This window comes from Streptomyces sp. MAI_2237, from assembly GCF_054189285.1.
This window is the reverse complement of record NZ_JAJPGQ010000005.1, coordinates 728067-784223: the sequence shown is the minus strand read 5'-3', so window position 1 is coordinate 784223 and position 56157 is coordinate 728067. Positions and strand designations below refer to the sequence as shown.

Annotated in this window: 49 protein-coding genes and 1 pseudogene (2 of these 50 running past the window's edge); 27 read left to right on the top strand and 23 right to left on the bottom strand. The window is 72.3% G+C overall.

Annotated features, from left to right (window positions below):
• Positions 1-1375, top strand: the 3' portion of a protein-coding gene (locus LN251_RS31930) for a DNA-binding protein NsdB (protein ID WP_458247630.1). 119 nt of this gene lie to the left of the window's left edge; only the last 1375 of its 1494 coding nucleotides appear in the window; its start codon lies beyond the left edge, outside the window; it ends in the stop codon at positions 1373-1375.
• A 57-nt stretch (positions 1376-1432) separates the two neighbouring features.
• On the opposite strand, the gene LN251_RS31925 is transcribed toward LN251_RS31930, so the two are convergent.
• The gene (locus tag LN251_RS31925; protein ID WP_458247629.1) at positions 1433-2866 is read right to left on the bottom strand and encodes a PP2C family protein-serine/threonine phosphatase; all 1434 of its coding nucleotides are present in this window, start codon (positions 2864-2866) and stop codon (positions 1433-1435) included.
• A gap of 402 nt (positions 2867-3268) precedes the next feature.
• On the opposite strand from LN251_RS31925, the gene LN251_RS31920 reads away from it, so the two are divergent.
• On the top strand, positions 3269-3682 hold the full coding sequence (locus tag LN251_RS31920; protein ID WP_458247628.1) for an SsgA family sporulation/cell division regulator: 414 nt from the start codon (positions 3269-3271) through the stop codon (positions 3680-3682).
• Positions 3683-3692: 10 nt separating this feature from the next.
• Here LN251_RS31920 and LN251_RS31915 read toward each other — a convergent pair whose 3' ends face one another.
• Positions 3693-4790, bottom strand: coding sequence for a baeRF3 domain-containing protein (locus LN251_RS31915; protein WP_458247627.1), 1098 nt, complete (start codon positions 4788-4790; stop codon positions 3693-3695).
• Between the two features lie 150 nt (positions 4791-4940).
• Here LN251_RS31915 and LN251_RS31910 point away from each other — a divergent pair, with 150 nt between their 5' ends.
• Complete coding sequence (locus LN251_RS31910; RefSeq protein ID WP_458247626.1) at positions 4941-6359, top strand: basic amino acid/polyamine antiporter; 1419 nt, start codon at positions 4941-4943, stop codon at positions 6357-6359.
• A 25-nt stretch (positions 6360-6384) separates the two neighbouring features.
• Positions 6385-7641: an arginine deiminase gene (locus LN251_RS31905; RefSeq protein ID WP_458247625.1), complete on the top strand. Its 1257-nt coding sequence runs from the start codon at positions 6385-6387 to the stop codon at positions 7639-7641.
• Positions 7642-7650: 9 nt separating this feature from the next.
• On the opposite strand, the gene LN251_RS31900 is transcribed toward LN251_RS31905, so the two are convergent.
• The gene (locus LN251_RS31900; protein WP_249837101.1) at positions 7651-8073 is read right to left on the bottom strand and encodes a PaaI family thioesterase; all 423 of its coding nucleotides are present in this window, start codon (positions 8071-8073) and stop codon (positions 7651-7653) included.
• Between the two features lie 78 nt (positions 8074-8151).
• Here LN251_RS31900 and LN251_RS31895 point away from each other — a divergent pair, with 78 nt between their 5' ends.
• Complete coding sequence (locus LN251_RS31895; RefSeq protein WP_458247624.1) at positions 8152-8580, top strand: MarR family winged helix-turn-helix transcriptional regulator; 429 nt, start codon at positions 8152-8154, stop codon at positions 8578-8580.
• Between the two features lies 1 nt (position 8581).
• Here the strand turns inward: LN251_RS31895 and LN251_RS31890 are convergent, their stop codons facing one another.
• From LN251_RS31890 to LN251_RS31870, 5 genes and pseudogenes are all read right to left on the bottom strand, one after another.
• Positions 8582-10156, bottom strand: coding sequence for an alpha/beta hydrolase (locus LN251_RS31890; protein ID WP_458247623.1), 1575 nt, complete (start codon positions 10154-10156; stop codon positions 8582-8584).
• Positions 10157-10730: 574 nt separating this feature from the next.
• Positions 10731-11477 carry a class I SAM-dependent methyltransferase gene (locus tag LN251_RS31885; protein ID WP_458248208.1) on the bottom strand — a complete coding sequence of 249 codons (747 nt, stop codon included), beginning with the start codon at positions 11475-11477 and terminating at the stop codon, positions 10731-10733.
• 5 nt (positions 11478-11482) lie between these two features.
• On the bottom strand, positions 11483-12733 hold the full coding sequence (locus LN251_RS31880) for an aminotransferase class I/II-fold pyridoxal phosphate-dependent enzyme (protein WP_458248207.1): 1251 nt from the start codon (positions 12731-12733) through the stop codon (positions 11483-11485).
• 142 nt (positions 12734-12875) lie between these two features.
• A pseudogene (locus LN251_RS31875) lies at positions 12876-14594 on the bottom strand (putative bifunctional diguanylate cyclase/phosphodiesterase); the annotation flags it as partial.
• 602 nt (positions 14595-15196) lie between these two features.
• Complete coding sequence (locus LN251_RS31870) at positions 15197-15790, bottom strand: hypothetical protein (RefSeq protein ID WP_458247622.1); 594 nt, start codon at positions 15788-15790, stop codon at positions 15197-15199.
• A gap of 587 nt (positions 15791-16377) precedes the next feature.
• On the opposite strand from LN251_RS31870, the gene LN251_RS31865 reads away from it, so the two are divergent.
• Both LN251_RS31865 and LN251_RS31860 read left to right on the top strand, forming a co-directional pair.
• Entirely contained in the window at positions 16378-17154 is a 777-nt protein-coding gene (locus LN251_RS31865; RefSeq protein WP_458247621.1) for a GNAT family N-acetyltransferase, read from the top strand.
• 86 nt (positions 17155-17240) lie between these two features.
• Positions 17241-18170: an NAD-dependent epimerase/dehydratase family protein gene (locus tag LN251_RS31860; protein ID WP_458247620.1), complete on the top strand. Its 930-nt coding sequence runs from the start codon at positions 17241-17243 to the stop codon at positions 18168-18170.
• 247 nt (positions 18171-18417) lie between these two features.
• Here LN251_RS31860 and LN251_RS31855 read toward each other — a convergent pair whose 3' ends face one another.
• Positions 18418-18681 carry a GlsB/YeaQ/YmgE family stress response membrane protein gene (locus LN251_RS31855; RefSeq protein WP_058928599.1) on the bottom strand — a complete coding sequence of 88 codons (264 nt, stop codon included), beginning with the start codon at positions 18679-18681 and terminating at the stop codon, positions 18418-18420.
• Positions 18682-18957: 276 nt separating this feature from the next.
• Between LN251_RS31855 and LN251_RS31850 the strand changes: the two genes are divergently transcribed.
• Positions 18958-20403, top strand: a complete 1446-nt coding sequence (locus tag LN251_RS31850) for a hydrolase (RefSeq protein WP_458247619.1) — start codon at positions 18958-18960, stop codon at positions 20401-20403.
• 38 nt (positions 20404-20441) lie between these two features.
• Here the strand turns inward: LN251_RS31850 and LN251_RS31845 are convergent, their stop codons facing one another.
• Positions 20442-23147, bottom strand: a complete 2706-nt coding sequence (locus LN251_RS31845; RefSeq protein WP_458247618.1) for a glycoside hydrolase family 2 protein — start codon at positions 23145-23147, stop codon at positions 20442-20444.
• Between the two features lie 101 nt (positions 23148-23248).
• Entirely contained in the window at positions 23249-24451 is a 1203-nt protein-coding gene (locus tag LN251_RS31840) for an ROK family transcriptional regulator (RefSeq protein ID WP_458247617.1), read from the bottom strand.
• Positions 24452-24573: 122 nt separating this feature from the next.
• Here LN251_RS31840 and LN251_RS31835 point away from each other — a divergent pair, with 122 nt between their 5' ends.
• The 3 genes from LN251_RS31835 (at position 24574) to LN251_RS31825 (ending at position 27464) form a co-directional block, all read left to right on the top strand.
• Positions 24574-26028, top strand: a complete 1455-nt coding sequence (locus LN251_RS31835) for an APC family permease (protein WP_458247616.1) — start codon at positions 24574-24576, stop codon at positions 26026-26028.
• Between the two features lie 105 nt (positions 26029-26133).
• The gene (locus LN251_RS31830; RefSeq protein WP_458247615.1) at positions 26134-26652 is read left to right on the top strand and encodes a GNAT family N-acetyltransferase; all 519 of its coding nucleotides are present in this window, start codon (positions 26134-26136) and stop codon (positions 26650-26652) included.
• Between the two features lie 44 nt (positions 26653-26696).
• Complete coding sequence (locus LN251_RS31825; protein WP_458248206.1) at positions 26697-27464, top strand: ArsR/SmtB family transcription factor; 768 nt, start codon at positions 26697-26699, stop codon at positions 27462-27464.
• A 90-nt stretch (positions 27465-27554) separates the two neighbouring features.
• Here LN251_RS31825 and LN251_RS31820 read toward each other — a convergent pair whose 3' ends face one another.
• Positions 27555-27983, bottom strand: coding sequence for a hypothetical protein (locus tag LN251_RS31820; RefSeq protein ID WP_458247614.1), 429 nt, complete (start codon positions 27981-27983; stop codon positions 27555-27557).
• A gap of 88 nt (positions 27984-28071) precedes the next feature.
• A complete protein-coding gene (locus tag LN251_RS31815; protein WP_458247613.1) occupies positions 28072-28713 on the bottom strand; it encodes an RNA polymerase sigma factor in 642 nt (213 codons plus the stop codon).
• Between the two features lie 132 nt (positions 28714-28845).
• Between LN251_RS31815 and LN251_RS31810 the strand changes: the two genes are divergently transcribed.
• Complete coding sequence (locus tag LN251_RS31810) at positions 28846-29892, top strand: MerR family transcriptional regulator (protein WP_458247612.1); 1047 nt, start codon at positions 28846-28848, stop codon at positions 29890-29892.
• A 600-nt stretch (positions 29893-30492) separates the two neighbouring features.
• Positions 30493-31737, top strand: a complete 1245-nt coding sequence (locus tag LN251_RS31805; protein WP_458247611.1) for an NAD(P)/FAD-dependent oxidoreductase — start codon at positions 30493-30495, stop codon at positions 31735-31737.
• A gap of 10 nt (positions 31738-31747) precedes the next feature.
• Here LN251_RS31805 and LN251_RS31800 read toward each other — a convergent pair whose 3' ends face one another.
• From LN251_RS31800 to LN251_RS31790, 3 genes are all read right to left on the bottom strand, one after another.
• Positions 31748-33253: a cryptochrome/photolyase family protein gene (locus LN251_RS31800; protein ID WP_458247610.1), complete on the bottom strand. Its 1506-nt coding sequence runs from the start codon at positions 33251-33253 to the stop codon at positions 31748-31750.
• Positions 33254-33264: 11 nt separating this feature from the next.
• Entirely contained in the window at positions 33265-34638 is a 1374-nt protein-coding gene (locus LN251_RS31795; RefSeq protein WP_458247609.1) for a cryptochrome/photolyase family protein, read from the bottom strand.
• A gap of 79 nt (positions 34639-34717) precedes the next feature.
• Positions 34718-36247 carry an SDR family oxidoreductase gene (locus LN251_RS31790; protein WP_458247608.1) on the bottom strand — a complete coding sequence of 510 codons (1530 nt, stop codon included), beginning with the start codon at positions 36245-36247 and terminating at the stop codon, positions 34718-34720.
• Positions 36248-36339: 92 nt separating this feature from the next.
• Here LN251_RS31790 and LN251_RS31785 point away from each other — a divergent pair, with 92 nt between their 5' ends.
• The 4 genes from LN251_RS31785 (at position 36340) to LN251_RS31770 (ending at position 40228) form a co-directional block, all read left to right on the top strand.
• On the top strand, positions 36340-36849 hold the full coding sequence (locus tag LN251_RS31785) for a MarR family winged helix-turn-helix transcriptional regulator (protein ID WP_458247607.1): 510 nt from the start codon (positions 36340-36342) through the stop codon (positions 36847-36849).
• A gap of 149 nt (positions 36850-36998) precedes the next feature.
• Complete coding sequence (locus LN251_RS31780; RefSeq protein WP_458247606.1) at positions 36999-39155, top strand: MMPL family transporter; 2157 nt, start codon at positions 36999-37001, stop codon at positions 39153-39155.
• Positions 39156-39158: 3 nt separating this feature from the next.
• A complete protein-coding gene (locus tag LN251_RS31775; RefSeq protein WP_458247605.1) occupies positions 39159-39950 on the top strand; it encodes a SigB/SigF/SigG family RNA polymerase sigma factor in 792 nt (263 codons plus the stop codon).
• 110 nt (positions 39951-40060) lie between these two features.
• Positions 40061-40228: a hypothetical protein gene (locus LN251_RS31770; RefSeq protein WP_203237772.1), complete on the top strand. Its 168-nt coding sequence runs from the start codon at positions 40061-40063 to the stop codon at positions 40226-40228.
• 54 nt (positions 40229-40282) lie between these two features.
• Here the strand turns inward: LN251_RS31770 and LN251_RS31765 are convergent, their stop codons facing one another.
• A complete protein-coding gene (locus LN251_RS31765) occupies positions 40283-41209 on the bottom strand; it encodes a class I SAM-dependent methyltransferase (RefSeq protein WP_458247604.1) in 927 nt (308 codons plus the stop codon).
• Positions 41210-41282: 73 nt separating this feature from the next.
• Positions 41283-42329: an acyl-CoA dehydrogenase family protein gene (locus tag LN251_RS31760; protein ID WP_458247603.1), complete on the bottom strand. Its 1047-nt coding sequence runs from the start codon at positions 42327-42329 to the stop codon at positions 41283-41285.
• A 99-nt stretch (positions 42330-42428) separates the two neighbouring features.
• Between LN251_RS31760 and LN251_RS31755 the strand changes: the two genes are divergently transcribed.
• From LN251_RS31755 to LN251_RS31740, 4 genes are all read left to right on the top strand, one after another.
• Complete coding sequence (locus LN251_RS31755) at positions 42429-42779, top strand: YciI family protein (protein WP_458247602.1); 351 nt, start codon at positions 42429-42431, stop codon at positions 42777-42779.
• A 5-nt stretch (positions 42780-42784) separates the two neighbouring features.
• Positions 42785-43981: an RNA polymerase sigma factor gene (locus tag LN251_RS31750; RefSeq protein WP_458247601.1), complete on the top strand. Its 1197-nt coding sequence runs from the start codon at positions 42785-42787 to the stop codon at positions 43979-43981.
• Between the two features lie 96 nt (positions 43982-44077).
• Positions 44078-45409, top strand: a complete 1332-nt coding sequence (locus LN251_RS31745) for an aldehyde dehydrogenase family protein (protein WP_458247600.1) — start codon at positions 44078-44080, stop codon at positions 45407-45409.
• A 290-nt stretch (positions 45410-45699) separates the two neighbouring features.
• Positions 45700-47007 (top strand): chloride channel protein, encoded by a 1308-nt coding sequence (locus LN251_RS31740; RefSeq protein WP_458247599.1) that lies wholly within the window; start codon positions 45700-45702, stop codon positions 47005-47007.
• A 171-nt stretch (positions 47008-47178) separates the two neighbouring features.
• Here LN251_RS31740 and LN251_RS31735 read toward each other — a convergent pair whose 3' ends face one another.
• The gene (locus LN251_RS31735) at positions 47179-48036 is read right to left on the bottom strand and encodes a YhjD/YihY/BrkB family envelope integrity protein (protein WP_458247598.1); all 858 of its coding nucleotides are present in this window, start codon (positions 48034-48036) and stop codon (positions 47179-47181) included.
• Positions 48037-48324: 288 nt separating this feature from the next.
• On the opposite strand from LN251_RS31735, the gene LN251_RS31730 reads away from it, so the two are divergent.
• Positions 48325-48978: a GAP family protein gene (locus LN251_RS31730; RefSeq protein ID WP_458247597.1), complete on the top strand. Its 654-nt coding sequence runs from the start codon at positions 48325-48327 to the stop codon at positions 48976-48978.
• Between the two features lie 34 nt (positions 48979-49012).
• Here the strand turns inward: LN251_RS31730 and LN251_RS31725 are convergent, their stop codons facing one another.
• Positions 49013-50323 (bottom strand): hypothetical protein, encoded by a 1311-nt coding sequence (locus LN251_RS31725; protein WP_458247596.1) that lies wholly within the window; start codon positions 50321-50323, stop codon positions 49013-49015.
• A gap of 178 nt (positions 50324-50501) precedes the next feature.
• On the opposite strand from LN251_RS31725, the gene LN251_RS31720 reads away from it, so the two are divergent.
• The 3 genes from LN251_RS31720 (at position 50502) to LN251_RS31710 (ending at position 52549) form a co-directional block, all read left to right on the top strand.
• Complete coding sequence (locus LN251_RS31720; protein ID WP_458248205.1) at positions 50502-50924, top strand: DUF6325 family protein; 423 nt, start codon at positions 50502-50504, stop codon at positions 50922-50924.
• Positions 50925-50994: 70 nt separating this feature from the next.
• Positions 50995-51315 carry an SHOCT domain-containing protein gene (locus LN251_RS31715; RefSeq protein ID WP_458247595.1) on the top strand — a complete coding sequence of 107 codons (321 nt, stop codon included), beginning with the start codon at positions 50995-50997 and terminating at the stop codon, positions 51313-51315.
• A 208-nt stretch (positions 51316-51523) separates the two neighbouring features.
• Positions 51524-52549, top strand: coding sequence for an alcohol dehydrogenase catalytic domain-containing protein (locus LN251_RS31710; protein WP_458247594.1), 1026 nt, complete (start codon positions 51524-51526; stop codon positions 52547-52549).
• A 306-nt stretch (positions 52550-52855) separates the two neighbouring features.
• Here the strand turns inward: LN251_RS31710 and LN251_RS31705 are convergent, their stop codons facing one another.
• Entirely contained in the window at positions 52856-53314 is a 459-nt protein-coding gene (locus tag LN251_RS31705; protein WP_458247593.1) for a pyridoxamine 5'-phosphate oxidase family protein, read from the bottom strand.
• 173 nt (positions 53315-53487) lie between these two features.
• Between LN251_RS31705 and LN251_RS31700 the strand changes: the two genes are divergently transcribed.
• Complete coding sequence (locus LN251_RS31700) at positions 53488-53880, top strand: VOC family protein (RefSeq protein ID WP_458247592.1); 393 nt, start codon at positions 53488-53490, stop codon at positions 53878-53880.
• A gap of 45 nt (positions 53881-53925) precedes the next feature.
• Complete coding sequence (locus LN251_RS31695) at positions 53926-54996, top strand: adenosine deaminase (RefSeq protein ID WP_458247591.1); 1071 nt, start codon at positions 53926-53928, stop codon at positions 54994-54996.
• Here LN251_RS31695 and LN251_RS31690 read toward each other — a convergent pair.
• Positions 54978-55493: a mycothiol transferase gene (locus tag LN251_RS31690; RefSeq protein ID WP_458247590.1), complete on the bottom strand. Its 516-nt coding sequence runs from the start codon at positions 55491-55493 to the stop codon at positions 54978-54980. The genes LN251_RS31695 and LN251_RS31690 overlap by 19 nt on opposite strands.
• 17 nt (positions 55494-55510) lie before the next feature.
• On the bottom strand, positions 55511-56157 hold the 3' portion of the coding sequence (locus LN251_RS31685; RefSeq protein WP_458247589.1) for a LysR family transcriptional regulator. The gene runs 247 nt beyond the window's last position; only the last 647 of its 894 coding nucleotides appear in the window; its start codon lies beyond the right edge, outside the window; its stop codon occupies positions 55511-55513.

The following is a 56157-nucleotide window of genomic DNA, read 5'->3' as shown; positions in this document are numbered from 1 at the left end:
GACCGACACCTCCCGGGTGCGGCGTTGGATCGACACGGGAGAGATCCCGCGCGATCCGGTGCCGCGGGTGCTGGCGGCTCTGTTCACCGAGCGTCTCGGCCGTGTCGTGACCATCGAGGACCTCGGTCTGGTCCGGCACGGGCGTACGGGGAAACGGCAGGACGCCGGGAGTGTGGAACATCCCGACGGTGTGCCGTGGGCGCCCGAGCGGACGGCTGCGGTCCTCACCGAATTCACGGGAATGGACCTCATGCTCAACCGACGCGGCTTGGTGGGCGCGGGCGCCGCGCTCGCCGCGGGCTCCGCACTCAGCAGCGCCATGCACGACTGGCTGCACACCGACCCGGCCCTGAGGGCCGACGCCCCACGATTCGACGATCCCCTGCACGCCGACCCCGCTGGGTTCGACCGCTACGAGGCCGCCCCCATCGGGTCGCAGGAGATCGAGGAACTGGAGCGCTCGGTCGAGGTGTTCCGGGCCTGGGACGCCGCCCGCGGCGGCGGGCTGCAGCGCAAGGCAGTCGTGGGCCAGCTCAACGAGGTGGGCGGCATGCTCGCCTACCGTCACCCCGACCATCTCCAGCGGCGCCTGTGGGGCGTCGCTGCCAACCTCGCCGTCCTCGCGGGCTGGATGTCGCACGACGTCGGCCTGGAGCCCACGGCCCAGAAGTACTTCGTCATCGCCGCGCACGCGGCCAGAGAAGGCGGTGACCGGCCCCGCGCGGGGGAGGCGCTCTCGCGGGCGGCTCGCCAGATGGTGCACCTGGGCCGGCCCGACGACGCACTCGACCTGATGAAACTCGCCCAGTCCGGCTCGGGCGACGAGGTGCTGCCGCGCACCAAGGCGATGCTCTGCACCATCGAGGCCTGGGCACAGGCATCCATGGGCAAGGGCCAGGCCATGCGCCGCACCCTGGGCCAGGCGGAGGACCTCTTCGTCTCCGACAAGTCGGACGTGCCCCCACCGAGCTGGATGCAGATGTTCAAGGAGGAGGACCTGTACGGCATGCAGGCCCTGGCCTACCGCACGTTGGCCGAGCACGACCCGTCCGCGGCCGTGCACGCCCAGCACTACGCGGAGAAGGCCCTCGCCCTGCGTGTCGACGGACGCCAGCGGTCGAAGATCTTCGACTTCCTGTCCATGGCGTCGGCCTGCTTCATCGCCGACGATCCCGAGCAGGCCGACCGCTACGCACGCCTGGCCCTGATGTCGATGGGATCCAACTCCTCCCACCGCACCTGGGACCGGCTGCGCCAGATGTACCGGCTCACGGCCGAGTACTCCAGCTATCCGAAGATCAACGAACTGCGGGAGGAGATCGAACTGGCGCTGCCGAAGAAGGCCTCCCAGGGCGGCAACAGCGCACGGGCGTAGGGGGTTCGCGCCTCCGCGGGACCGGGCCGAACCCGGTACACCGGTGGTCCGGTGCGCCTATGCGGTCACCCGGGCGACGAGCACACACGCGTCGTCCTGACGCTCGCTCGCGGTGAATGCCTCCACGACCAGCCGTACGCAGTCCTGTGCGGTGCGCGCCTCGCGGAAGCGGGGGGCCAGGTCCAGGAGCCGGTTCGCGGACTCCGTCACTCCCGCGGCATGCCCGGACTCCAGTCCGTCGGTGTGCAGCAGGATCAGGTCGCCCACTTCGAGGGTCTCGTGGACCTCCTCGAAGGCGGCCGCCGGGGTCGCGCCGAGCAGAACGCCCTGCGGGGCGCGCAGCCTGCGCCCCGTCCCGTCGCGGAACAGCAGCGGGGCGGGGTGTCCGGCCTGCGCCCAGGTCAGGGTGCGCGTCTCGGGCCGGTAGCGGCAGCACACGGCGCTGCCCAGGGCGGGCTGCACGGTGGCGTCGAGTAACTGGTTCAGCAGGGAAAGCAGTTGACCCGGTGCGGTGCCGGCCATCGCCATGCCGCGCAGTGCGCCGAGCAGCATCGCCATTCCGGAGGTGACGCTCACGCCGTGCCCGGTCAGGTCGCCGACGCTGAGCAGTGTCTGTCCGTCGGGCAGTTCCAGCGCGTCGTACCAGTCGCCGCCGACCAGGGCGCCGTCCGACGACGGCAGGCAGTGCGCGGCGAGGTCCAGCGCCTGGGGACCTCGGTGCGGCAGCCGCAGGGCGCCACGCCACGGTGGCAGTACGGCTTCCTGCAGCTCGACCGCGAGCCGGTGCTCGGTCTGCGCGCGGTGCCGGTCGCGCTGGAGCGAGTCACGGCTCTCGCTCACCGCCTTCTGGCTGCGGCGCAGTTCGCTGACGTCCCGCAGCACGGCCCACATGGAGGCGGTGCCGCCGTCGGCGTCGAGCACCGGCTCGCCCATCATGTGCACGGTGCGCACTTCGCCGTCCGGGCGTACGACGCGGAACTCCCCGTCGATGGGCTGGGCGTCGACCAGACAGTGCGTGACCATCGCCGTCAGCCGCACGCGGTCCTCGTCCAGCACGAGGGAGGGCAGTTCGTCGAGGGTGAGCGGGGCGGTCGCGGGGTCGCGGCCGAGTATCTGGTACAGCTCGCCCGACCAACTGGCCTCGTCGGTCAGCAGGTTCCATTCCGCGGAGCCGACCCGGCTGAGCAGCGAGCCGGGCCGGGGAGCGGTTGGCACGGACCGGCCGCCAGCCGGTTCCGGGGCGGCGGGCACGGGGGGCGGTCCGTCCCGCAGCTGCGCCAAGTGGGTGTGGATGTCGTTGAGTTGGTGCAGCGCGAGGTCGTACAGCGCGCGCTGCCAGCGCTCCTGCGGGTCCGAACCGTCCGCGTGCGCGTCCCGTCGGACGGCGTCCACCTCGCCCTTGAGCCGCCGCGTCTGCGAGATCAGCGCGTCGACCGAGCCGCGCCCCGGCGGCTGGGCGGCTGGGTGATCCGCGGAGAGGTGGGACGGCATGACGCACTCCGATGCGGGACGGTACGACCTAGGCGGACGGAGGGACCGTTACGACTGTTGCACAGCCCGCGACGCCCCGTAAGTGATTTGGCAACACACGATCCGGTGGTGCTTCTGGCATATGCCAGCGTCTCCTCGGAGCGGTCGCACTGCGTCTGTCGCTTACCTCCGCGGCTCGTCAAGTCGTAGGCGGCGTACGTGACTTGGGGCATCGTAGCCGAGCTCCGGCGGGTGTTCAGCAGCATGTTCGACGGGTGTTTGTTCGGCACGTATGTACGCATCACTACCCCGTGACGCAGGTCACACAAACTGGAAAGCGCTTGCCCGTAATGCGATCGGGGTCTTCGAGGTCGTAACAGTGTCGGCATTCCGGCCGACCTCGGATTCGTATGGGGAGCGGCCATGGACATCACCCTCGAGCAGCCCGTCCGGGGCCGCCTGGTCACCGCAGCCGAGCAGGAACTTCCCGCCCCGGCGGCCCTGCGCTACACCTCGGCGGACCCGCTGGCCGTGCACCTCGACTTCCCGCCCGACGTCTCCCTGGACGGCACCGCGGTGACCTGGGCCTTCGCCCGGGCCCTGCTGGACGAGGGGCTGCGCGGGCCGGCCGGCGGCGGCGACGTGCGCCTGTGGCCCTGCGGCCGGGCCCGCACGGTGATCGAACTGCACTCGCCGTACGGCATGGCCCTGCTGCAGTTCGACACGGCCGCCCTGCAGCGGTTCCTGGTGCGCACGTACGCCGTCGTGGCGGCCGGGCAGGAGGACCTGGGCGACGCGGTCGACCGGAGCCTGAGCAGCCTTCTCGGCAACGTGTGACGGCCCGCTCTCAGTAGCGCAGCACTCCCGCGATCCCGTGTGCGTCGGTGAGCGCGCCGTCCGGGACGAAGCGGACCTCGGCGCCCGTCTCCAGGCACTGCTCGACGATCTCGTCCACGATGTCCTCGCGTGCGTCCAGGTCGCCGCTGGCGGCCGGGGCGAGGTGCTCGCCGAGCGCGTCGCGCACCGTCATGCGGAAGTTCTCCTCCACGGCGAGCAGCCGCACCCGGCCCTCGCGGGCGCTGTGCCAGACCTCGTCCACGCCGGCCGCGAACGACTTGCGGCCGCGTGCCGTCTCCAGTTCCCGGGCGACGGCGTCGGTCTCGCGCCGGGCCTCGGCGTCGAGCACCGGGCGCACCGCCTGCCACACCGCCTCCGGGGTGCCGTGCGCCAGTCCGCCGTGCGGGACGTGCACCGCCTCCTTGGTGACGCCGCCCACCTCGTCCAGTACGGACAGGGCGGCCTGCTCACCGGTGACGTAGAGCCGCCGCGGCTGCTCGCGCAGCACCATGCCCATCGTGGCGTCGGCCTCCCGCAGGAAGTGGCGCGTGCCCTCGTCGCGGAAGGTGCTCGGCGTGTCGCCGATCCGCTCCAGCCGCTCGGCGTCGAAGTTCGGCGTCGGCCGTGTCATCGGGAAGCCGCCGCTGTGGTCCTCCGTGACGCGGTCGATGCCGCCGCTCCACAGGGTGATCCGGTCGGCGGAGACCGACAGCACCCAGAACGGCCGCTCGGCGGCGTGGGCGGAGACCAGGTTGCGGGTCAGGAAGGTGTCCGAGAGGACCACCCGCTCGGGCACGGTTCGGGCGAGCGACCACACCTGGTGCTCACCCGGAGCGGCGAAGATCACCAGACCGTCCTCGGCATGCGCCAGATCCACCTCCGTGAGGGCCTGGTCGAGCTGACGGACGACGTCGGAGCGCCGTTCCCGCGTCACCGAGGGGTCGGCCTCCAGCTGTTTCTTGGCCTCGGCCACGACATTGCGCAGCCGGACCGGATCCTGGGCGTTGTCGGGCTCCCGGCGATGCGTCGGCGTCAGTACGGACACGGCCGGATAGAGCCGCGGACGCCGGAGCTCGGAGAGGGTTGAAGGGCTCAGATCGTGCTCCATAACAGCACGATAGGGCCGATTCGCCGATGGGGCATGGGGAGCAGTTCGACCGGGCATTACGGGCAATTGGTTGTTAACGTCTTCCGAGTCGCCGGACGGCGGCTCCCGCATCGCGACCCGTGCCGATGCCCGAACCTCGCAGGACCTCATATGACGCAGGTCGAGACGGACGCCAGGGCTCCTGCCACCGCCAAGCTCTCGCTGCCGACGCTCACCACCATGGTTGTCGGCTCGATGGTCGGAGCGGGCGTGTTCTCGCTGCCCCGTCGCTTCGCCCAGGAGACGGGGGTCGCCGGCGCCCTCATCGCCTGGGCCGTCGCCGGCACCGGCATGCTGATGCTGGCCTTCGTCTTCCAGACGCTGGCGGTGCGCAGGCCCGACCTCGACGCCGGTGTGTACGCGTACGCCAAGGCGGGCTTCGGCGAATACCTCGGTTTCTTCGCGGCGTTCGGCTACTGGGCGAGCGCCTGCGTCGGCAACGTGACGTACTGGGTGCTCATCATGTCGACCATCGGCGCGATCGCCCCCGCCCTCGGGGACGGTGACACCGTGCTCGCCGTGGTGCTGTCCTCGGTGGGCCTGTGGCTGTTCTTCGCGCTGATCAGCCGCGGGGTCAAGGAGGCGGCGGCCATCAACCGGATCGTCACGGTCGCCAAGGTCGTCCCGATCCTCGTCTTCGTGATCCTGGCGCTCTTCTACCTCGAACCCGGTGTCTTTGCCGACAACTTCGCCGGCGCCGACTACGCGGGCTCCCTCTTCGACCAGGTCAGGGGCACGATGCTGGCCACGGTCTTCGTGTTCCTCGGCGTCGAGGGCGCCAGCGTGTACTCCCGGCACGCCAGACGCCGGGAGGACGTCGGGCGGGCGACCGTGCTGGGGTTCCTGAGCGTCTTCGCGGTCTTCGCCTCGGTGACCATCGTCTCCTACGGCCTGATGCCGATGAGCGAGATCGCCCGTCTCCGCCAGCCGTCCATGGCGGGCGTGCTGGAACACGCGGTCGGCACCTGGGGCCAGGTCTTCGTCAGCGTCGGACTGATCGTGTCGGTGCTGGGCGCCTATCTCGCCTGGACGTTGATGGCCGCCGAGGTGCTGTTCGTCGCCGCGAAGGACGACGACATGCCGCGCTTTCTGAAGCGCGCCACGCCGGCCGATGTGCCCGTCCCCGCCCTGGTGATGACCACGGTGCTCAGCCAGATCGTCCTCGTCGTCACGCTGTTCTCCGACGACGCCTTCAACTTCGCGCTCGACCTGACCAGTGCGCTGACCCTCATCCCGTTCCTGCTGGCGGCCGCCTTCGCCGTCCGGATCGCCCGCGGCGGACGCCGGGGCCGGCTGGTGGTGGCCGTCCTCGCGACGGTCTACACCGCGTTCCTCCTCTACGCCGCCGGCCTGAAGTACCTCCTCGTGTCCTTCATCATCTACGCCCCGGCCACCGCCCTGTTCGTCAAGGCCCGCCGGGAACAGGGCAGACGCCTCTTCTCCCCGCCCGAACTCGTCGTCCTGGGCGTCTCGGCCGCCGGCGCCGCGCTGGGCGTCCTCGCCCTGGCCCTCGGCTGGATCAGCCTGTGACCCGCTCCGCTCCGAAAGGCGCACCGTGACCAGTCAAGACTCCCGCCCCGCGTACGGCGTCCACTCCGAGGTCGGCAGGCTGCGCAAGGTCCTGGTCTGCGCCCCGGGACTCGCCCACCGCAGACTGACCCCGACCAACTCCGACGATCTCCTCTTCGACGACGTCATGTGGGTGGAGAACGCCCAGCGCGACCATGCCGACTTCGTCAACAAGCTGCGCGAACGGGACGTCGAGGTCGTCGAGTTGCACGAACTGCTCGCCTCGACCATGGCCGTCCCGGGAGCCCGGGACTGGCTGCTGGACCGCAAGATCGTCGCCAACGAGGTCGGCATCGGCCTCGTCGACCCCACCCGCGCCTACCTGGAGTCCCTCGAACCCGAGCGGCTGGCCCGGTACTTGATCGGCGGTCTCGCCACCGGCGACCTGCCCGAGGAGTACCGCAGCGGATACCTCGCCCTGGCCCGTGAGTCCACCGGCGTCCGCGAGTACCTGATGCCGCCGCTGCCCAACACCCTCTACACCCGAGACACCACGTGCTGGCTCTACGGCGGCCTCACCCTCAACCCCCTGTACTGGCCCGCCCGGCACGACGAGACCTTGCTGATGAAGGCGATCTACACTTTCCACCCCGACTACGCCGGTTCCCGGGTCTGGTGGGGCGACCCCGAACTCGACTGGGGTCAGGCGACGTTCGAGGGCGGCGACATCATGCCGGTCGGCCGCGGCGTCGTGCTGATGGGCATGAGTGAGCGCACCTCGCGGCAGGCCATCACCCAGGTGGCCAGGGCGCTGTTCGAGGGCGGCGCCGCCGAGCACGTCATCGTCGCCGGGATGCCGCGGCTTCGCTCCGCGATGCACCTCGACACCGTGTTCACCTTCGCCGACCGCGACCTGGTGACCCTCTACCCGAACATCATGGACGGCGTCCACACCTTCTCCCTGCGGCCCGCCGACAAGGCGCCCGGCATCGAGCTCACAGACGAGGGCTCCACCCCGTTCGTCGACGTCGTCGCCAAGGCGCTCGGCCTGCCCGGGTTGCGGGTCGTGGAGACCGGCGGCGACGCCTACGCCTCCGAGCGGCAGCAGTGGGACAGCGGGAACAACGCCGTGGCCCTGAAGCCCGGCGTCGTCTTCACCTACGACCGCAACACCCACACCAACACCCTGCTGCGCAAGGCCGGCATCGAGGTGATCACCATCGTCGGCGCCGAACTGGGGCGCGGCCGCGGCGGCGGGCACTGCATGACGTGCCCGATCGTGCGCGACCCGGTGGACTTCTGACGCAGGGGCCTACCGCGCCCCGTCCGGCGGCTCCGTCACCGCGACGTTCCCCTGGGCCACGGCGCACAGGGTCGCCACCCCGGCGCCGTCCACGGTCGTCACGTCGCAGCGGCACACCACACGGGTGCGGCCGGCCCGCACCACCTGGGCGTCCGCGCGCAGCACGGCGCCCGTGGCCGGCCGCAGATAGTCGATGGTGAACCCGGACGTGATCACCCCGGCGCCCACCACCGTGGCCGCGGCCAGCGTCAGCGTGTTGTCCGCCAGGTAGGAGAGCACCCCGCCGTGCACGAAGCCGTACTGCTGGAGCAACTCCTCGCGGATGTCCAGCTCCAGCGAGGCCGTACCGTCCCCGCAGGCGGTCAGCCGGGTGCCCAGCAGCCTGCTGAAGGGCTGCTCGGCCAGGGCCTTGCGAGCCAGTTCCAGGTCCATCGCGCCGTCCGCCCTCCATCTCACTTCACCAGTGAAGTGAGGGTGGCGCGTGCCCTCGGTGTCTGTCAAGATCGGCCCATGTCCGAGCCGGATCAGCGCCTGTACTTCCTGCTGCAGCGGGCGGCGCACCGTCTGCGCACCACGGTGGACCGGCGCTGCCTCGCCGTCGCCGGCGTCACCACCGCCCAGGTCGGCGCCCTGTTCGCCGTACAGGACCGGCCCGGTGCCAGTCAGCAGGAGCTGGCCGGTGTGCTCGGTCTGCGCGAGTCGGCCGTCACGGCACTCGTCGGCCGCCTCACCATGGCCGGGCTGCTGTCCAAGCGGGCCCATCCGAGCCAGCACCGGGCCGTCGTGCTGGAGCTGACCGACGCCGGAGCGGACGCCCTGCGAGCCGCGCGCCCGGAGATCGACCGCTTCAACGCCCAGCTGCGCGAACTGCTGGGCGAGGAGGGCTTCGGGAAGACCGCCGAAGCCCTGCACCGCCTCGCCTACGACTGGGAGGCCTGACTCAGTCGTCCTCCTCCGGCCCGCAGGAACTGCCGTTCGGCGGCAGGGAGCCGTACAGGAAGAAGTCGTCGACCTTCTCGTGCACGCACTTGGAGGAGGCGTAACCGGTGTGCCCCTCGCCCTTGTTGTCGAGGACCACGGCCGACGGGCCGAGCCGCGCGGCCGTCTCCACGGTCCAGCGGTACGGCGTGGCGGGGTCGCCCCGGGTGCCGACGAGCAGCATCTTGGCGCTGTGCACGTCGCGCACCTTCTCGCGGATGAAGTCGGTGCCCTTGGGGCGGCCGTAGCACATCAGCAGCTCGGTGAGCCGGTAGCGGCCGAAGACCGGGGAGGCCTGCTGGTACTCGGCGCGCAGCCGGCCCAGGTCCTGGGCGATCCGGTCCGCCCCGGGGCGGTCGGGGTCGTCCGCGCAGTCGATCGCCATCAGTGCCGCGGGCAGGTTGTCCGGCGGCACGTCGTCCTCGTCGACCAGCCCGCCGTCGCCCTCCGAGCGGAACGGCCGGGCCCCGCCGGTCGCGAAGTTCATCACGCCGCGCGTGTCACCGTCCTCGACGAGTTGGGCGAGGGCGCGCTCCAGGGACGGCCACAGCTGCCTGCTGTACAGTGCCTGCCCGATGGCGCCCACCAGGTCCTGGCCGGTGAACTCGCCGCCGAGATCGCCCGGTACGGGGTCCCGGTCGAGCGAGTCGACCAACTGCACGACCTGCTCCCGCGCGTCGCGCGCGTCCTGGCCGAAGGGGCAGGCGATGTCCTTCACGCACCAGGTGATGAAGTCCTCCAGGGCGGTCTGCTGGCCCTCGGCGCCCGCGATGCCCTGCTCCGCCATGGGCTCGGTCAGCGTGTCCACCCCGTCGAGCACCAGCCGGCCCACCTTCTTGGGGAACTGGGCGGCGTACACCGCGCCGAGCCGTGTTCCGTAGGAGAAGCCGAGGTAGTTGAGCTTCTTGTCGCCGAGCGCCTTGCGTATCACGTCCAAATCGCGTGCGGCGTTCACCGTGCCGATGTGGGGGAGTACCCGCCCGGAGTGCCGCGCGCACTGCTCGGCCGCCGCCTTCAACCGCCGCAGTACGTCCTGCGGATGGCCGAGGTCGGCGTTGTCGTCCGTCACGGCGGCGAGCGCGTCGGAGTCGTCGCCGCAGCTGACCGGGGAGGACCTGCCAACGCCGCGCGGGTCGAAGGACACCACGTCGTACTCGTCGGTCAGGCCCATGAAGTCGTCACCTCCGGCGGCCAGTTCGCTCACCCCGGAGCCGCCCGGCCCGCCGAAGTTCAGCACCACCGAACCGCGCTTCTTCTTCGCCGTCGCGCGGTAGCGGGCCAGCGCCAGGTCGAGCGTGCCCGCCCGCGGCCTGGTGTAGTCGAGCGGGACCGTCACCTTGCCGCACTGCAGGTCCTTGGGCGCGTCCGCGCCCTTGCACCTGGACCAGACGATCTTCTGCCGGTAGAAGCGTGACAGGTCCGGTCCGGTTCCGTCCGCGGTCGCCGTCGGCAGCCCCGCGGCCAGCAGGGCCAATGCGGCGGCCCCGGTGACCGCGCAGCGCCGCAGCGCGGACCGCGTCGTCGGCTTGGCCAGCATCGATGCCTCCCAGGGCGCCCGCAGCGGACCGGCGGGAAACGGCGCCCTCGCTCACGATAGGCGGCCCCCACGCCCCTCGCCTCCGGGCAGGCGGAAACCCCGGCCCTGCCGTACCCTCGGCGTTTTTGGGCCTCGCTCGGCGTCTTGGGCGTGCGTCTCTGGTGTCTGCGGTCGTCTTCGTCGCGCGCTTGGCGTTGCTCGGCGTCTTGGGCGTGCGTCTCTGGTGTCCGCGGACCGCTTCCTCGCGCGCTTGGCGTCGCCCGGTGGTTTCGTCGCGCCTTCGGCATCTCTGGACCGCTTCGTCGCGTCCTGGGCGTCCCCCGACGTTTTCCCGTGCCCTTGGCGTCTCTGATCGTCTTCGTGCCCTTTGCGTCGCCCGGCGGTTTCGCCGTGCCTTCCGCATTCCCGGACCGCTTCGCCCCGCCCTCAGCGTCCCCCGTCGGCTTTGCCGCCCCAGGCATCCCCCGGCCGCCTCGACGGCCCCTGGGGCCACGACCGGCACCCGCGGGCCGGGGCGCATCCCGTGCCTCCGGGGGCCGCCCCCGTGCCGGCGCCCGGCCGCCCCGTCCAGGCGTCACCGGCCCTGTGACGGCTGTCGCGTCCGGGCCGTCAGGAGGACCATTCCCGAGTCTCCGTGGGCGGGCAGGGGCGGGCCGGGATCGATGTGGGTCACGGACAGCTCGTGGGTCAGCGGGGTGAACACCGCCGTGACCGTTTCGGGGTCCACCGGGCAGCCCGGCCAGCGCGAGGCCGGGCCGATGCGGTAGGTGGGCAGGTTCTCCATGAAGGCGGCCACGAGCAGCCCGCCCGGGACGACGCAGCGCGCGAAGGCCCGGCAGAAGTCGGCGAACTCCGCGCGGTCCTCGGTGGCGCCCTCGGCGACGAAGTGCATCGACGCCAGGTCGTACCCGCCGGAAGCGAGCTCGCGCACGTCGGCGTGGACGACGTGGACGTCCGCCAGCGCCCCGGCCAGGGTGGCGGGCAGGTCGGGGTTGAGACGCCGGCACAGCGCGTGGAACGGCAGCCAGCTGGCGTCCGGCCCGCAGAGGATCTGCCGCTCCAGATAGGCGACGTTGCCGGCCCCCGCCTCGACGGCGTCGATACGGCGGCTCGCGGCGGCCGCGAGGATCAGCGGGTAGAGGTTGGGACCGGCCCCGAACTCGACCGAGCGGTCCAGGGATCTCGACGGGATGCGCCGGTAGAAGGCGGAGTGGTGGGCGATGACCGCCGCGTCGGCCGGATGCAGGTCGCGGTAGTTCTCCGCGAGGTAGTCCGCCACCGGCCAGCGGTCCCAGTCCACGTCGTCGTTGTGCGTCGTCATCGCCCTCAGCCCTTCGGCCGCAGCGGGAAACGGGCGGCCAGCCGGGTCAGCGTCCCGTTGAGCCGCTCGATGTCGTCGTCGGAGTTCAGCGCCGTGACCTGGACGCGGAACCCGACCCGGTCGCGCGGGACGAGGGGATGCGCGGCCAGCGTCACGTAGATGCCCTCCTCCCACAGGAACGTCGCGACCGCGTCCAGGTCGTCCGCGTCCACCAGCGGGATCTCGATGATCGGCAGCCGGTTCCGGTTGAGGGTCTCCACGCCCAGCCCGTCCAGGTGGTCCAGCACCCGGACCGTCTTGCGGTACAGATCCGCGCGCAGCGCGTCCCCGCGCCGGTCGTTGACGTCCAGGCCGGCCAGCACCGTCGCCAGGGACGCCGTGGGGGAGGGCCCCGAGTACAGATAGGGGGCCGCCGCCGTCTTGAGCCGGTTCTTCATCCCGGTCGGCAGCGCGAGGAAGGCGAGCAGCGACGAGTACGCCTTGGAGAAGCCGCCGGTGAGCACGATCCCGTCGTACGACTCCCCGGTGTGCCGCACCACCCCGTTGCCGCGCATTCCGTACGGGCACGGCTCGCGCGGCCCGCGCTCCCCGATCACCCCGAACCCGTGCGCGTCGTCGACGTACAGCGTCGCCCCCGCCGCGCGGCACACGGCGGCCAGCGCGGGCAGGTCGGGGACGTTGCCGCTCATGCTGTCGACGCAGTCCATGCACACCAGCCGGGGCAGCCCCGAGGGCACCGAGGCCAGCAGTTCTGCCAGCTCCTCGGGGCGCTCGGCGTGGAAACGGTGCAGGGTGGCGCCCTGGCTGCGGGCGACGACGCAGCCGTCGTAGATCGTCCGGTGTGCCGTCGCGTCGACGAAGACATGGCCGCCGTCGGCGAGTACGGGGATCACCGAGGTGTGGATCAGCGTGAGTGTCGGCAGCAGCAGCGTGTCCGGGGCGCCGAGCAGGGCGGCCAGCCGTTCCTCGATGTCGGGGTACAGGCGCGGGCTGCCCAGCAGGCGGGACCAGCTGGGGTGGGTGCCCCAGCGCCGCAACGCGGGGTCCACGGCGTCGATGACCTCCGGGTCCCAGTCGAGGCCGAGGTAGTTGCAGGAGGCGAAGTCGATCAGCCAGTCGTCGCCGCTGCGGATGTGCCGGCCCCGCACCTCGTCCAGGACCGCGTCGCTCATCGGGCTGGTCCGACGCAGGCGCTCCAGGCCCGCGGTGCGGGCCGCCTGCCGCCGGTGCGCGGAGCGGGCGCCGTCGCCGGGCACCGGCCTCGGATCCGAGCAGGCCCTCGACGAACCGGCCGCTGCCGCTGCGACGCAGCACCCGCTCGCTCTGCTCGACCGTCATCGGGCGTGCGAACAGATAGCCCTGCCCGAACCGGCACCCCATCCCCGCCAGCAGATCGCGCTGCGCCGGCTCCTCGATGCCCTCGGCGATCACCTGCAGCCCCAGGGTGTCGGCGATCCGCACGATGCCCTCGACCAGCGCGACCTGCTGGGCGTCGCGGGTGATGTCGTCGATGAACGTCTTGTCGATCTTCAATACGTCGATGGGGAAGTCCCGCAGGTAGCGCAGCGAGGAGAAGCCGGTGCCGAAGTCGTCGACAGCGATCTGCACGCCGAGCTCCTTCAGCGCCCGCAGCATCCCCTGGATCTGGGTGTCGCGCCGCAGCAGCACGGTCTCGGTGAGCTCCAGCTGCAGCGACCCCGGGGCGAGCCCGGGCGTGCGCAGGGCCTCGCCGACCTGGTCGACGAACCCGGCGTCGCGGAACTGCCGGGCGGAGACGTTGACACTGACGTACGGCGCCGCGGCGGGGCCCGGCAGCCGCTGCAGGGCGGAGATGTCGTTGACGGCGTTCTCCAGCACCCACGAGCCCAGCGTCCCGATGTGCCCGGTCTCCTCGGCCAGCGAGATGAACTGCTCCGGCGGCATGGGCCTGTGCGGGGCCTGCGGCCAGCGCACCAGCGCCTCGAAGCCGACGACCTCGCCCGCCTTGATGTCCACCACCGGCTGGTAGCGCAGGGTGAACTCCTTGCCGGCGACCGCCCGCGCGAGCCGGTTCTGCAGGTCGTGCCGCTCGACCATGCGGGTGTGCAGCAGGGGGCGGAAGCGCCGCCACTGCCGCTTCCCGGCCGCCTTGGCCGCGTACAGCGCGAGGTCGGCGTGCCCGAGCAGTTCCTCCGCGTCGGTGCTGTCACGAGCCGTGGCCACCCCGACGCTGGCGGAGACGCTGACCGACTCCTCTTCGAGGGCGAACGGCCGGGTCAGCGTCTGGATCACCTGAGCGGCCAGCAGCTCGGCGTCCAGCGGTTCGCGGGCGTCCTCCATCAGGACGGCGAACTCGTCGCCGCCGAGTCGGGCGGCGGTGTCGCTGCGCCGCAGCGTCTTGGACAGCCGGTCGCCGACGGCCACCAGCAGACGGTCGCCGGCCGAGTGCCCGAGCGTGTCGTTGACCTGCTTGAAGTCGTCGAGGTCGACGAAGAGCAGACAGGTCAGGGACGACTCGCGCCGCCCGCGCAGCAGGGCTCGCTCGATCCGCTCCAGCAGCAGTGTCCGGTTGGGCAGGCCGGTGAGCGAGTCGTGAAAGGCCCGCTGGGTCAGCTCGTGCTCCAGCCGGCGTTGCTCCGTCACGTCGCGCAGGGTGACCACCAGGCCGCCCACGGTCCGTTCGTCCCGGAAGTCGTTGCACCGCACCTCCACCTCGACCCGGCCCGCCCGGTGCCTGACCCACCAGTGGTCGTGGGTGGCCCGCGGTCCCGCCGTCCGCACGGCCGCCAGCTCCCGGGCGGCGCGCTGCCGCTCCCGCGGGTCGACCAGCTCGGGCAGCGGGACGCCGACCAGGTCGGCGGTGCCGAAGACGGTCGCGGCGGACGGGCTGGCGTACCGGATCGTGTCGTCGTCCTCGACGATGAGGATCACGTCCGAGGTGTTGCGCACCAGCGTGCGGAAGTACGCCTCGTTCTCCCGGCGCACGATCTCCTGGCGCAGCACGATGCGTTCCAGGGCCAGGCCCGCGTGCGAGGCGAGGATCTCCAGGGAGCCGCGGGTCTCGGTCAGTCGCCCGGCCGGTCCGGCGACCAGCAGGACGCCCGGGACATCCCCGTAGGGGCGGTCCGGCGGGATCATCAGGCAGACCAGGACGGTGGCGGACGGCTCCACCCCGTCGTCGACGCCGAGGTCCCGGGCGGCGACGAGGTGCCCGTGGTGGGGCGCCAGGGCGGCGGCCCGCTCGGCCGGGAGCAGCAGGGTCCGGTGGTCCGCCGGGGTGCCCAGCAGATGGTCGACGGCCGTGGCGCAGGCCCGGGCGACCTCCTCCTGGCGGGCCGCGGAGACGAGCGAGACGGCCGCGTTGCGCAGCGTCAGCTCCCGCGCCACGGTGCCGCGGTGGGCCGCGATCATCCCGCCGAGCCGGAGGATCACGAGCAGGAACAGAGCGGCGGAGAATGCGGCGATCACCGCGGCGTCCCCTACCGAGCCGGTCAGCCCCTCGTACAGCAGGATCGCGGGGGCGATCAAGGTCGCCGAGGCCAGCATCACCAGCCGGCGACCGGGGGCCGGCACCGACCGGTGCCGGGGAGCCGCCGTGGTCAGCTCCACCATGGACGGGTGCAGCGCGGCCTGGCCCCAGGCGGTGTAGAAGACGATCCACCCGACGTCGAGGGCCGTGCCGATCTGCCAGGTGTCGTTGCGCTGCAGGACGCCGTACACGATGTCGAAGCCGAGCAGCGTCAGCGTGCCCACCCCCAGCAGTTGCACGGAAAGGTTGCGCGCCTGCACGGGGCTGGGGGTGAGCAGCCGGGCCAGCATCGCCAGCACCAGGATGTCGCCGAGGGGTAGGCGACGCTGATGGTCTGCTCCTGCCAGGTGCGGCCGTCCACCTCGGTGAGCGGTTGGCCCAGGTAGAGCCACACCGGCAGCGCGAGCCCCGCGGTGAGGATCAGCGCGTCGAGCAGGCTCGGCAGGTCGCGTCCCGCCCAGCGGTAGCGCACCAGCCCGTACAGCCCGGCCGCGAAGAGCGGGTAGGTGGCGAGGTAGCAGGCGTCCGCGGGGGAGGGGAAAAGGTTGGAGGCGTGGAAGTACTCCTTGGCCACGTTGTAGTACGTGTCGCCCGCGACGAACGTCAGCAGGCCGGCGGCCAGCAGCCACCACGGCCAGCGATGGGCGGGCCGGTGGACACGCACACCGGTCAGTACCGCGACCACCCCCGCGACACCGATGACCGCCCACGCCGGAGCGCGTGCCGCGGGCACCGTCACATACAGGGTCGTGGCCGCCGCGACCACCGCGGCATGAGCGACCATCAGCCGGTGTGCGGGCAGCAAGGGCAAGCGCCTCCCCCCGTCGGAGGGGACCGGGTCCACCTGGTCTGCTTATTTGTAGAGCCTAGGCACGGGGCGCGCATCGTTGCACCTTGAACGGAGCCCCGTCCGTCTCGGGCCTCCCCGCGGTGAAACCGGCGGCGCAGCGCGCGCACCCGCGGCACCAGCTCCGGTACCGGGCCCTCCACGACCACGTCCGGCGCCACCTCGTTCCCCGACAGTGTCCGCACGGGTGCTGCCCGGCCTGTGACGCCGCCCGGCCCGTGATGCCGACGGGCGCGTGACGCCGACCGGCGGGTGACTCCGCCAGGCCCGCGACGCTACCCGGCCCGCGACGCCGCCTGGCTCGCGTCCCGGAGGCTCGGCGCCTGCCCCGCGACGCCGCCTGGCTCGCGGCTCGGAGGCTCGCCGCCTGCCCCGCGACGCCGCCTGGCTCGCGGCTCGGAGGCTCGCCGCCTGCCTCGCGACGCTGCCTGGCTCGCGGCTCGGAGGCTCGGCGCCCGCCCCGCGACGCCGCCTGGCTCGCCGCCCGCCCCGCCGCCGCGCGTAAAGCTGTTGCCGCGTTCGGTGCCGGGTGCTGGAGTGACCCCATGGATCATGCAGCGGTGCTCGCCCTCTTCGACCGTGACATGCGCGAGGGTGCCCAGCCGGACGGCCCCGACACGCGCGTCGAGAGGGTGGGCGGCGTGGTGCGCCAGGTGTCGACCGCGCGCGGCTGGAACGGCGTCGTCTGGTCCGACCTGGACGGGACGACCGCGCAGGCGGCGATCTCCCAGCAGATCGCCTATTTCTCCGGCCTGGGCCGGGAGTTCGAGTGGAAGCTGTACGGCCACGACCGGCCGGTGGACCTGGGGGAGCGGCTGAGGGCCGCCGGGTTCACGGCCGAGCCCGAGGAGACGCTGATGATCGCCGAGGCCGCCGGTCTGGACCTCGACGCCGAGCCGCCCGAGGGCGTCCGCCTGCTGCCGGTCACCGACGCGGCGGGCGTGCACCTCGTGGCCGACGTGCACGAGAAGGCGTTCGGCACCGACGGCTCCCGGCTGCGTGAGCAACTGCTGGCCCGGCTGGCGGCGGAACCGGACACGATCCTCGCGGTGGTCGCGCTCGCCGGCGAGGAACCGGTCAGCGCGGCCCGTATGGAACTCCTGCCCGGCACCCGGTTCGCCGGGCTGTGGGGAGGCGGCACCGTCGACGGCTGGCGCGGGCGCGGCGTGTACCGCGCGCTGGTCGCCCACCGCGCCCGCGCGGCCGTCGAGCGCGGCTACCGCTACCTCCAGGTCGACGCCTCCAGCCAGAGCAGGCCCATCCTGGAGCGGCTCGGCTTCGCGCCGCTGACCACGACGACTCCGTACACCTACGTTCCCTAGGCCAGGTCCGGCCGCCTCCCGCAACCGTGGCGAGGTTCGCTTGCGCGGGATGTCACATCCGTGGCGACCGGGTCCGTCGCATCGGTATGACGACGAACCACAGGAACCAGAGCATCCTCCTCGCGGGCGCCGGCGGCGTCCTCGGCGGTCACCTCACCCGCGTCCTGACCGAGGCCGGGCACAAGGTCACCGGGCTCGGCCGGGGACCGGCCCACCAGCTGCGCGCCGACCTCATGGACCGGGACGGGCTGCTGCGCGCCGTCGACGGCCGACACTTCGACACCGTCGTCCACGCCGCCACCGCGCTGCGCAAGCCACCGATGCGCCATCGCGACATGTACGCCACCGACGCGCTGCGCGTCGCCGGCACCGCCCACCTCATCGAGGCGGCGCAGGCCACCGGAGCACGGCGCTTCGTCAGCGAGTCGATGGTCTTCGGCTACGGCTACGGGGACTTCGGCGACCGCGTCCTCACCGAGGACGACCCGTTCGGTCCGCGCGGCACCACCCCGGAGCTGGAGCGGCACGTCGAGGGCATGCGGATCAAGGAACAACTCACCTTCGAGGCGGCCGGCCTTGCAGGCATCGCGCTGCGGTTCGGCCTGTTCTACGGCCCCGGCGGCACGGACGCCGTCGTGGCGCTGCTGCACAAGCGGCAACTGCCCGCTCCCGATGACCACGGCCGGGTCCTGCCCTGGGTCCATCTCGCCGACGCGGCGCGCGCGGTGACCGCGGCCGTCGAACGCGGCCGGGCCGGCCAGGCGTACAACGTCGCGGACCGCACCCCGCTCGGCTTCCGCGCCCATCTCCTCTGCGTGGGTGAGGAGTTCGGTCTGCCGAAGCCGCTGACGGTGCCGCTGTGGCTGATCCGGCCCCTGCCCTACGCGCACACGATGATGTCGACCTGCATGCGCGTGTCCTCGGCGAAGGCGGAGCGAGAGCTGGGCTGGACGCCCGAGTACGCCTCCTGCCGTGACGGCCTCGCGGCGTCGGCGGCGTCCTCGGCGCGCCGTTGAAGCGCCAACTGGGGCTGGTTGGACCGCAGTCGGGGGCCGAACGGCCCCGCGTCACCGACCGGCGCGGCTGGCAGTCTCGTTCATGGGTACACCACCCGGGGGACAGCCTCCCGCCGCGTCCGACTCTCCCGCTCAGGGCGCACGGTCGAGGCGACGGGCCCGCCGACTGCTGAGGGGAGCCGCGTCGGCGGGCCTGACCACCGCACCCCGCCAGGGCTGATGACCCCTGCCGGGCCTACCGCATCCGTCAGCGGCGCGCCCGCGTCCGGTCCAGCGCGGCGACGCCCAGCGCGGCGAGGCCGATCTGGATGAGCCACTCGATCCAGTCGATGCCCTTGGTGTCGGCCACGCCGAACGCACTCGCCAACGCCGATCCGATCAGCGCGGCCACGATGCCGACGAGGATCGTCAGCAGGATCCCGATGCGCTGGCGGCCGGGCACGACGAGCCGTCCGAGCACGCCGATGACGATGCCGATCACGATGGCGCTGATGATGCCTGAGATCTCCATCTCCACCCCTCTTTCGAAGACCCCCGCACTAGGCAGATGCCCTCTGCAGAGGGGGACAGTCCGTTCCGTTTCAAGCACGGGTCAACGTCGGGTCATCTCCCGGGGGCCGGGCCGGTGACGCCTGTTCAGCCCCTGTTCTGCCATGTACCGTTCAATCAATCGCACGGGTCCCGTGCGACCGAATCTCTACGCGCGCAGATGCCCTTTTTCTACGCGCGTAGGTCCGGCCCCGCATCCCGCACCACTCGTCCCCAACCCCACTCGGAGGTACGCCGGATGCTCACTCGTTCCCGAACGCGGCACAGACTCGCCACGGCCCTCGCGGTCTTCGGTCTGCTCGGCACGGGCGCCGCTCTCCAGGCCACGGCGGGCGCCACACCCGCCCACGCGGCCACCACCCATCGCGTCCTCTTCGACGACGGTCACGCCGAGGAGGCGGGCAACGCCGACTGGATCATCTCGACCAGCAAGCCCGATCCGCTCGGTCAGGACGCGACCCCGTCCGCCGAGACGGACTGGACGGGGGCGTTGTCGTCCTGGGGTGTGGCGCTGCAGAAGACCGGCAGCTACAGCCTCAAGACGGCCACCAGCGCCCTCACTTACGGTGGCTCGTCGTCCACCGACCTGTCGAACTTCGACACCCTGGTGCTGCCGGAGCCCAACACCCTGTTCACCAGCGCCGAGAAGACGGCGATCATGACGTTCGTCAAGAACGGCGGCGGACTGTTCATGATCTCCGATCACACCGGAGCCGACCGCAACAACGACGGCTACGACGCGGTCGAGATCCTCAACGACCTGATGACCAACAACAGCGTCGACTCGACCGACCCGTTCGGCTTCTCCATCGACTCGCTGAGCATCAGCTCCGACTACCCTTCGGCCATCAGCGACAGCACCGACCCGGTGCTGCACGGCTCCTTCGGAAACGTCTCCAAGAGCCTCATCGCCAGCGGCACCACCGCCACCCTCAAGCCCGCCGACAACTCCGCGGTCAAGGGCCTGCTCTACCGCACCGGTTACTCCGGGAACACCGGCGCGTTCTTCCTGACGTCCACCTTCGGCAGCGGCCGCGTCGCCTTCTGGGGCGACAGCTCACCCATCGACGACGGCACCGGCCAGTCCGGCAACACCCTCTACGACGGCTGGAACGACTCCGGCGCCACCAATGCCGCCCTGGCCCTGAACGCCACCGCGTGGCTGGCCGGCGCGGGCAGCAGCAGCGGGGGCGGCGGGGGGTCAGGCACCTGCACGGCTGCCCAGCTGCTCGGCAACAACGGCTTCGAGTCGGGCAGCACCACCTGGAGCGCCTCCAGCGGTGTGATCACCAACGCGACGGGCGAGTCGGCGCGTACGGGCTCGTACTACGCCTGGCTGGACGGCTACGGCAGCGCCACCACCGACACGCTGTCGCAGTCGGTGACCATCCCGTCCGGCTGCACCAGCGCCGCCCTGAGCTTCTATCTCCATGTCGACACGGCGGAGACCAGTACGAGCACGGCCTACGACACGCTCAAGGTCCAGGTCCTCAACAGCTCCGGGACCGTGCTGGGCACCCTGGCGACGTACTCGAACCTGAACGCCGCGAGCGGCTACACCCAGCGCAGCTTCAATCTCGCGAGCTACGCCGGCCAGACCGTCACGCTGAAGTTCACCGGCACCGAGGGCTCCACCCTGCAGACCTCGTTCGTCATCGACGACACGGCCCTGAACGTCAGTTGAGACCCGCGGGGCCCGGCCGCCGGGCCGGGCCCCGCCGGTCAGGCGGCCGGAACCGTGTGCTCCGGCGTGTTCCAGCCGGAGATCCGCAGACGCGGTGCCGAGCCGTGCAGATCGGCCGTGCGGCAGCGGGCGGTGAGCGTCACCGACTCGCCCGGCCACAGACTCACCTCGTTGTCCGACCACCGCACAGGCAGCACCGGCCGCCCCTTGGCGTCCACCAGGTGGACGTCCGTCAGCAGCGAGGGGGTTCTGCCGCTGCCCGTGTTGCGCAGGGTGACCGTCGTCGTGGACGTGCCGTGCGAGCTCACCGTCGACGCCGTGGCCGACACCGGGACCCGCGCCATGGAGGCCAGGCCCTTGAGATCGGCGTAGCTCGTCGTCGGTGTGTAGTACCAGTCGGTGTGGGCCCAGTCGAGCGTGTCGGGCCTGGTGGACAGCCAGTAGACGTTCCGGCTGACCTCCTTGCCGGAGCCGTCGGCCAGGGTCAGCCGCAGCAGGTACGTCGTCGCCAGCCCGCTCACCGACGAGGGCAGGGTGAGTGTCCTCGCGTGCGCGCCGTCGCCCTTCACCGTTACGCCGGTGACCGTCCTGGCGTACTTCTGTGTGCCGTCGGGGTTGAACAGGGCCGCCCGGACGGTGAGGCCGGAGGCTGCCGTGTGCCGGTTGTCGACGACCACCACCGAACGGTCGTCGTAGGAGTACTGGACGTGCAGCAGCTCGTTCGCCTTCTTGGCCCCGAAGTAGGCGCCGCCCTGGTCGAGGTAACGGTCCGTCAGCTGCCAGTGCAGTGAGGTCCAGCCGCTGTTGAACATCCAGTACACGACGCCCGTCGAGGGCTTGGCGGCGTCGGTGGCGTTGCGCCCGTACGCCTCGAACTGGGCGCGGACGTTCTCGTACTGGGCGAGTTGGGCCTTCCTGACGTAGTCGGTCAGGCCGGTGGGGGCGCCGTAGCGGCCGGCGAGGGCGTCGTCGTAGAGCTTGAGGGTGCCGAAGGTGGACGACGGTGAGCGGTGGTACTGCCTGGCGCTCGGGTCCTTCCAGAGGGTGTCCAGTTCGGCCGGGGTCATCATGCGGCGCAGGGTGTCGAGGGTGGGGATGTCGGGGCCCGCGCTGGTCTCGGAGTTGAAGCCGGTGGCACCGCCCTCGCGCTTGGCGTACCAGTAGTCCGGCGGGATCCAGTCGTAGGGGCCGGTCATCTTCATGCCCGAACTGCCCAGTCGGGGCGAGGCGTTGTCGGAGGCGGCGGCCACGACGGGGGTGTTCCAGTCGGCCGCCTTCAGCGCGTCGAGGTAGTTCTTCTCGATCGTCGCGTCGGGAGCGAAGTCGCTGCCGACGAGGAACGAGGCGACGCTCGGGTGGTCGCGCAGCCGGGCGGCCTCGGCGGCCATGGACGCCTTGGCGACCTGGTGGTCGGCGGGCGTCCACTTGTCGCCGGGCTCGTCGCCGTTGACCTGGCCCTCCCACTTGTCGCAGCACTCCCAGCCCGGCAGCGTGAGGATGCCGTAGCGGTCGGCGAGGTCGAAGAACTCGTCCGGTTCGAGGTGGCCTTCCAGGCGGATGGTGTTGAGGCCCAGGTCGAGGGCGTACTTCAGGCGGTCCTCGACGTATCTCCGGTCCCAGCGCAGGAACTCGTCCGGTGACCAGCCGCCGCCCTTGATCAGCAGTGCGCGTCCGTTCACGCGGTACTGGCGGGCGCCGTCGGAGTTCAGGGGGGCCTTGACGTCACGGATGCCGAAGGTCTCGTGCGCGGTGTCGGAGGGGGAGCCGGAGACGGACGCGGTGAGATGCAGGTCGTACAGGGGCTGACCGCCCATGCCGGCGGGCCACCACACCTTCGGGGACGTGAGGTGCAGGCCGGGCACGTCGGAGGGGGTGAAGGTGACGGTCTTGGTCTCGTGGGCGGCGAGGGAGACGGGCCGGCTGAACGTCGTCGGACCGATGCTGCCGGAGACCGTGGCCCTCACCGGCGCGTCGGAGTCGTTGCGGGCCCGCGCCTTGACCCTCAGGTCCGCCGAGGCCAGCGAGGGGACGTCCAGCTTCGTCACCACGTGGGCGTCGCGCAGGGCGACCGGGCCGCCGCGGCGGACCACGACGTCCCGCACGATGCCCATGTTCTCGTCGGGCGGCGGCTGGAGCCAGTCGATCCAGCCCATGGTGAGGTTCTTGACCGGGTCGTTGGGCCGGATGCGGAAGGCCACCGTGTTCGTGCCCCGGCGGACCAGCGAGGTGACGTCCAGCTCGTGGTGGGTGTAGGCGCCGGTGACGTCCTTCGTGGTGGCGACCCGCTTGCCGTCGACGTACACGTCCGCCGCCGAGATCACCCCGCTGAAGTCGAGGTAGGTGCGCGCGGAGGTGTCGGAGACCGTGAAGTCGGAGCGGTACCACCAGGGAACCCGGAAGTCGGCCCTGGGGATCTTCCGCTGGTCGGTCGAGTAGAAGGGGTCGGCGTACACGCCGTCGGCGAGCAGGGCCGCCAGGACGGTGGAGCGCGGTCCGGCCCGGTGCCAGCCGGTCGCCGGGTAGCCGGGGGAGGAGACGGCGGCCGCCGGGTCGGTGACCTCGGCCGTCGACCGGATGGCGTAACCGGACAGTGCGGTCGCGGTGCCCGGCGCTGCGGGGACCCTGGTGACCGGGGCGGGCGGGGCCGGCCGGCCCGGGTCCGGTCCGCCGGCCCAGGCGCTGGTGGTGAGGGAACCCAGCAGTCCCAGGATCGCGGTCGCCGTGGCGAGACGCTGTCTGTTCACGGAGGCTCCAGCTTTCGTAAAGTTAGGAAACTTTACTAACGCGAGGCAGGCTAGGACCCGGCGGAGAGCCTGTCAATCATCCCCGCCCGCGCCCGAGTTGATCAGGAGGCGGCCGACCGGCGCTCGAACACCACGTCCCGAGCGGTGTCGAGAGCCGTGGCGACCGCGCCCAGCAGCACCGCGTCCTCGCCCAGCCGGCTGGGCGCGATCCTGGGCCGCAACGGGGTCAGCGCACGGAGGTTGTCGCGCACGGGCTGCAGCAGCAGGTCCACGCTGTGGCCGACACCGCCACCCAGCACGACGAGATCCGGATCGAGCACCGCCGCGGCCGCCGCCACCGTGTACGCGATGCGTTCGCCCTCCAGGCGCACCGCCTTGACCGCCGCGTCGTTGCCCTGTCGCGCCGCGTCGAACACGGCCTTGGCCGTGAGCTGACCGCTCATGCCGAACCGCCGTGCCGCCTCCACGACGGCCACCCCCGACACCGCGTCCTCCAGCCGGGCCGGCTTCTGCTGCCCCGGCCACGGCAGGAACCCGATCTCCCCGGCCAGGCCGTGCGCCCCCGTGAACAGCCGCCCGTCGCTCACCACACCCATCCCGAGCCCGGTGCCGATCAGGATGTAGGCGAACAGCCTGCTGCCCGCGCCCACCCCGTACGTGTACTCGCCCAGGGCGGCGAGATTGGCGTCGTTGTGCACCTCCAGCGGGACGCCCAGCTCCGCCCGCATCCGGTCGAAGAGACCGGCGCGCCCCCAGCCCGGCAGGTGCATGGCGTAGCGCACCCGGCGCTGCTTCTCGTCGTAGACGCCGGGCGTGCCCACCACCGCGTGCACCACTTCCTCCGGCGCCACGCCCGACCCGGCGACCACCTGGCGGGCCGTCGTCACCACCAGGTCGGCGAGCGCGCCCGAGCTGCGCGCCCGGTTGCGCACGTCGGAGCGGGCGACCACGGTGCCGTCCAGGTCGGCCACGGCCACCCGCAGCCAGCTGCGGCCGATGTCGATGCCGAGGGCGTGGCCGGCGGCGGGGTCCGGCGCGTACAGCACCGCGGTACGGCCGCGTTCGGGCGCGTGGGTGCCCACCTCGCGCACCAGCCCCGCCGACTCCAGCGAGGCGAGCGCGCTGGAGACGGTCGGCTTGGACAGGCCGGTGTCGCGGGCGAGCTGCGCCCGGGACGCGGCGCCGGACGCGCGCAGCCGGTCCAGGAGCAACCGCTCGTTGGTGCTGCGCAACCGCTGCCGGTTCCAGGGCTGTTCCTGCTGCTCCATGACGTCACCGGCGGCCATCGCACCATTCTGGCGCATACGGGCTCCCCTCTTGACGCATCAAGTAAGGCTCCTTAACTTTATCGGCCAGTCAGCCACCGGATACCGGCCCGCACGCCGTACCCCACCCTTTCGCCCCGCACCCACCCCCAGGAGCCCTCATGTCCGGTAGCCCGCCACCCACCGGTGGCTTCGTCCGTCGCGTCGGCCGGTTCCAGGCCACGGCGATCAACATGAGCCAGATGTGCGGCATCGGCCCGTTCGTCACGATCCCGCTGATGGTCGCGGCCTTCGGTGGCCCCCAGGCGGTGATCGGATTCATCGCGGGCGCGATCCTGGCGCTGGCCGACGGGCTGGTCTGGGCCGAGCTGGGCGCGGCCATGCCCGGTTCCGGCGGCAGCTACGTCTACCTGCGCCAGGCCTTCCAGTACCGCACCGGCCGGCTGATGCCGTTCCTCTTCGTCTGGACGGCGATGCTCTTCATTCCGCTGATCATGTCCACGGGCGTGGTCGGCTTCGTGCAGTACCTCGGCTACCTGGCCCCCGACCTGACGAAGACCCAGGGGGACCTGATCGGCCTCGGCATCGTCGCGCTCGTCGTGCTGCTGTTGTGGCGCGGCATCGAGAACATCGCCCGGATCACCGCCGTGATGTGGACGGTGATGATCGCCTCGGTCTTCCTGGTGATCCTGGCCGCCGCCACCGACTTCAGCGCCCACCTGGCCTTCACCTACCCGGCCCACGCCTTCGACCTGGGAAGCAACCACTTCTGGCTCGGCTTCGCCGCCGGCCTGACCATCGGCATCTACGACTACCTCGGCTACAACACCACCGCCTACATGGGCGCCGAGATCAAGGACCCCGGCCGTACGCTGCCCCGCTCGATCATCTTCTCCATCGTCGGCATCATGGCGATCTACCTGTTGCTGCAGATCGGCACCCTGGGCGTCATCGACTGGCACCGCATGACCGACCCGAAGGACATCGCCTCCACCTCCGTGGCCTCGGCGGTGCTGGAGAAGACCTGGGGCAAGGGGGCGGCCGACACGGTCACCGTGCTCATCCTGATCACGGCGTTCGCCTCCGTTTTCACCGGCCTGCTCGGCGGCTCGCGCGTGCCGTACGACGCGGCCCGCGAACGCGTCTTCTTCCGGCCCTACGCCAAACTCCACCCCCGGCACCGCTTCCCGATGCTGGGCCTGGCCACCATGGGAGTGATCACCGCCGTCGGCTTCCTCATCGGCCGGCACACCGACCTCGCGACCCTGATCCAGCTGCTGACGACGGTGATGGTGCTCGTCCAGGCGCTCGCCCAGATCGTCGCCCTGACGGTGCTGCGCAAACGACAGCCCACGCTGCGCCGCCCCTACCGCATGTGGCTCTACCCGCTGCCGAGCATCGTCGCCTTCGTCGGCTGGTGCGTGATCTACGGCTACGCGGACAAGAACTCGCCGGGCCGCCACCCCATCGAGTGGTCCCTGGCCTGGCTGGCCCTGGGCGGTGTCGCCTATCTGCTGTGGGCCCGCTTCGAGAAGGTGTGGCCGTTCGGACCGAAGGAGATCACCGAGGAGTACCTGAAGGCCGAGGACCCCGACGTGGCACCCGCGGGCGCCTGAGCCACTAGGATTTCCGCATCTCACAGGCCTCCCCGGCCGGACACGCTCCGCCGGGGAGGCTTTTCGCATGTCCGGACCCTTTCGGACCGTCCTGAGGAGTGCCTCATGCCCGTTGTGTCCGTCCGCCTCGCGACCGCCGCGGACCGGCCGGTCGTCGAGCGACTGTGGCTGATGTTCCGTCATGACCTGTCGGGCTTCCGCGGCGTGCTGCCGAACCCCGACGGCACCTTCCGCGGCGACCGGGTCGAGGCGGCCTTCGCCGAGGACGGCTGGGCGCCGTACCTCTTCCACCGCGACGACCGCCCCGTCGGCTTCGCCTTCGTCCGCGCGCTGGACGCCCCGGTGCGCGTGCTGAACAGCTTCTTCGTGGTGCGCGGCGCGCGACGGGAGGGCATCGGTCTGCGGGCGGTGCGGGAGGTGGTGGCCAGGCACCCGGGTCCCTGGCAGGTCGCCTTCCAGTACGACAACGAGGCAGCGGTCCGCTTCTGGCGCCGCGCCGCTCGCGAACTCGCCGGTCACGCCTGGTCGGAGGAGCCGCGGCCGGTGCCGGACCGGCCCGGACTGCCGCCCGACGCGTGGATCTCCTTCACCGTCGGCGAGACCGGATCATTGACATGCAGGTAATTACCTGCATAACGTTGCGTGTGCGAGAAGAGAGCGACACCGGGATGGACAAGGTCTTCAAGGCGCTGGCCGACGACACGCGAAGGCGGCTGCTGGACCGGCTGCACGAGCACAACGGCCAGACGCTGGGCGAGCTGTGCGGGCGCATCGACATGGCACGCCAGTCGGTGACCCAGCACCTGGCAGTCCTCGAGGCCGCGAACCTCGTCAGCACGGTCCGGCGGGGGCGGGAGAAGCTGCACTACCTCAACCCGGTCCCGCTGCACGAGATCCAGGAACGGTGGATCGACAAGTTCGAGCGCCCGCGCCTGAGCGCGCTCGGCGCTGTGAAACGACAAGCCGAGGAAGCCATGACCGACAAGCCCACGTTCGTGTACGTCACCTACATCCGCAGCACGCCCGAGAAGGTCTGGGAGGCGCTCACCGACGCCGACCTGACCGCCTCCTACTGGGGCCACAGCAACGTCTCGGACTGGCGTCGGGGTTCACGCTGGGAGCACGTCCGCACGGACGGCTCCGGCATCGCCGACGTCGTCGGCACCGTCGTGGAGAGCGAGCCCCCCACGCGTCTGGTCGCCACCTGGGTGGATCCGCAGAAGGAGGGTCAGGAGGACACATACGCCCGGGTCACCTTCGACATCACCCCGCACGAGGACATCGTCCGCCTCACCGTCACGCACGAGGACCTGTGGGACGAGGGCGCACTGTCCGACGTATCGCTCGGCTGGCCCGCGGTGCTGTCCAACCTCAAGTCCCTGCTGGAGACCGGCAGTCCGCTGCCGCAGGAGCCGTGGCTGGTCCCCGGCCGCTGAGCGCGTCGTCCGCGGGAGGGGCCTCCGGGGGGCGCCGACCCTCCCCGGAGGCCGTCGGGGAGGAGGGGAGCCCCCCGACCCGCCGGACCGTCAGCCGGTACCGGGGTTCACTCCTACTTCCGTGGCAAGGCGCGTAGCGGATGCGGTGCGCCGCCGGAGATTCCCACGCCACCGGCGCGCCAGGACGACGGCCCCGACCAGGGCCAGCAGCACCCCCACGGGCCCCGGCAGCGCCGCCGGGGCGCTCCCGCCGGGCCCGGCCGGCCCGCGCTTCCGCTCGGCGACCGCCCGCCGCCCCAGGGCGGGAAGCCGCCGGGCCGCGCCGCCGCCCGGCCGGATGCTCCGGCCCGCCGCGACGGCCCGCAGCAGCCCGGCGAGCACGTCGGCGCACTGCAGACACTCCGCCACATGCCCCTCGGCCGCCACCACGTCCGCGGAGCGGGACAGCCGGCTCCCGTCGAGGGCGATGGCCACGAGGAGGTCCGGTGGTACGTGGCCGACGCGGTACGGGCCGGGCATCCGCCGCCCCTTTCTCGTAACGGGTGGGTTCACAGTGGCGCAGCGTTTCTGCGTCGAAAAGAGGTGCGAGCGGTCACTCGTGAGCCTTTCAGAGGTCCTCCTCCTGCAGGCGCCGCCGCAGCTGGTGCAGGCCGCGGCGCGCATGGCTCTTCACCGTGCCCAGCGGCCAGCCCGTGCGCTCGGCGATCTGCGTCTGGGTGAGGTCCTCGTAGAAGGCCAGCCGCAGCACCCGCTGCTGAGGAGCGGGCAGCCTGGCCAGCTCGTCCAGCACGAGCACGCGGTCGAGGGCGGCGTCGGGCTGCGCGGCCGAGCGATCGGACGAGGACAGGGACGAGGACGAGCCGACGGAGGCCACGGCCGCCAGGCGGCGGGTGCGCGCCGAGAGCGCGTCGGCGATCTTGCGCCTGGTGATGCCCACGATCCAGCCACCGACCGTGCAGCGCTCCGGCCGGAAGGCCCGGCGTCCGCGCCACACCCCGAGGAACACCTGCTGGGTGACGTCCTCCGCCTCCTTCGCGTCGCCCAGAGAACGCCAGGCCAGCGAGTGCACCAGAGACGACCAGCGGCGGTAGGCCGCCTCCAGGCAGTACTCGTCGCCCTCGGCCAGCCCACGGGCGAGTTCGTCCTCGGCCAGCGAATCCGCCGCCGGGGCCTGTGAGGGTGGGAAGGGTGCATGGCCGGGGCGGGCTGCCGCAGGGGCCGGTGCGACGGTGCTGTGCTGCGGGCACATGTGCGGCTCCTCGCGTCGGACGAGCGGGCGGACCGGACGCGACCGTTGGGGCGGCTGCCGGTTCGTCCATGCTGCGAGCCCGCGAACAAGGTCATCAACTCGCATCGTTTCTGCGTCGTATAGGCTCGTCGCATGAGCGAAGCGGCCGCCTACGGGGATGTCACGCACGGCGAGGACCGGGGCGAGGCGCAGCCCGCCACCGAGGCGGGCGTGCCCCTGACGACCGGCGCCCTGGCCCGGCGGCTCGGGGTCTCGCCCACCACGCTGCGCTCCTGGGACCGCCGCTACGGCATCGGCCCGGCGGCCCGCGCCGACGGACGGCACCGCCGCTGGACCCGGCAGGACGTCGCGGTGCTGGAGGCGATGTGCCGGCTGACCTCGTCGGGGGTACCGCCCGCGGAGGCGGCCCGGGCCGCGAAGGAGACGGCCGAGACCCCGCCCGGAACGGCCGAGGCGGACGTGCAGCCCTCGCCGCCGAGCCGCTCGAAAGCGGCCGGCACCCTGCCCCTCGGCGATGTCCGCCAGGAGTGCCGGGGGCTGGCCCGCGCCGCCGTACGACTGGATGCCCCGGCCGTCGAGGCCCAACTGGCCGCCGCCGTGGAGCAGTACGGCATCGCCGTCGCCTGGCAGGAGGTGATGGCGCCGACCCTGCACGCCGTGGGACGCAAGTGGGCCTCGTCCGGCGACCGCTACGTCGAGGTCGAGCACATGCTGTCCTGGCACGTCTCCACCACCCTGCGCAGGCACACCCCGGCGCCCGAGCGGCAGGGGGATGTCTCGGCCACCGGGCCCGTCCTGCTGGCCTGTGTCCCCGGTGAACAGCACACCCTGGCGATCGAGGCGCTCAACGCCGCCCTGGGCGCGCTCCACCTGCCGACACGGATGTTCGGCGCCGCCGTACCGGTGGAGGCGCTCACCGCGGCGGTGCAGCGGCTGGGGCCGTCGGCCGTGGTGCTGTGGGCGCAGGCGCGCTCCACCGCCAGCCTGCCGCTGGCCCGGCACGTCGCCGACACTCAGTGGGGGGTCAAGGGCGCGCGGCGCGGGCCCCTGGTCGTCCTGGCCGGACCCGGCTGGTCCGGCCCCTCGACGCGGGGCCTGCCCAGGCCGCAGACCCTGCGGCAGGCCCTGGACCTCCTCTCCGGCGCCCACCAGGGCGAGAAGGCAAGCGAACGCCACTGACGGCTCGCCCCCCATGCCGACCACCGCCGCGTTCCGGCGGCACACCGATTGCCGACGAGCGACGGCAGCCGTCGGGGGCGCGGGGTCGGGTGTGGCCGTGCGGCCGGTCGCGGTCGGGCCGTGCGGTGCACGGAGGCGTCGGGGGGACTCGGCTCAGGCACCCGGTCCGGGACTCAGGCGCCCGGTCAGGGAATGGCTGCGGGGTGGCGGCGGGTGGGGCCCTCGCCAGCGGCAGTGGGAGGGCCGTCGGGTGGATGGGGGCGTGGGGGAGAACCGCCTCGGGCGCCGGGTCCGCAGACGGCCGCTGGTCGCGGGTGCGTGAGAGCCATCCGGGTGACGTGCGGGAGAACAGGCTGAAGCGGCGATCCGCTGGTGGGGCGCGGCGATGTTGCCGTCGGCGCATGGGGCGCGTGGGCGGCAAGGGCCTGCACCGGTCCAGGAGCGCATCGGGGCGCAGTGAGCAGCCGACGGACGCTGTGCTGCCCCGGCGCGGTAGCGGTGGGCGCATCCGGGGAACGCGTGGGACGGGAAGGCATCGACACAGGCGTGCGCCGACGCACCACCACCCGACCGGACGTCCGAGACCACGAGGAGCCCACCATGCCCGCGCCCGCCCGTACTCCCGACGTCCTCGTGATCGGCGCGGGTGTCGCCGGACTCGCCTGCGCCCGGGACCTGCTCGCCGTCGGGCTCGAGGTCGGCGTGGTGGAGGCGTCCGACGCGGTCGGCGGCCGGATGCGCTCCGACCGCGTGGAGGGTTTCGTCGTCGACCGCGGCTTCCAGGTCTTCAACACCTCCTATCCGCAGGTCCGGCACCGTCTGACGCTGCGCGACCTGGGGCTCCGGCCGTTCACGCCGGGCTTCCTCGCGCACACCGCGCGGGGCAGGCTCCGCTTCAGCGACCCCACGCGGCGCCCCCGCACCCTGCCCGACCTCCTGCCGGGTCGGCTCGCCGGTCCGCGTGATCTGGCGGCGCTCGGCCTGCTGTCGGCGCGCGACATGCTCGCGCCCGTACGCCTGGTGAAGCGCTCGCGGGAGAGCACCACCCGCACCGCGCTCGCCGACGCGGGGTTCTCCGAGACGTTCGTCGAGCGCTTCTTCCGGCCGTTTCTGTCGGGGGTCTTCCTGGAGGACGAACTGGAGACCTCCAGCCGGTTCTTCCACCTCGTGTGGCGCAGCATGCTGCGCGGCACCCTGTGCCTGCCCACCGCCGGGATCGGGGCGGTGCCCCGCGCGCTGGGTGGCGCGCTGCCGACCGGCACGGTCCGGCTGGAGACTGCCGTGACCGGGCTGACGGACGAGGGCGCCGTCACGGACGACGGCGCCGAACTGCCCGCCCGTGCGGTGGTGGTGGCCACCGGGCCCGGCCCGGCCGGCCGCCTGCTACCGGGGCTCGAGCTGCCCGGCTACCGGACGGTGACCACGTACTACCACGTGGCGCCGCGTCCGCCGCTGGCCGAGCCCACCCTTCTCGTCGACGAGCGCCGCCGCTTCCTCAACACGTGCGTTCTCAGCGAGGTCGTCCCCGACTACGCGCCCGCGGGCTCCGCCCTCGTGGCCACCTCCGTCCTCGGCGAGGACGCCGAGAAGCGGGAGGCGGCGGTGCGCGAGGCACTCGCCGAGGTGTACGACGCCGACACCGACGGCTGGGACCTGCTGACCAGCCGCACGATCCAGGAGGCGCTGCCCGCCATGCCGCCCCCGCAGCCGCTCAGCCGCACCAGCCGTGTCGGCCCGCGCCGCTACGTGTGCGGCGACCACCGCTCCACCGGCTCGGTGCAGGGCGCCCTCGCCTCGGGGGCGCGCGCGGCCCGGGAGGTACTGCGGGACCTGCATCGCGCCTGACGGCGGGGCGTCAGGGCGGGCCGTCGCCCCGGCGCTCGTCCTCGCGCAGGAGGTCGTCGAGATCCCGGAGACGGTCCAGGCCGCGCACCGCCCGGGTCATGCGCGGGTTGGGTTCCAGCCGGGCGCGATGGCGGTGCAGGAAGGCCCAGTAGCCGGCCGTGAACGGGCAGGCCGCCTCGCCGACGCGGTCGGTGGGCCGGTAGGCGCACGGCCCGCACAGGTCGCTCATCCGGTTCACGTACGCGCCGCCCGAGGTGTACGGCTTGGTGGTCATGCGCCCGCCGTCGGCGTACTGGGACATGCCCACCACGTTCGGCAGCATCACCCAGTCGTAGCCGTCGACGAAGCAGCGGTGGAACCAGTCGGTCACCGCGGCCGGGTCCCAGCCGCGTTGCAGGGCGTAGCTGCCGAGCAGCATCAGGCGGGGGATGTGGTGCGTCCAGCCGGTGTCGCGCACCTGTGCCAGGACCGTGGCCAGACAGCGCGCGGTGACCGCGTCGGCGTCCAGCTCCAGGAACCACTCGGGCAGCGGCGCCCGGTGGCGCAGGGCGTTGCGGTGCCGGTAGTCCTCGCCGAAGTACCAGTACAGCTGCCACACGTACTCGCGCCAGCCGGCGATCTGCCGTACGAACCCCTCGACGCTGTTGATCGGCGCGGCCCCCGAGCGCCAGGCGTCCTCGGCGCGCTCGACGCACTCCAGCGGATCCAGCAGCCCGAGGTTGAGCGAGGACGACAGCAGGCTGTGGCTCATCACCGGGTCGCCGGCGAGCACGGCGTCCTCGTGCGGGCCGAAGCCGGCGAGCCGGTGGTCGACGAACCGGGCGAGTGCGGCCAGGGCCTCGCGGCGGGTGGCCGGGAACCGGCGGGGTCCGTCGCGCCCCACGAACCGGATGCCCTTCTCGCGTTCCCAGCGGTCGAGGTCGTGGCGGACCTCGGCGTCGATGTCGTCCTCGCGCGGCCGGTAGGGCGCCGGGGCGCCCAGCTTCCTCGCCCCTTTCGGCGGGGGTTCGCGGTTGTCGTGGTCGTGGTTCCAGCGCCCGCCCGCGGGGGCGTCACCGTCGAGGAGGAGGCCGTGCCCGCGGCGCACCCAGCGGTAGAAGTCCTCCTGCAACAGCCGCTGTCCGCCATGGCCGTCCGCCCAGGCACGGAAGTCCGCGTGCGCGGCCAGGAAGCCGCGCGCGGGCAGCACGGTCACGTCGGGCAGCGACGACACCAGCCCCAGCGCGGCCCGGGACGTGGGGTGATGAACCGTCAAGGGCCCGCCCGAAAACGCCTTTCGGAGTCCCTCGCGGTAAGTCTCCGCCTGTACGTACGTCACCCGGTCGCCGAGTTCGGCGGCGCGGTGGCGCATGGCGGACAGCACGAGGTGTGCCTTGGCGCGGTGGAAGCGACGGCGCCGGAAGACCGACCGGGCCTCGATCATCACGACCGGTGCGCCGCGGTCCGGTCCGCCGTCGCCGGGAGTGAGGAAGTGCGGGCCGAGCTGGTCGCCGAACAGCCAGTGGGGGGTGGCCATGTGAGGGCTCCTCAGTCGCGGGCGCGGGCCTGCTTGAAGCGGGCGAGGCCCTCGGAGAGTTCGACGACGGGGTCCGGGTAGCCGTCGAGCGCGGCACGGTCCAGGCCCCGCAGCTTCCACGGTTCGTGCACGTACGGGACCTCCAGTGCGGCGAGTTCGGGGACCCAGCGGCGCACGTACGCGCCCTCGGGGTCGTAACGCTTGGCCTGGGTGAGGGGGTTGAGGACCCGGTTGGGGCGGGTGTCGGTGCCGGTGCCCGCCATCCACTGCCAGTTCAGCTGGTTGTTGGCGACGTCGCCGTCGACCAGGAGGTCCAGGAAGTGCCGGGCGCCCACGCGCCAGTCGACGTACAGGGTCTTGCACAGGAAACTCGCGGTCAGCAGGCGGCTGCGGTTGTGCATCCAGCCCTCGTGCCGCAGCTGGCGCATCGCAGCGTCGATCACCGGGTATCCGGTGCGGCCTTCCTTCCACGCCTCGACGTCCTCGCGGGCGGTGCGCTCCGAACGCCAACGGTCGTGCTTGGTGCGGTAGTCGGCGGTGGCGGCCGCGGGCCGGGCGGCCAGGACCTGGCGGTGGAAGTCGCGCCAGGCGATCTGCCGGACGAAGGCCTCGGCGCCGGGGCCGGCGACCTTGCGCGCCCGGTGGACTAGTTCGACCGGGGAGAGCGTGCCGAAGTGCAGATGGGGCGAGAGGCGCGAGGTGGCGTCGCCCGCCATGTCGTCGTGGCGGTCTTCGTAGGCGGCGATCCCGTCGCGCAGCCAGGCGGCCAGGCGCCTGCGGCCCTCCACCTCCCCGCCGGCCGCCAGGCCCTCGGACAGCCCCGACAGCCCGGAGCGGGTGGGCAGTTCCTCGGAGCCGACGCCCTCCGGGACATGGACGGCGCGCGGTGCGGCGAGCGTGTCGCGCAGCTGCGTCTGCGCCCACTGCCGGAAGTAGGGGGTGAAGACGGCGAAGTGGTCCGAGGAGGCCGGGGTGAGCGCACCGGGCGTGACGGCCGTGGTCACCGTCTCGTGGACGTGCAGGCGCCGCCCCTCCGCCTCCAGGGCGCGGCGCAGCCGCCGTTCGCGCAAGTGGGCGTAGGTGCTGACGTCACCGGCCATGTGCACCTCGTCGGCGTCGGTCTCGGCGACCACCTTGCACACCTCCTCGACGACGTCCCCGGAGCGCACGATCAACCGGCCGCCCCGTTCGCGCAGTCCGCTGTCGAGATCGCGCAGGCTGTCGGCGAGGAACGCCAGCCGGTTGGGCGCGGCGAACCCGGCACCGGTGACGCCCCGGTCGCGGACGAAGAGCGGAACCACCGCCTGGGCCTCGCTCGCGGCGCGCAACGGGGGATGGTCGTGCAGGCGCAGGTCGGCGGTGAACAGGACGACCGAGACGTTCATGGTGCTTCTCTCCGGGGCGGCGAAGGGGTGGGCGGCCGATCAGGTGCTTCCGGCGCGGTGGACGCGGTGGATGCGGCCGTCAACCGCTGGGCGTCTTTTCCTTCTCCGGAGTGGTGGGCGTGCGCGACGCGGTGAGCGCGATGTTGCGGGCCATGCCGCCGAACACGACGGCGTGGAAGGGGGAGACGCTCCACCAGTAGGCGTGGCCGAGCAGTCCGTGGGGATGGAACAGGGCGCGCTGGCGGTAGCGGGTGCGGCCCTCGTCGTCGGTGTCGGCGGACATCTCCAGCCAGGCCAGTCCCGGCAGCCTCATCTCGGCGCGCAGCCGCAGCAGACGGCCCGGCTCGATCTCCTCCACGCGCCAGAAGTCCAGCGAGTCGCCCGTGCGCAGATGCGCCGCGTCCCGTCGGCCCCGGCGCAGCCCGACGCCGCCCACCAGCCGGTCCAGCCGGCCCCGGACCGCCCAGGCCAGTGGGAAGGAGTACCAGCCGTTGTCGCCGCCGATCCCCTCGATCACCCGCCACAGCGCCTCGCGCGAGGCGTCGACGACGAGTTCCCGCCGGTCGGTGTAGAGGCTGCCGCCCGCCCAGTCGGGGTCGGTGGGCAGCGGATCGCTGGGGGCGCCGGGCACCGACGCCGACGACCAGCGGGTGGTGACCTTGGCGTCGCGCACGCGCTGCAGGGCCAGCCGTACCGCCTCGTCGAAGCCGATCGGCCGGCCGGGGGCGTCGGGCACGTACCGGGCGATGTCGTGCTCGTGGCAGACCACCTCGTGGCGCAGCGACTCGGTCAGCGGACGTGCGATCGAGGCGGGCACCGGCGTGACCAGTCCCACCCAGTGGCTGGACAGCCCGGGGGTGAGGACGGGCACGGGGACGATGACCCGGCGGGGCAGGCCGGCGACGGCCGCGTAGCGCATCATCATGTCCTTGTACGTCAGCACTTCGGGTCCGCCGATGTCGAAGGCGCGGCTGACGTCGGCCGGCATCCGGGCACTGCCGACGAGGTAGCGCAGCACGTCCCGCACCGCCACGGGCTGGATGCGGGTGCGCACCCAGCTCGGGGTGATCATCACGGGAAGGCGTTCGGTGAGGTAGCGCAGCATCTCGAAGGACACGGAACCGGAGCCGATGACGACGGCGGCACGCAGCTCGGTGGTGGGCACACCGGAGTCCCGCAGGATCCGGCCGACCTCGGCCCGCGAGCGCAGATGCGGCGACAGCTCGTTCTCCGGGACCCCCGAGGGCGTCAGGCCGCCGAGGTAGACGATGCGCCGTACGCCGGCCTCCCGGGCCGCCGCGCCGAAGATCCGTGCCGCCCTGCGGTCGGTCTCCTCGAAGTCGCTGCCGGAGCCCAGCGCGTGCACCAGGTAGTAGGCGACGTCGACGCCGCGCATGGCCTCGGCCACGGAGTCGGCGTCGGTGACGTCGCCGCGCACCACCTCGGCCTGCCCGGCCCAGGGGTGGTCGCGGAGCTTGCCGGGGGAGCGGGCCAGGCAGCGAACGCGGTGTCCCTCGGCGAGCAGCTCCGGCACCAGCCTGCCGCCGATGTATCCCGTCGCCCCGGTCACCAGGCAGCGCAGCCCCGGTCCGTCGTCGTCAGCGTTCATCTGCTCCGGGCCCTTCCTCTCGGTGTCCCTGTGATCACTTCCACGGGGGCGGCGGGATCGGATGCGCGCGGGCGCTTCTATAGGCTGATCGCGTGGCCAGAGCAGACGACCGGGAGCAGCGAGCGGCGGCGCCGGGACCCGACGGGGCACTCCCCGCGGGGATCGACCTGCACGCCCTCGCCGTGCAGCTGCGCCGGATGAACGGCGAGATCAACCGTCTGGCGCACGGCTTCGCGGGCGAGCAGGGGCTGCACGCCACGGACGTCCAGGCCCTCGCGGCGATCCTGGACGCCGAGGAGCCGATGACGCCGGGCCGTCTGCGGGAGCATCTCGGACTGACCTCCGGTGCCGTCACCGCCTGTGTCGACCGGCTGGAACGGGCGGGGCACATCCGCCGGGTCCGCGAGAGCGCCGACCGCAGGGTGGTGCACCTGTACTACGCGGCCGACGGCCGGGCGGCGGCGCGCACCTACTTCCGGCCGCTGGCGCAGGCGGCGGAGGCGGCCTGCGGGAAGTTCAGCGAGCGGGAGCTCTCCGTCGTGCTGCGCTTCCTGGCGGCGATGAACGAGGAACTCGCGCCGCTGCGGTCCGCCGGCGACTGACCGCCCGTCGGCCCTGGGCGGCACCGCGGGAAAAGCGGTGCATCCGGGCGGGCCCCCGGGACGGAAGATCGGGCATCACTTACCATCGTTCCCACTTATCTCAATCATCGAGATTGTTTTTCATTGAGATACCTAGGTCTTGGAGAGTCATGTCCCTCACCCCGCGACGGGGCCGCTTCCTGGTACCCCTCCTCCTGCTCGTCGTCTGGCTCGGCATCGGCGGCGCGCTCGGCCCCTTCGCCGGGCGGCTCGGCGAGGTGGCCACCAACGACCAGGCCGCCTTCCTGCCGCGCAGTGCCGAGTCCACGAAGGTGATCGGCGAGCAGCGGGCCTTCCAGCAGGACGAGACGCTGCCCGCCATCGTCGTCTGGACCGACCATCAGGGCGGCCCGGTGCGGGACCGCCAGGAGGCGGCCGGCCGTGCACTCGCCTCCCTCTCCGGTGCACCCGGCGTGGTCGGTGACGTCTCTCCCGCCCTCCTCTCCAAGGACGGCAAGGCCCTCGAAGGCGTCGTACAGCTGCGCCCCGATCTCGGCGACCGGCTGCCCGACACCCTCGACCGGCTGCGCGCGGCCGCCGAGAAGGTGCCCGGCAGCACGGTCCAGCTGGCCGGACCGGCCGCCAGCCAGGCCGACCTGGCCGACGCCTTCGCCGGGATCGACGGCCTGCTGCTGGCCGTGGCCCTGGTGACCGTGCTGGTGATCCTGCTGCTCGTCTATCGCAGTGTCCTTTTGCCCCTGGTCATCATCGTCGGGGCGGTGTTCGCCCTCGGGCTGGCCTGCGCCGTCGTCTACGCGCTCGCCGATCATGACCTCGTCCGCGTCGACGGACAGGTCCAGGGCATCCTGTCCATCCTGGTGATCGGCGCCGCCACCGACTACGCCCTGCTGATCACCGCCCGCTACCGGGAGGAACTGGCCGCGCGCACCGACCGGTACGCCGCCGCGCGCGCCGCGCTCAAGCAGTCCTGGGGCGCCGTCGTGGCCAGCGCCGCGACCGTCGCCCTGGGTCTGCTCGCCCTGCTGATCAGCGACCTGACCAACAACCGCGCCCTGGGCCCGGTCGGCGCCATCGGCATCGCCTGCGCCGTGCTCAGCTCGCTGACCTTCCTGCCCGCCGTGCTCGTCCTGCTGGGCCGGGCCGCCTACTGGCCCGCCACCCCGCGCCCCACCGGCGCCGAGGGCGGCGGCCACGGCGTGTGGCGGCGCGTCGCCGCCCTGGTGGACCGGGCGCCCCGCAAGGTGTGGGCCATCTGCCTGGCCGCCCTCCTGGCCGGCGCCGCCTTCGCCCCGACCCTGGCCTCCAAGGGCGTCCCGCTCGACGAGACGTTCGTCAACGACGCCCCGTCCGTCTCCGCCCAGAGCACCCTCGCCCGGCACTTTCCCGGCGGCTCGGGCAACCCCACCGTCGTCATCGCCGACGCCGACCACGTCGACCCGGTGCTCGCGGCGGCCCGCGGCACCGAAGGCGTCGCCTCCGCGACCGGGGTCACCGCGTCCGGGCGGCCCGGCGGTGCCCCGAAGGTCGTGGACGGCCGCGTGCGCGTGGACGTCACCCTGGACGCCGCGGCCGACAGCGACAGCGCCAAGGACACCGTGGCCCGGCTGCGGACGGCCCTGCACGCCGTGCCGGACGCCAAGGCCCTCGTCGGCGGCTACACCGCTCAGCAGTACGACACCCTGCGCACCGCCGAACGGGACCGCACCCTGATCGTCCCGGTGGTCCTCGCGATCATCTTCGTGATCCTGACGCTGCTGCTGCGCTCCCTGCTGATGCCCGCCCTGCTGGTGGCCACGGTGGGGCTCAACTTCCTCGCCACCCTCGGTGTGTCGTCCCTCGTCTTCCGGCACGTCTTCGGCTTCACCGGCAGCGATCCCTCGGTGCCGCTGTACGGGTTCGTCTTCCTTGTGGCGCTGGGCGTCGACTACAACATCTTCCTGATGTCCCGGGTGCGGGAGGAGTCCCTCCGGCACGGGGTGCGGGAGGGCGTCCTGCGCGGCCTGGTCGGCACCGGGGGAGTGATCACCTCGGCCGGCGTGGTGCTCGCCGCGACCTTCGCCGCCCTCGGGGTGATCCCGCTCGCCTTCCTCGCGCAGATCGCCTTCATCGTCGCCTTCGGCGTACTCCTCGACACGCTCGTGGTGCGCTCCCTCCTGGTGCCGGCCCTGGTGCGCGACCTCGGTGCGGTGGCCTGGTGGCCCGGGCGGCTGTGGCGCTCCGACCCGGGCGCGACTGCATCCGTCGGGGCCGCTGCGGGCGAAACAGGAGCGACACCCCGACCGGCCGGGGTCTCGACCAAGGAGTGAATTGTGCGCCGCCCGCAGACCGCAGAGCTGGGTCCGGCAGACGCCCACGACCTGTCCGAGCCGCTGTTCGAGCGCCTGCGCTCCCTGGAACAGCGGACCGCCGAGTACGCCTACGTCCGCAACACGCTCGTGGAGCTGAACATGTGGATCGTGCGGCACGCGGCGCGGCGCTTCCCGGCGCGCCGTGAGATGAGCGACGACGTTCTGCAGGCGGGCACCATCGGGCTGATCAAGGCGATCGACCGGTTCGACCCGACGCGCGGCTTCGGCTTCGAGGCCTATGCCGTGCCGACGGTCGTCGGCGAGATCAAACGGTTCTTCCGGGACACCACCTGGGCCGTCCACGTCCCCCGGAGGCTGAAGGAGTGCCGTGGCGTGCTGCGCGAAGCGGTCATCGCCTTCGAGCAGTCCGAGGGGCGTTCGCCCCGCGTCAGCGAACTCGTCGAGCGCACGGGGCTGACACAGGAGGAGGTGGTGGAAGGGCTGCAGGCGGCCGACGGGCACGAGGCCGTGTCCCTCGACGCACCTTTCGGTGCCGACGAGGACGGCGCCGGGATCGCCGACCGGCTCGGCGCCGAGGACCCCGCCCTCGGCCGGACGGAGGACCTGGTCACCCTCGCACCGCTGCTCGCCGCCCTGCCGGAGCGCGAGCGCCGGATACTGACCATGCGGTTCCTGCACGACATGACGCAGAGCCAGATAGGAGCCGAGCTGGGCATCTCCCAGATGCACGTCTCCCGGCTGCTGGGCCGCACCCTCGCGGGGCTGCGGAACCGGCTGCATGGGACCGTTTGACGGATTATCGACAAATCTCTCCGCCCGACCGGACATGCCGGCGCTCACAGGGGGCAAGCGGAATCTACGAGAACGATGGTCCGAGATCGAATCCGGAGGTGTCTGCCGCTATGGGCGCGAAGGTGTTGGAGCGGTTTCCGGCGGGAGCTCCGCGCGGATCGTGGCCGGCGGAGGAGTACGCGGCCAAGCGCCGCGCCGAGGGTCAGTCCGCGACGGTCGTCATGGATCTGAAGTCGGACGCCTTCCTCGTGGTGGTGCCGGCGGGCGACGAGGACTGACCGCGGGAGGACGGCCGCGGTCGGCCCTCGTGGCCGGTGCGTCGCCGGAGTGGTTCAAGGGCGGTTCGCCAGGGCGCGGCGGACCGCCCTTGTGACGATCGGCGGCAGCAGGTCCGCGCCGATCCGGCGTGCCCGGGACCGGGGGCGGCGGGGTACCGGAGCCGGCGCGGTCGCGGGCGCCGGTTCCGGGGCGGCCGTCTGCGGCTGGGGCTCCCGGTGGTGACGGGAGCGGGGGAACGGCGGGGCCTGCAGGCCCTTGAGGGCGCGGGTGCGCACCAGCCGGTGACCCGCGGCCTCCTGCACGCTCAGGCCGACGTCCGTGCGGGCCCGCAGCATCTCCAGCAGTTCTTCCTGCGCGGCCTCCGGATCGTCCCAGGTGCCGTACAGCTTCTGCGTGCTGAGGCAGACCGGGCGCAGGCCGCGGTTGAGCACGGCCTCCCAGGTGGCGACCGAGACCCCGGGGGTGTGCTCGGAACGGAAGTCGTCGAGGACGACGATGCCGCCGGGCACCAGCAGGTCGCGGGCGGCGCCTATGTCGTCGCGGACGTGCTCGTACAGGTGCGAGGCGTCGATGTGGACGAAGCGGCAGCTGCGCGGGGCGACCTCCGCGGTGATCACGGAGGTGGGGGCCTCGAGCACCCGGGGCAGGGCGTCGTGGAAGGAGAGGTAGTTGCGCTCGAAGGCCTGCCGGGTGAGGGAGGAGTACGACTTCGCCGTCTCGGCCCGGTTCGCCCCGTCCGGCGCCTCGCCGCCGAAGAGGTCGCAGACCGTGAACTCCTCGCCGTTCCTGCGGTGCCTGCCCAGCAGGATCGCGCTCTTGCCCATGTACGCGCCGAGTTCCAGCAGGTCGCCCCCGAGGCCCGCGGCCTCCTGCCGTTCGAGGAACCAGGTGAACAGCAGCTGGTCCAGCGGCGGGAACCAGCCGGGGACGTCCTTGAGTTCGCCGGGGAGGATGATGTCGGTTGCCTGTGCGGTCGCCATGAGGCGATTCTGCTCACTGGGGGGCGCCGAAACTGTCACCGGATTGAACGTCGGATGAACAGCCGAACCGGCCTCAGATCCGCGCGAGCGCGTCGAGATGAGCCCGGCGCACGTCGGTCGTCTGGCCCTGCACCAGAAGGAACAGGCCCTCGCGGGCGAGGCGTTGGGCGGGGCTGTCGAGGTCCATGGCCCGTCCGCCCCCGGCCACCACGGCCGCCGTCGTGGCGGCCCGCATCAGGTCGTAGGCCCGCGTCTTCAGCTCCAGCCGCTCCGCGATCCGCTCGTGCGGCACGGGATGCGCGGCCAGTTCGTACACCCGGCCCCGCACCTCCTCGAGCCGTGCCCGCAGGACCCGTGCGGTCTCGCCCTCACCGGCCTCATCCAGCACATCGAGCGCCGCGCGGGCCACGCCGAACACGGCGGGGGAGGCGTTGGTGTTGCGGGGCAGGTCGACGCGCGCGAACTCCTCCCGCGGGGTGCGCAGCACCACCGAATCGCCGGGCAGCCACAGGCCGTCCAGCTCCAGCGAGACCGTACGGGCCGCCGTCAGCGCGGCCAGCCGCATCGGCGGCGACGGGCGCAGCCCCGGCTGCTCGCGGGCCTCGGCGAACGCGAACACCACCTCCTCGGCGTCGCTCACCCCGGCCAGCAGCAGCACGTCGTTCAGGCCCCAGCCTGTGTACCAGGGCACCGTTCCGTCGAAGCGCCAGCCGCCCCGGTCGGCCGTGGCCCGCACCGGCACCCGTGGAAAGGCCCGCACATGCGCGAACGCGATGCCCGCCAGCAGCTCGCCGGTCGCGAGCGGACGCAGCAGTCGCTCCCGCACCGGCAGCCGCGACGCGGCCAGCATGCGGACCGGCGGGTGGTGCTGGGTCTGCACGAACCAGGTCGAACAGCAGGCTCCCGCCAGGATCTCCTGCACCTCCCGCACCACGGCGTCGGGGGCGCCCGCACCGCCGTACTCCCGCGGCGCGCCCACCCCCAGCAGCCCCGAGCGCCTGAGCGCCTCGATGTGACCGGCGGGCACCGACTCCCGGTCGACGCGCTCCGCGTTCGGGGCGAGGAGGTCGCGGGCGAGGGTCCGGGCGGTGGTGAGCAGCGGGTGCGGTGCGGCGGCCATGGAGGAGATTCTCCCGATCCGTTCGCGCGCGGTGTCGATCCGGGGGTGTGCCGTTCGTGTAGGAGGTGAGACATCAGCTACGACGCCAAGGAGAACGTCATGACGTACTACCTGCTCAGCGTGGTCACCCCGACCGACGGCACGCCCCCGGAGCCCGACGCGATGGCCGTGATCATGCGCGACGTCGAGGCATTCAACCAGGAACTGCGCGACGCGGGCGCCTGGGTCTTCGCCGGCGGTCTGCACGCCCCCGACACCGCGACCATGCTGCGGCCCGAGGGCGGCGACGTCCTGATCACCGACGGGCCCTTCGCCGAAGGCAAGGAGTACCTGGGCGGGCTGTGCCTGATCCAGGCCGCCGACCTGGACGAAGCGCTGGAGTGGGGCAGGAAGGCGGTGCGCGCCACCACCCTGCCGATCGAGGTCCGGCCCTTCGTGGAGAGCCACTAGTGCCCGTGCCCGGCACCGTCGACGTCGAGGCCGTGTTCCGCGCGGAGTACGGTCGCGCCGTCGCCGTCCTGGTGCGCTTCCTCGGCGACATCGACCTCGCCGAGGAAGCCGTCCAGGACGCCTTCACCACCGCCGTGCAGCGCTGGCCGCAGACGGGCGTGCCGCCCAGCCCGGCCGGCTGGATCATCACCACCGCCCGCAACAGGGCGATCGACCGGCTGCGCCGGGAGGCGACACGCGACGAGCGACACGCCGAGGCCGCCCTGCTGCGCGTCGGCGACGCACCGGCCGAGGAGGGCCCCGTGCGCGACGACCGGCTCCGCCTGATCTTCACCTGCTGCCACCCCGCGCTCGCCCCCCAGGCGCGTGTCGCCCTGACCCTGCGCCTACTGGGCGGGCTGTCCACACCGCAGATCGCCCGTGCCTTCCTCGTGCCCGAACCGACCATGGCGCAGCGCCTGGTCCGCGCCAAGGCCAAGATCCGCGCCGCCCGGATTCCCTACCGCGTCCCGCGCGACGCCGACCTGCCGGACCGGCTCGCGGGCGTCCTCGCCGTCATCTACCTGATCTTCAACCAGGGGTACGAGGGCTCACCCGGGCTGTGCGCGGAGGCCGTACGCCTCGGCCGCCTCCTGGTCGAGCTGATGCCGGACGAGGCCGAGGCCACGGGCCTGCTCGCGCTGATGCTGCTCGTCGAGTCTCGCCGGGAGGCCCGCGTGGACGCGGACGGGGTGCTGGTTCCGCTGCCGGAGCAGGACCGCGAGCGCTGGGACCGCGAGCTCGTCGCCGAGGGGCAGTCCCTCGTACGACGCTGCCTGCGCCGCAACCAGCCCGGTCCGTACCAGATCCAGGCCGCCATCCAGGCCGTCCACAGCGACGCCCCGTGCGCACGGGCCACGGACTGGGGGCAGATCACACAGCTCTACGACCAGCTCATGGCCGTCGCCCCGAGCCCGGTCGTGGCGCTGAACCGTGCGGTCGCGATCGCCGAGACCGAGGGCCCCGGCCGGGCGCTGGACCTCGTCGACGCCCTGGACCTCGACGCGTACCACGTCTTCCACGCGGTCCGCGCCGACCTGCTGCGCCGGCTGGGCCGCGAGGCGGAGGCCGCGCACGCCTATGAAGCGGCCCTCGAACGCGCCGAGAGTCCCGCCGAGCGCGCCTTCCTGGAACGCCGCCGACGGCACCTCCCGCCCACGTGAAGGCGACTGCCCCGACGCACCGGAATTTATTTTGGTGTATGAAAGGTTGGCATATACACCTGCATTCCGATCCGATCGTTCCAGCAGCGAGGCATCATGAACCAGCCCACACCCGAGCAGCCCGCCGACCTCGTCGCCCGGCTGCGCGCCACCTTCCGCGCCGGCCGCACCAAGCCCGTCCAATGGCGCACCGCCCAGCTGCGCCGCCTGCGCGACATGCTCACAGAGAACGGTCCCGACCTGGCCGCCGCCCTCCACGCCGACCTCGGCAAGAGCGCCGCCGAGGCCGACCGCACCGAGATCGGCTTCACCGTCCGCGAGATCGACCACACCCTCGAGCACCTCGCCGACTGGCTGCGCCCCGAGCCGGCCCCGGTCCCGGCCCATCTCGGCGACGACACCCGCGCCTGGACGCAGTACGACCCGCTCGGCGTCGTCCTGGTCATCGCCCCCTGGAACTATCCCGCCCAGCTCCTGCTGGCCCCGCTGGTCGGCGCGCTCGCGGCGGGCAACGCGGTGGTCGCCAAGCCCAGCGAACTGGCCCCCGCCACCTCCGCCGCCCTGGCCCGCCTGCTGCCCGAGTACCTCGACACCGACGCGGTCGCCGTCGTCGAGGGCGGCATCCCCGAGACCACGGCCCTGCTCGCCGAGCGCTTCGACCACATCTTCTACACCGGCAACGGCACCGTCGGCCGTGTCGTCATGCGCGCCGCCGCCGAGCACCTCACCCCGGTCACCCTCGAACTCGGCGGCAAGTCCCCGGCGTTCGTCGACCGCGGCACCGACCTCGACGTCGTCGCCGACCGGCTGGCCCGCGGCAAGTTCCTCAACGCGGGGCAGACCTGCGTGGCCCCCGACTACGTACTGACCGACCCGGAGACCGCCGCCGCCCTGGAACCCGCCCTCACCCGTGCCGTCGAAGCGCTCTACGGCAGCGACCCCGCGGCCTCCGGCGCGTACGGCCGGATCGTCAACGAACGCCACTTCGACCGGCTCACCGGCCTGCTCGACTCGGGCCGCACGGTTGTCGGCGGCGTCGCCGACCGCGCCGCCAAGTACATCGCCCCGACCGTGCTGGCGGACGTCGACCCCGACGCGCCGGTCATGCGGGAGGAGATCTTCGGCCCGATCCTGCCGATCGTCAGCGTCCCCGGACTGGACGAGGCCGTCGACTTCATCAACGACCGCGACAAGCCGCTGGCCCTGTACGTCTTCTCGGAGTCCGGCGAGACCCGCGCCCGGATCGCCGCCGAGACGTCCTCCGGCGGCCTCGGACACGGCCTGCCGCTCGCCCATCTCACCGTCTCCGACCTGCCGTTCGGCGGAGTGGGTGAGAGCGGCATGGGCAGCTACCACGGCCGCTACTCCATCGAGACGTTCAGTCACCGCAAGGCGGTGCTGGAGAAGCCGTTGAGCCCGGCCCGCTGAGCGCGGCGCCCGGCCGCCGTGCGGGGTCCGGCGCCCGCGCCCGCCCGCGTCCGTCGTGATCCGGGCGGCCGTTGCGCCCGCCGCACGGCCACTCCGGGACAGCGAGCGCGTCCTGTCCATCCTGGGTATGTTCATGGTGCTATGCGCCTAAAGCTCCCACGGCGGTCAGCCCGACGCGACCGCGTGGCGTGGCGCCGACCCCGGGAGGACCCATCGCCGCAACGACGTCGGAGAACGGCTCCGGGGCCGGTGCGCGCAACCAGCCCTCGGAAGCAGATCTGCTGCGCACCATGCTGGGACGGCCGGACTACCGCAAGGCCCTCGTCTTCTGCGGGCTCATCGGGATCCCGGTGGCGCTGATCGCCTTCTGGTTCCTCGTGGCGATCCACCGGCTGGAGCAGCTGATCTGGACGACCTGGCCCAAGGATCTCGGCTGGAAGCAGGCCCCCTGGTGGTGGGGGCTGCCCCTGCTGACGGCGGCCGGTCTCGTCGTCGGCCTGGTCGTCGCGCGCCTTCCGGGCCGCGGCGGCCACATCCCGGCGGCGGGCCTGCGCTCCGGCGGCGTCACCCGGCAGGCGCTGCCGGGAGTGCTGATCGCCGCTCTGGTCGGTCTGCCGCTCGGTGTCGTACTGGGCCCCGAGGCACCCCTGATCGCCATGGGCGGCGGATTGGCCCTGGCGTTCGCGAGGCTGGTGCGGGCGCCGGAGACCGAGGCGAGCACGTCCCTGCTCGGCGCGGCCGGGGCGGCGGCCGCCATCTCCGCGCTCTTCGGCAACCCGATCGTGGGCGCGGTGCTGCTGATGGAGGTGGCCGGGCTGGGCGGCCCGCAGCTGTTCGCGGTGATGCTGCCGGCCCTCCTGGCCAGCGGGATCGGCGACCTGATCTTCACCGGGTTCGTCCGATGGACCGGCCTCGAGACGGGCAGCCTGTCCATCGGCCTGCCCAAGCCGCCCCCGCTCGACTGGGGGGACGTGCTGTGGGTGGTGCTGCTGGCGCCCGCCATGGCCTTCCTCGTCCACTGGATCTTCGTCGGCGGCCGCTTCGCAGCGCGCTTCGTCACCACCCGGACGGTACGGAACACGACCCTCTGCGCGCTGGGTGCGGCGGTCTGCGTCACCCTCTACGCGGTCGCCACGGGGCGGTCCCCCGCCGAGGCGGCCCTGTCCGGCGAGTCCACCCTGTCCGAGCTGGCGCGGGACCCGCACGCCTGGCCGGTGGGCGCCCTCATCGCCGTACTGGCCTTCAAGGGCCTGGCGTACGCGCTGTGTCTGGGCAGCCTGCGCGGTGGCCCCGTCTTCCCCGCCCTGTTCCTGGGCGGGGCGTTCGGCGTGCTGCTGGCGCCGCTGCCGGGCCTGGGACTGGTCCCGGCGATGGCGGCCGGGATGGCTGCTTCCGTGACCGCGGCCCTGCGGCTGCCGGTGAGCAGTGTCGTCCTGGTCGTGCTCCTGCTGGGCAACGTGGACACGGTGGCCCTGGTGGTGATCGCGTCGGTCGTGTCCTTCGTGCTCACCCAGCGGCTGCCCCAGGGCCCCAGCATCCTCGCGTTCAGGGAACGGCCCGCCGAACGAACGGCCACCGACACTCCCGAGTCCGCCTGACCTCCCCACTCCGGCCGGTCTCGCGTCCGGCTGGCCTTTCCGGTCCGGCCGGTCTCGCGTCCGGCTGGCCTTTCCGGTCCGTCCGGTCTCGTGTCCGGCTGGCCTTCCCGGTCCGTCCGGTCTCGTGTCCGGCTGACCTCCCCGCTCCGTCCGCTTCGGTGGGCCGGCCGGCTAGTCGCGGTCGGACGGGGTTCCCGGCAGCGCGGGCGTGCCCAGCCGACGGGCCGCCCACGGCTCGCGGGCGACGACCGCGCCCGCGGTGACGCACAGGGCCGCGACCACGCAGAGCGAGATCAGCCAGGACAGCAGGGTGAACACCGCGCCCAGTGAGCCGTACTTGTCCAGGCTGCGGTTGAGGGCCCGGGGCACGTACAGCGACGCCGACGACGTGAGGATGCTCAGAGCCGTGCCGGTCAGCAGCGCGCCCGGCAGCAGCGGCAGCCACGGCAGCCGCGCGGCCAGCAGCAGATGCTGCGTCCACCACCAGATGCCGGTCTCCGCGATCAGCAGCAGCGGCACGCCCAGCCACAGACCGAGACCGAAGCCGTTGCGCAAGAATCCCTGCACTCCGAACATGACCAGCCAGGCCGCGAGCCAGGCGATCCAGCGCCAGGCGGCCAACCGGGCGCCCGCCTTGGGCATGCTCCAGGCGCGCTCGCACAGGCGCTGCATGGCGCGACTGCACGCGGTGGCCGAGATGAGGACCATCAGCCCGCCCACCACACCGGTGGTCTGCCGAAGCTGGTCGGACGGGTCGGCGGTGCCCCGCATGACCTTGGCCAGCTCGGCGTCCGAACTCCCGGACAGTCCGAAGGCCTCCTGCACGGACCTGACGAACTGATCGCGCAGCGGCGGCGGGGCGATGGAGGCGACGACGAACAGCAGCGGCACGGCCGTGAGGAAGGCCTGTGCGGCCAGCCGGGTCGCCGAGTCGAGCACATTCACGTTGATCAGGTGCGACAGCAGGTGCGTGATCACCGGGAACCGGGTCTCGGCCCGGTCGCGCAGCTCCGTCAGCCGCGATCGCATCGCCTTGCCCCGCTTCCGTCCCGACGCGCGGCGAGACGGGCGGTCCGGACGGCCCCCTCCGGTCCCTGTCCCTGGCTGCATGCCTCCAGCCTGCCGCTCCTGCGGCCGGACGGCCCCCGGCGGGAGTGCGGCACGGGCCGAGTGGGTGAGGAACAGCCGCGTGAGGGGGGAAGGGCCAGGCAGGGCCTGCGGCTCGGCCATTTGTGGGGCATGGCCCCGCCGGTGAGACTGGAGCCATGGGCGAGAGCCGCTCCGCTCCGGGGCGCTCGGCGTCGTACGGAGGCCGCGATGGTGCTTGACCTGGTGATCATCGGCCTCGCGATCGCCGTGTTCCCCCTGTCGGTATCCGCGTTCGTCCTCGTGCTGTCGGCGCAGCGCGGCGTGATGAAGGGCCTGGTGTTCATCCTCGCCTGGCTCGCCTGCTTCGTGGTCGTCCTGGCCGCCGTCCTGTTCACCACCGGCGGCAAACCGCCGGCCCCCAAGTCCGCGCCCTCCACCGCCGCTTCCGCCGCCAAGCTCGCCATCGGCCTGGGGCTCCTGGGGTACGGCTGGCACCGGCACCGGCACCGTGAGCGAACCGGCCGGCGGCGCAGCTCCAGCGGCGGTCTGATGACACGGGTCGACCGGCTGTCCCTGTGGTCCGCGGCTGCCCTCGGCCCGCTGCTCCAGCCCTGGGGGCTCGTGGCGGCGGGCGCAGCGACGGTCGTCAGCGCCGACCTGTCCCACGCCTCGTCCTACCTGGTCCTGTTCGGCTACTGCCTGCTCGCCACGAGCAGTCTGCTGACGATGGAGATCTACTCGACCTTCGCACCCGACGCGGCCCGGGAGCGCCTGGGCAGGCTGCGCACCTGGATCGAGACCCACCAGGAGCAGGCGCTCGTGACCGTCGCCCTGGTCGCCGGCCTGTTCCTGGTGAGCAGGAGCATCGCCCAGTTGTCCTGAGCCGGCGGCACCGCCGGGGCCCCGGAACGAACCGTCAGACCGCGCCGGGTGCGCCGCTGGGCCCCGGGTCCAGGAACTCGCGGATCGCGAAGGCGAGCAGCACGATCAGCGCCGTCCAGAGGACGACCGCCATGGTCGGATAGCTCCAGGTGAACAGCACGATCGCGGCCACCGCCAGAATCACCACACCGATCCAGCGCTTGAAGCGGTGCACGAAGCGGCCCACCGGGCCCAGCCGCAGCCCCGCGGAAACGGACGCGTCCCGCCCCGCGCCGATGCTCCTGCTGAAGAAGCGACGGGTGAACACGGCGCCGCGGGCCGGGCCGACGAAGAACGCGCCGAGGGCCGTGACCAGGGCCAGCGCCCCGACCGCCCGCACACTGGAGCGCAGGAACCGCACCAGGGCGTCGTAGACGGCGCCCGCGGCGGCCGAGTTGGTGCCCGGCGGCAGATGGTCCAGGTACACCGCGCGGAAGACGGTGAGGATCACCCCGAGCAGCACCATGGCGAGGAACACCCCGATCGCCGCGCCGATCAGGGCCCGTCGGCGATGGAACGCCACGAACACACCGGCGGCGGCGATCAGCACTGCGATGACGGGCAGCCAGTTCCCGACGATCTGCAGCACCCGCAGATACGACTTGACCTTGCCGACGTCCTTGCCCTCGACCACCACGAAGTTCGTGTGGACCGCCGGAATCTTGGACGCGACCCCCAGACCGGCATCGACCAGTCGCTGCTTCACCTGGGCCACGATCGGCCCGACGTCGATGGCCACCTCGTTGTTCTTCAGCTGGACGACGCTGTCGCTGTTGCCCGTCAGCGCCTTGTCCACGGCACTGTGGGCCCGGCGGTTGGCGTTCGTCCAGGCCGTCTGGAAGGCGGAGCTGGACACCACTCGCATCACGGTGCTGCTCACCAGCTGCTTCAGGCCGTTCGTGATGGGGCCGTCCAGATTGCCCACCAGGTCCGCGACCCGCGGCGGCACGCCTTTCTGCGCGGCGGCGTCGCTCAGCTGCTTCACGAGGGCATCCACGTCGACCTGTTGCAGAACGGCGTCGGTGACCCGGTTCGTCACCGCCTGCTGGATGTCGGGGTTCGACGCGAGCGGCGCCATGGTGGCGACATAGCGATCGGTGTCCCGGACGATGCTGTTCGCCCAGACCGCCACCACCGCGAGCAGGGCCAGCAGGGACGCCAGGATGATCAGCAGGGTGGAACCGAGTGCCCGCATCCGGTGCCTCGGCTCGTGCCGGGCGCTCTCCAGCTCGCTCACCCGGCGCCGTAGTTCCTCCAGTTCGCCATCTTTCGGGCGCTCAGGGGGGAGTGCGTCGCTGTTTGTCATGTCTTACAGCAAATCGCGGCTCGGCCGGACGGTCGAGTCGTGAGGTACCGGCCGGGTGACGCGGGCACAAGGTGCGCCTGGCCCTGTCCGATGATGCAATGAGCATCAGGGGATGCCCGCCTGCCCAGAGGTGATCACGGTGAGCGAACAGTTCAATGACATGGAGCAGTTCGAGGACATGGGGCCGATCGACTACGTGGTCGTGGAGTTCCCCGGCAATCGCATGACGGGCGAGGGCTTTCCCCTGCTGGTCGATCTGGTGGACCGCGGCATCATCCGCATCCTTGACCTGAGGTTCATCAGAAAGGAAGAGGACGGCTCGGTGACCGCACTGGAGATCGCGGACCTGACCGGTGACGGCCACCTCGACCTCGCCGTCTTCGACGGGGCCAGCTCCGACCTGCTGGGCCAGGACGACCTCGAGGAGGCGGCCGCGGCGGTGGAGCCGGGCAACGCGGCCGGTCTGCTGGTCTACGAGAACCTCTGGGCCGCCCCCTTCGCCAGTGCCCTGCGGCGCGGCGGCGCGCAGCTCGTCGCCTCCGGGCGCCTGAACGTGCAGGCCGTCCTCGCCGCGCTCGAAGCTGCCGAGGCGGCGTCGTGAGGCGCCGGACGGCGAACCGGTGAACAACAGCCAGAGTCGTTCCACGACTTACGGGTGAGAGGCGATTTCCATGCCAGGTCTTCTTCGCGGGGTGGCTCGCACGGCCGTGGTCGCGGGCACGGCGACCGCCGTGTCCAACCGCGTGTCCCGTCGCCAGCAGGGGCGTTGGGCCGCCCAGGCACAACAATCACAGGGCTACCAGCAGCAGCCGCAGGGCTACCAGCAACAGAGCTACCAGGAGGCGCCGCCGCCGCAGCCCGCGTCCACCACCTCCACGGCCGACGACATGACGAACAAGATCGACCAGCTCAAGCAGTTGGGCGAGCTGAAGGCTCAAGGCGTCCTGACCGAGGCCGAGTTCGAGGAGCAGAAGCGCAGGCTGCTCGCCTGACCGCCCTTCACTCGGTGGCACCGGCACGTCAGCTTCGGCGAGGAGTGGGGAAGGCCGTCCGTGGGACACGGGGGTGGCCCGTCCCGTCGGCCTTCCGTCGACGCGCGGCCGCCGGGCCTCACGGTCCCGTGCCCACGGAACGACGCGTGGCGCGGCCCTGATCCGGCGTGCTGATCGAGAGCCGGTAGCCCCTTCCCAGGAGATGTGGATGAGTACCTATCGAGTCGCCCAGGTCGACGCCGCCGGCGGACCGTTCCAGGTCACCGAGCGCGAGGTGCCCCGGCCGGGCCCCGGGCACGTGCGGATCGCCGTGGAGGCGTGCGGGATCTGCCACAGCGACGCCCTGTTCGTGAACGCCGGCGTTCCGGGAGTCCGGTTCCCGCTGGTGCCCGGCCACGAGAGCGCCGGCCGGATCGAGGAACTCGGCGAGGGAGCCGAGGCGAAGGGCTGGCGGACGGGCGACCGCGTGGCCGTGGGCTGGTTCGGCGGCAGTTGCGGCCACTGCACGCCGTGCCGGCAGGGCGACTTCATCGTGTGCGACAGCCTCAAGGTGCCCGGCTGGGCCTACGACGGCGGATTCGCGGAGCGGATGATCGCGCCGGTCGACGCGCTGGCCCGCATTCCCGACGCGCTCTCCGCGAGCGACGCCGGACCCATGGCCTGCGCGGGCGTCACCGTGTTCAACGGGCTGCGGCGCAGCTCCGCCCGGCCCGGCGACCTCGTCGCGGTGCTCGGGCTCGGCGGTCTCGGCCATCTGGGCGTGCAGTACGCCGTCGCCATGGGGTTCGAGACCGTGGCGATCGCGCGCGGGCCCGCCAAGGCGGACTTCGCCAAGCGGCTCGGCGCCCACCACTACGTCGACAGCACGGCCGCCACCCCGGTCGCCGAGGCGCTGCAGTCGCTCGGCGGTTGCAAGGTGATCCTGGCCACCGCGGGCAACTCCGCCGCGATCACGGCCACCGTGGACGGCCTCTCGCACCGCGGTGAACTGGTCGCCATCGGGGCCGACAGCGAGCCGATGGGCATCAGCCCCGTCCAACTGCTCATGCGCGGCAGGATCGTCCGCGGCCATCCGTCCGGCACCGCGCAGGACGTGCAGGACACCATGGCCTTCAGCGCCCTGCACGGCATCCGGCCGATGATCGAGACGGTCCCGCTGGACCAGGCGGACGCGGCCTACCGCAAGATGCTCTCCGGCGGCGCCCGCTTCAGGATGGTGCTCGTACCCCACTGACGGGGGGGGGGTCCCGGCCGCCAGAATCCCCAGCGAAGGGCTGGCCGCTCGCCGGTGACCACTTGTTGGTGGCCGGTGACTGGTGACAGTGGCCGGAGGCCGCCCACGCGCTGCGTCATCAGCGAAGAGGGTTCAGCGGCCAGCCACCGCAGATCAGACGCAGCGGTCGGCGGCCAGCCGCCATGCGTCCGCAGTCACCGACTGGCCGCTGGCCTTGCCGGTGGTCGTTGGCCTGACCGTTCGCCGCCGCTCGCGGCCCCTCCCCGCCCCCGCCGGCACCGGCCACCCGGCCCGAGCCGACGCCGCTCAGACCGTCCAGGCGCCGTCGCGCATCAGATGCCGTCCCGGCAACTCGTACACCCCGCACCACGCCTGCACGGCACGGGGCCGGACGCGGAAGTAGGCGTAGGAGGCGGCGTCCGTGCGCGGATTCCAGCCGGTCCTGGCCGCGAACGCGTCGGCCGCCGTGTCCGGCACCTCCGCGCGGGAGAAGGTCTCCACGTCGCCGTCGACGAGCACGACGTCCCGGGTGTCGCCGAGGGCGAGCCGGGTGCGCCCACCCTCGCGGAGATTGCGGCCCGTGGGATTGGTGAGCCGGGTGCACAGCCAGAAGCACTCGCCGTCCCAGACGAACCACAAGGCGACCAGACACGGTAGTCCGTCCGCGTCGGCGGTCGCCACCCACACGTCCGACTCCCGTTCGAAGCGGGCGAGTACGTCGTCCTTGCGCCGGCGCGGATCACGGGACCGCTCGGTGATCTTCATGCCCCGCACGCTACCGACCCGGACGCGTCCGCACCTCGGGCCTCGGTCGTAGATCCGGCGACCTCCTCCTCCCAGCAATCGGCGCCTCCGAGACGCCTCACGAAGGCGGACTGGCGCCCGGCACGTTTTACGTATAACCTCACCCGTCAATCCCCGGCTCGGAAAGGTCCCCGATGAGACGCGTCGCCCTGGTCACCCTCGTCGTCGACGACTATGACGAGGCGATCCGCTTCTACACGGAGGCCCTCGGGTTCCGGCTCGCCGAGGACGCGCCGCGGCCGGACGGCTCCCGCTGGGTCGTCGTCGAGCCGGGTGCACCGGGGCAGGGCACGGGGTTGCTGCTCGCCCGCGCCAAGGGGGAGGCGCAGCGCGCCCGGATCGGTGACCAGACCGGGGGCCGTGTCGGGTTCTTCCTGCACACCGACGACTTCACCCGCGACCACGCCCGCATGCTCGCCGCGGGCGTGACCTTCCTGGAGGAGCCGCGCCACGAGCCCTACGGCTCGGTCGCCGTCTTCCAGGACCTCTACGGCAACCGCTGGGACCTGCTCCAGCCCGCCGCCTGACCTCCTCCAGCCCCTTACAGAACCGCCCGCCCGAGAAAGCCCGCCATGACTGCTACGCGCGTAGACGCCGATGTGATCCGCCGCCTCCCCAAGGCCGTCCTGCATGACCACCTCGACGGCGGCCTCCGCCCCGGGACCGTGGTGGAGCTCGCGGAGGCGGTCGGGCACACCCTGCCCACCACCGACCCGGACGAGCTGGCCGCCTGGTACTACGAGGCCGCCAACTCCGGTGACCTGGTGCGCTACATCGCCACCTTCGAGCACACCCTCGCCGTGATGCAGACCCGAGAGGGGCTGCTGCGCACCGCCGAGGAGTACGTCCTGGACCTGGCCGCCGACGGCGTCGTCTACGGCGAGGTGCGCTACGCGCCCGAGCTGAACACCGCCGGCGGGCTGGCGCTGAGCGAGGTCGTCGAGACCGTCCAGGAGGGTCTGGCCTCCGGGATGGCCAAGGCGGCCGCCGCCGGGACCCCGGTCCGCGTCGGCACCCTGCTGTGCGGCATGCGGATGTTCGACCGGGTCCGCGAGGCCGCGGACCTGGCCGTCGCCTTCCGCGATGCCGGCGTGGTCGGCTTCGACATCGCCGGCGCGGAGGACGGCTTCCCGCCCGCCGACCACCTCGACGCCTTCGAGCACCTGCGCCGCGAGAGCGTGCCCTTCACCATCCACGCCGGCGAGGCGCACGGCCTGCCCAGCATCCACCAGGCGCTGCAGGTGTGCGGCGCCCAGCGCATCGGGCACGGCGTGCGCATCACCGACGACATCGTCGACGGCAAGCTCGGCCGGCTCGCCGGCTGGGTCCGGGACCGCCGTATCGCCCTGGAGATGTGCCCCACCTCCAACCTGCAGACGGGAGCGGCGACCTCGATCGCCGAGCACCCCATCACGGCCCTGAAGGACCTCGGCTTCCGGGTCACCCTCAACACCGACAACCGTCTGGTGTCGGGCACGACGATGACCCGGGAGATGTCGCTCCTGGTGCGGGAGGCCGACTGGAGCGTCGAGGACCTGCGCACGGTCACGGTGAACGCCCTCAAGAGCGCGTTCATCCCGTTCGACGAGCGCAAGGCCCTCATCGAGGACGTCGTCCTGCCCGGCTACGAAGCCGCGCTCTGAAGCTGCCCGCGCAGATAGGCGGCCTGTCCGACGTGCTGCAGATCGTCGGACAGGACGCTGACCAGCCGCACGCCCAGGGTGACGGGCGGTTCCCAGCGTTCGTCGACGACCCGCTCCAGGTCCGCGGCGGCCAGTGAGCGCAGCGCTCGCAGCGTCTGCTCGTGGACGGCGTCGTAGTAGCCGGTCAGCAGGTCGGGGGAGTCGACCCGCACCTTGGCGACCTTCGCCGAGCTGTGGCCGTACCCGGTGTCGCGGCGGGAAAGGTCCAGTCCGAAGCGCTTCTCCCAGTCCTCCGTGAGCCACACCTGGTCGAGGCCGAAGGCGTCGGCGATGTGGTCGTCCTGGACGCGGGTGAGGTGCCAGACGAGCCAGCTGATGGAGTTGGCGTCGTGGGTCGGGCGGGCGTTGAGCTCGTCCGGGCCGAGTCCCTCGACGGCGGAGTGGACTTCTTCCCGGATGCGGCTGAACGCGTCGATGAGGATGTCCTTGGCATGCATTCCTCCACCATCGCGCATCACGGCCCGTCGTGCGTCCCCTGTTCCAGAAGCGCCATCAGGGCCCGGGCCGCCGGGCTGGTCGCGCGGTGCGGCGGCAGCAGCGCCGCCGTCTCGTACACGGTCTCGTCGGTGTCCTTCACGGCCAGGGCGGTCAGCGTCTCCCGCTTGTGCCGGAAGTGCCGGGGAACCACGGCGATGCCGAGGTTCTCGTCGACCAGGTCCAGCAGGCTGTGCACGTCGTTCACCTCCAGCGCCACGGTGCGCCGTACCCCCGCCGCGGCGAACGCGGCGTCGGTGGTGCGGCGCGGGCCCCAGTCGGGGTGGAAGTCGACGAACACCTCCCCCGCGAGGTCGTCCGGGGTGACGGCCGCGCCGTCACCGGCCAACCGGTGGCTGGGGTGGCACAGCACGGTCATCGGCTCGGCGGTCAGCGCCACCGAGCGGAGCTGGTCGGTGTCCGCCTGCGTGCGGTAGGCGAAGGCCAGGTCCAGCCGGCCCGCGGCGACCTCCTCCGCGAGCTCGACCGAGCCCGCCTGCCGCAGCCGGATCTCCACGTCCGGATGCCGGTGCCGGAACGTGGCCAGCAGGCGCGCCGTGTGCACCCCCGCGATGCACTGCTCGGTGCCCAGCGAGAGCGTGCCCCGCAGCACCCCCTGCACCGCGG

Bases quoted from the DNA above. Each gene is read 5' to 3' on its own strand.
- LN251_RS31925 (WP_458247629.1), bottom strand. From the start codon at position 2,866: ATGCCGTCCCACCTCTCCGCGGATCACCCAGCCGCCCAGCCGCCGGGG.
- LN251_RS31920 (WP_458247628.1), top strand. From the start codon at position 3,269: ATGGACATCACCCTCGAGCAGCCCGTCCGGGGCCGCCTGGTCACCGCA.
- LN251_RS31915 (WP_458247627.1), bottom strand. From the start codon at position 4,790: ATGGAGCACGATCTGAGCCCTTCAACCCTCTCCGAGCTCCGGCGTCCG.
- LN251_RS31910 (WP_458247626.1), top strand. From the start codon at position 4,941: ATGACGCAGGTCGAGACGGACGCCAGGGCTCCTGCCACCGCCAAGCTC.
- LN251_RS31900 (WP_249837101.1), bottom strand. From the start codon at position 8,073: ATGGACCTGGAACTGGCTCGCAAGGCCCTGGCCGAGCAGCCCTTCAGC.
- LN251_RS31895 (WP_458247624.1), top strand. From the start codon at position 8,152: ATGTCCGAGCCGGATCAGCGCCTGTACTTCCTGCTGCAGCGGGCGGCG.
- LN251_RS31890 (WP_458247623.1), bottom strand. From the start codon at position 10,156: ATGCTGGCCAAGCCGACGACGCGGTCCGCGCTGCGGCGCTGCGCGGTC.
- LN251_RS31885 (WP_458248208.1), bottom strand. From the start codon at position 11,477: ATGACGACGCACAACGACGACGTGGACTGGGACCGCTGGCCGGTGGCG.
- LN251_RS31865 (WP_458247621.1), top strand. From the start codon at position 16,378: ATGGATCATGCAGCGGTGCTCGCCCTCTTCGACCGTGACATGCGCGAG.
- LN251_RS31860 (WP_458247620.1), top strand. From the start codon at position 17,241: ATGACGACGAACCACAGGAACCAGAGCATCCTCCTCGCGGGCGCCGGC.
- LN251_RS31855 (WP_058928599.1), bottom strand. From the start codon at position 18,681: ATGGAGATCTCAGGCATCATCAGCGCCATCGTGATCGGCATCGTCATC.
- LN251_RS31850 (WP_458247619.1), top strand. From the start codon at position 18,958: ATGCTCACTCGTTCCCGAACGCGGCACAGACTCGCCACGGCCCTCGCG.
- LN251_RS31840 (WP_458247617.1), bottom strand. From the start codon at position 24,451: ATGCGCCAGAATGGTGCGATGGCCGCCGGTGACGTCATGGAGCAGCAG.
- LN251_RS31835 (WP_458247616.1), top strand. From the start codon at position 24,574: ATGTCCGGTAGCCCGCCACCCACCGGTGGCTTCGTCCGTCGCGTCGGC.
- LN251_RS31830 (WP_458247615.1), top strand. From the start codon at position 26,134: ATGCCCGTTGTGTCCGTCCGCCTCGCGACCGCCGCGGACCGGCCGGTC.
- LN251_RS31825 (WP_458248206.1), top strand. From the start codon at position 26,697: ATGGACAAGGTCTTCAAGGCGCTGGCCGACGACACGCGAAGGCGGCTG.
- LN251_RS31820 (WP_458247614.1), bottom strand. From the start codon at position 27,983: ATGCCCGGCCCGTACCGCGTCGGCCACGTACCACCGGACCTCCTCGTG.
- LN251_RS31815 (WP_458247613.1), bottom strand. From the start codon at position 28,713: ATGTGCCCGCAGCACAGCACCGTCGCACCGGCCCCTGCGGCAGCCCGC.
- LN251_RS31810 (WP_458247612.1), top strand. From the start codon at position 28,846: ATGAGCGAAGCGGCCGCCTACGGGGATGTCACGCACGGCGAGGACCGG.
- LN251_RS31805 (WP_458247611.1), top strand. From the start codon at position 30,493: ATGCCCGCGCCCGCCCGTACTCCCGACGTCCTCGTGATCGGCGCGGGT.
- LN251_RS31800 (WP_458247610.1), bottom strand. From the start codon at position 33,253: ATGGCCACCCCCCACTGGCTGTTCGGCGACCAGCTCGGCCCGCACTTC.
- LN251_RS31795 (WP_458247609.1), bottom strand. From the start codon at position 34,638: ATGAACGTCTCGGTCGTCCTGTTCACCGCCGACCTGCGCCTGCACGAC.
- LN251_RS31790 (WP_458247608.1), bottom strand. From the start codon at position 36,247: ATGAACGCTGACGACGACGGACCGGGGCTGCGCTGCCTGGTGACCGGG.
- LN251_RS31780 (WP_458247606.1), top strand. From the start codon at position 36,999: ATGTCCCTCACCCCGCGACGGGGCCGCTTCCTGGTACCCCTCCTCCTG.
- LN251_RS31770 (WP_203237772.1), top strand. From the start codon at position 40,061: ATGGGCGCGAAGGTGTTGGAGCGGTTTCCGGCGGGAGCTCCGCGCGGA.
- LN251_RS31765 (WP_458247604.1), bottom strand. From the start codon at position 41,209: ATGGCGACCGCACAGGCAACCGACATCATCCTCCCCGGCGAACTCAAG.
- LN251_RS31760 (WP_458247603.1), bottom strand. From the start codon at position 42,329: ATGGCCGCCGCACCGCACCCGCTGCTCACCACCGCCCGGACCCTCGCC.
- LN251_RS31755 (WP_458247602.1), top strand. From the start codon at position 42,429: ATGACGTACTACCTGCTCAGCGTGGTCACCCCGACCGACGGCACGCCC.
- LN251_RS31745 (WP_458247600.1), top strand. From the start codon at position 44,078: ATGAACCAGCCCACACCCGAGCAGCCCGCCGACCTCGTCGCCCGGCTG.
- LN251_RS31740 (WP_458247599.1), top strand. From the start codon at position 45,700: ATGCTGGGACGGCCGGACTACCGCAAGGCCCTCGTCTTCTGCGGGCTC.
- LN251_RS31735 (WP_458247598.1), bottom strand. From the start codon at position 48,036: ATGCGATCGCGGCTGACGGAGCTGCGCGACCGGGCCGAGACCCGGTTC.
- LN251_RS31730 (WP_458247597.1), top strand. From the start codon at position 48,325: ATGGTGCTTGACCTGGTGATCATCGGCCTCGCGATCGCCGTGTTCCCC.
- LN251_RS31725 (WP_458247596.1), bottom strand. From the start codon at position 50,323: ATGACAAACAGCGACGCACTCCCCCCTGAGCGCCCGAAAGATGGCGAA.
- LN251_RS31720 (WP_458248205.1), top strand. From the start codon at position 50,502: ATGGGGCCGATCGACTACGTGGTCGTGGAGTTCCCCGGCAATCGCATG.
- LN251_RS31715 (WP_458247595.1), top strand. From the start codon at position 50,995: ATGCCAGGTCTTCTTCGCGGGGTGGCTCGCACGGCCGTGGTCGCGGGC.
- LN251_RS31710 (WP_458247594.1), top strand. From the start codon at position 51,524: ATGAGTACCTATCGAGTCGCCCAGGTCGACGCCGCCGGCGGACCGTTC.
- LN251_RS31705 (WP_458247593.1), bottom strand. From the start codon at position 53,314: ATGAAGATCACCGAGCGGTCCCGTGATCCGCGCCGGCGCAAGGACGAC.
- LN251_RS31700 (WP_458247592.1), top strand. From the start codon at position 53,488: ATGAGACGCGTCGCCCTGGTCACCCTCGTCGTCGACGACTATGACGAG.
- LN251_RS31695 (WP_458247591.1), top strand. From the start codon at position 53,926: ATGACTGCTACGCGCGTAGACGCCGATGTGATCCGCCGCCTCCCCAAG.
- LN251_RS31690 (WP_458247590.1), bottom strand. From the start codon at position 55,493: ATGCATGCCAAGGACATCCTCATCGACGCGTTCAGCCGCATCCGGGAA.